General features: G+C 69.3%; 47 protein-coding genes and 2 pseudogenes (2 of these 49 only partly in view). 23 read left to right on the top strand and 26 right to left on the bottom strand.

The genetic code is table 11. From position 1 onward, the window contains the following. From VQ067_RS14035 to VQ067_RS14115, 17 genes and pseudogenes are all read left to right on the top strand, one after another. On the top strand, window positions 1–34 hold the 3' end of the coding sequence (locus VQ067_RS14035; RefSeq protein ID WP_003089383.1) for a LysE family translocator. Its footprint begins 584 nt before the window's first position; 34 of the gene's 618 nt are visible here — the last part of the coding sequence; its start codon lies beyond the left edge, outside the window; it ends in the stop codon at window positions 32–34. Window positions 35–129: 95 nt separating this feature from the next. Then, a complete protein-coding gene (locus VQ067_RS14040) occupies window positions 130–3,879 on the top strand; it encodes a non-ribosomal peptide synthetase (RefSeq protein ID WP_033990521.1) in 3,750 nt (1,249 codons plus the stop codon). Window positions 3,880–3,907: 28 nt separating this feature from the next. Next, window positions 3,908–4,996, top strand: a complete 1,089-nt coding sequence (locus tag VQ067_RS14045) for a TauD/TfdA family dioxygenase (RefSeq protein WP_033990522.1) — start codon at window positions 3,908–3,910, stop codon at window positions 4,994–4,996. Then, window positions 4,993–6,012, top strand: a complete 1,020-nt coding sequence (locus VQ067_RS14050) for a TauD/TfdA family dioxygenase (protein ID WP_003139385.1) — start codon at window positions 4,993–4,995, stop codon at window positions 6,010–6,012. The genes VQ067_RS14045 and VQ067_RS14050 overlap by 4 nt, the downstream gene beginning before the upstream one ends. 19 nt (window positions 6,013–6,031) lie before the next feature. Next, a complete protein-coding gene (locus tag VQ067_RS14055) occupies window positions 6,032–12,409 on the top strand; it encodes a non-ribosomal peptide synthetase (protein WP_034019426.1) in 6,378 nt (2,125 codons plus the stop codon). A 67-nt stretch (window positions 12,410–12,476) separates the two neighbouring features. After that, window positions 12,477–13,019, top strand: a complete 543-nt coding sequence (locus VQ067_RS14060) for a YbaK/EbsC family protein (RefSeq protein ID WP_003089366.1) — start codon at window positions 12,477–12,479, stop codon at window positions 13,017–13,019. Window positions 13,020–13,238: 219 nt separating this feature from the next. After that, on the top strand, window positions 13,239–14,690 hold the full coding sequence (locus VQ067_RS14065; RefSeq protein ID WP_003089363.1) for a carbohydrate-binding protein: 1,452 nt from the start codon (window positions 13,239–13,241) through the stop codon (window positions 14,688–14,690). A 176-nt stretch (window positions 14,691–14,866) separates the two neighbouring features. Next, a complete protein-coding gene (locus tag VQ067_RS14070; protein ID WP_023097602.1) occupies window positions 14,867–15,616 on the top strand; it encodes a GntR family transcriptional regulator in 750 nt (249 codons plus the stop codon). Next, entirely contained in the window at window positions 15,613–17,337 is a 1,725-nt protein-coding gene (locus VQ067_RS14075) for a fumarate reductase/succinate dehydrogenase flavoprotein subunit (RefSeq protein WP_003139390.1), read from the top strand. The genes VQ067_RS14070 and VQ067_RS14075 overlap by 4 nt, the downstream gene beginning before the upstream one ends. Window positions 17,338–17,422: 85 nt before the next feature. After that, on the top strand, window positions 17,423–17,668 hold the full coding sequence (locus VQ067_RS14080) for a 4Fe-4S dicluster domain-containing protein (RefSeq protein ID WP_003089354.1): 246 nt from the start codon (window positions 17,423–17,425) through the stop codon (window positions 17,666–17,668). 149 nt (window positions 17,669–17,817) lie between these two features. Next, window positions 17,818–18,009 (top strand): annotated as a pseudogene (locus tag VQ067_RS14085) (ABC transporter ATP-binding protein); the annotation flags it as partial. Next, the gene (locus VQ067_RS14090; RefSeq protein WP_033990524.1) at window positions 18,006–18,971 is read left to right on the top strand and encodes a HEAT repeat domain-containing protein; all 966 of its coding nucleotides are present in this window, start codon (window positions 18,006–18,008) and stop codon (window positions 18,969–18,971) included. The pseudogene VQ067_RS14085 and the gene VQ067_RS14090, both read left to right, overlap by 4 nt. Next, entirely contained in the window at window positions 18,968–19,249 is a 282-nt protein-coding gene (locus tag VQ067_RS14095; protein WP_003112225.1) for a DUF971 domain-containing protein, read from the top strand. The genes VQ067_RS14090 and VQ067_RS14095 overlap by 4 nt, the downstream gene beginning before the upstream one ends. 301 nt (window positions 19,250–19,550) lie before the next feature. Beyond that, complete coding sequence (gene oprB / locus VQ067_RS14100; RefSeq protein ID WP_152934953.1) at window positions 19,551–20,948, top strand: carbohydrate porin OprB; 1,398 nt, start codon at window positions 19,551–19,553, stop codon at window positions 20,946–20,948. 153 nt (window positions 20,949–21,101) lie between these two features. Further along, the gene (locus VQ067_RS14105) at window positions 21,102–23,513 is read left to right on the top strand and encodes a glucose/quinate/shikimate family membrane-bound PQQ-dependent dehydrogenase (RefSeq protein ID WP_023095609.1); all 2,412 of its coding nucleotides are present in this window, start codon (window positions 21,102–21,104) and stop codon (window positions 23,511–23,513) included. A gap of 131 nt (window positions 23,514–23,644) precedes the next feature. Continuing rightward, complete coding sequence (locus tag VQ067_RS14110) at window positions 23,645–25,777, top strand: TonB-dependent receptor family protein (protein ID WP_033991569.1); 2,133 nt, start codon at window positions 23,645–23,647, stop codon at window positions 25,775–25,777. A gap of 120 nt (window positions 25,778–25,897) precedes the next feature. Continuing rightward, window positions 25,898–26,185 (top strand): hypothetical protein, encoded by a 288-nt coding sequence (locus tag VQ067_RS14115; RefSeq protein ID WP_003089338.1) that lies wholly within the window; start codon window positions 25,898–25,900, stop codon window positions 26,183–26,185. 12 nt (window positions 26,186–26,197) lie between these two features. Here VQ067_RS14115 and VQ067_RS14120 read toward each other — a convergent pair whose 3' ends face one another. Genes VQ067_RS14120 through VQ067_RS14145 form a run of 6 tightly spaced genes read right to left on the bottom strand, consistent with a single transcriptional unit; the run spans window position 26,198 to window position 31,584 of the window. Continuing rightward, entirely contained in the window at window positions 26,198–26,833 is a 636-nt protein-coding gene (locus VQ067_RS14120; RefSeq protein WP_004349797.1) for a hypothetical protein, read from the bottom strand. Continuing rightward, on the bottom strand, window positions 26,820–28,364 hold the full coding sequence (locus VQ067_RS14125) for a M48 family metallopeptidase (protein ID WP_033991570.1): 1,545 nt from the start codon (window positions 28,362–28,364) through the stop codon (window positions 26,820–26,822). The genes VQ067_RS14120 and VQ067_RS14125 overlap by 14 nt, the downstream gene beginning before the upstream one ends. After that, window positions 28,365–29,027 carry a hypothetical protein gene (locus VQ067_RS14130; RefSeq protein ID WP_003089328.1) on the bottom strand — a complete coding sequence of 221 codons (663 nt, stop codon included), beginning with the start codon at window positions 29,025–29,027 and terminating at the stop codon, window positions 28,365–28,367. Then, window positions 29,024–29,695, bottom strand: a complete 672-nt coding sequence (locus VQ067_RS14135; RefSeq protein WP_014603818.1) for a hypothetical protein — start codon at window positions 29,693–29,695, stop codon at window positions 29,024–29,026. Before VQ067_RS14135 ends, VQ067_RS14130 begins: the two co-directional genes overlap by 4 nt. After that, complete coding sequence (locus VQ067_RS14140) at window positions 29,692–31,149, bottom strand: M48 family metalloprotease (RefSeq protein WP_033991571.1); 1,458 nt, start codon at window positions 31,147–31,149, stop codon at window positions 29,692–29,694. Before VQ067_RS14140 ends, VQ067_RS14135 begins: the two co-directional genes overlap by 4 nt. Before the next feature lie 6 nt (window positions 31,150–31,155). Then, a complete protein-coding gene (locus tag VQ067_RS14145; RefSeq protein WP_019484378.1) occupies window positions 31,156–31,584 on the bottom strand; it encodes a hypothetical protein in 429 nt (142 codons plus the stop codon). Between the two features lie 287 nt (window positions 31,585–31,871). Here VQ067_RS14145 and VQ067_RS14150 point away from each other — a divergent pair, with 287 nt between their 5' ends. Continuing rightward, entirely contained in the window at window positions 31,872–32,726 is an 855-nt protein-coding gene (locus tag VQ067_RS14150) for an AraC family transcriptional regulator (RefSeq protein ID WP_340080960.1), read from the top strand. 12 nt (window positions 32,727–32,738) lie between these two features. On the opposite strand, the gene arsH is transcribed toward VQ067_RS14150, so the two are convergent. The 5 genes from arsH to VQ067_RS14175 all read right to left on the bottom strand — a co-directional run bounded on the left by arsH (window position 32,739) and on the right by VQ067_RS14175 (window position 36,561). Next, the gene (arsH, locus tag VQ067_RS14155) at window positions 32,739–33,431 is read right to left on the bottom strand and encodes an arsenical resistance protein ArsH (protein WP_033991572.1); all 693 of its coding nucleotides are present in this window, start codon (window positions 33,429–33,431) and stop codon (window positions 32,739–32,741) included. A gap of 11 nt (window positions 33,432–33,442) precedes the next feature. Beyond that, a complete protein-coding gene (locus VQ067_RS14160; protein WP_003112098.1) occupies window positions 33,443–33,913 on the bottom strand; it encodes an arsenate reductase ArsC in 471 nt (156 codons plus the stop codon). 31 nt (window positions 33,914–33,944) lie between these two features. After that, on the bottom strand, window positions 33,945–35,228 hold the full coding sequence (locus VQ067_RS14165; RefSeq protein WP_003089314.1) for an arsenic transporter: 1,284 nt from the start codon (window positions 35,226–35,228) through the stop codon (window positions 33,945–33,947). A 13-nt stretch (window positions 35,229–35,241) separates the two neighbouring features. Beyond that, window positions 35,242–35,592, bottom strand: a complete 351-nt coding sequence (locus VQ067_RS14170) for a metalloregulator ArsR/SmtB family transcription factor (RefSeq protein ID WP_033959024.1) — start codon at window positions 35,590–35,592, stop codon at window positions 35,242–35,244. A 78-nt stretch (window positions 35,593–35,670) separates the two neighbouring features. Next, window positions 35,671–36,561, bottom strand: coding sequence for an AraC family transcriptional regulator (locus VQ067_RS14175; protein ID WP_003110753.1), 891 nt, complete (start codon window positions 36,559–36,561; stop codon window positions 35,671–35,673). Between the two features lie 208 nt (window positions 36,562–36,769). Here VQ067_RS14175 and VQ067_RS14180 point away from each other — a divergent pair, with 208 nt between their 5' ends. Further along, complete coding sequence (locus tag VQ067_RS14180) at window positions 36,770–37,831, top strand: NAD(P)-dependent alcohol dehydrogenase (protein WP_023097611.1); 1,062 nt, start codon at window positions 36,770–36,772, stop codon at window positions 37,829–37,831. A gap of 24 nt (window positions 37,832–37,855) precedes the next feature. Here the strand turns inward: VQ067_RS14180 and pumA are convergent, their stop codons facing one another. Then, window positions 37,856–38,233 carry a monooxygenase PumA gene (pumA, locus tag VQ067_RS14185; protein WP_033959030.1) on the bottom strand — a complete coding sequence of 126 codons (378 nt, stop codon included), beginning with the start codon at window positions 38,231–38,233 and terminating at the stop codon, window positions 37,856–37,858. Window positions 38,234–38,310: 77 nt separating this feature from the next. On the opposite strand from pumA, the gene soxR reads away from it, so the two are divergent. Beyond that, on the top strand, window positions 38,311–38,781 hold the full coding sequence (gene soxR / locus VQ067_RS14190) for a redox-sensitive transcriptional activator SoxR (RefSeq protein WP_003089301.1): 471 nt from the start codon (window positions 38,311–38,313) through the stop codon (window positions 38,779–38,781). 7 nt (window positions 38,782–38,788) lie between these two features. Here the strand turns inward: soxR and VQ067_RS14195 are convergent, their stop codons facing one another. The 3 genes and pseudogenes from VQ067_RS14195 to VQ067_RS14205 all read right to left on the bottom strand — a co-directional run. Further along, the gene (locus tag VQ067_RS14195) at window positions 38,789–40,486 is read right to left on the bottom strand and encodes a peptidoglycan D,D-transpeptidase FtsI family protein (RefSeq protein WP_003110751.1); all 1,698 of its coding nucleotides are present in this window, start codon (window positions 40,484–40,486) and stop codon (window positions 38,789–38,791) included. 121 nt (window positions 40,487–40,607) lie between these two features. After that, entirely contained in the window at window positions 40,608–41,123 is a 516-nt protein-coding gene (locus VQ067_RS14200; protein WP_003089295.1) for a GNAT family N-acetyltransferase, read from the bottom strand. Window positions 41,124–41,133: 10 nt separating this feature from the next. Beyond that, window positions 41,134–41,625: pseudogene (locus VQ067_RS14205) on the bottom strand (TetR/AcrR family transcriptional regulator); the annotation flags it as partial. A 146-nt stretch (window positions 41,626–41,771) separates the two neighbouring features. On the opposite strand from VQ067_RS14205, the gene VQ067_RS14210 reads away from it, so the two are divergent. Beyond that, window positions 41,772–42,977, top strand: a complete 1,206-nt coding sequence (locus VQ067_RS14210; RefSeq protein WP_019484372.1) for an MFS transporter — start codon at window positions 41,772–41,774, stop codon at window positions 42,975–42,977. Here VQ067_RS14210 and VQ067_RS14215 read toward each other — a convergent pair. Next, entirely contained in the window at window positions 42,941–44,011 is a 1,071-nt protein-coding gene (locus tag VQ067_RS14215) for a CTP synthase C-terminal region-related (seleno)protein (RefSeq protein WP_033959032.1), read from the bottom strand. The two genes, VQ067_RS14210 and VQ067_RS14215, sit on opposite strands and share 37 nt — an antisense overlap. Before the next feature lie 86 nt (window positions 44,012–44,097). Between VQ067_RS14215 and VQ067_RS14220 the strand changes: the two genes are divergently transcribed. After that, window positions 44,098–44,994 (top strand): LysR family transcriptional regulator, encoded by an 897-nt coding sequence (locus VQ067_RS14220; RefSeq protein WP_023091794.1) that lies wholly within the window; start codon window positions 44,098–44,100, stop codon window positions 44,992–44,994. 99 nt (window positions 44,995–45,093) lie between these two features. Here VQ067_RS14220 and VQ067_RS14225 read toward each other — a convergent pair whose 3' ends face one another. The 8 genes from VQ067_RS14225 to ptxS form a co-directional block, all read right to left on the bottom strand. Next, on the bottom strand, window positions 45,094–46,413 hold the full coding sequence (locus VQ067_RS14225; protein ID WP_023091795.1) for a cytochrome c: 1,320 nt from the start codon (window positions 46,411–46,413) through the stop codon (window positions 45,094–45,096). Between the two features lie 11 nt (window positions 46,414–46,424). Then, window positions 46,425–48,200, bottom strand: coding sequence for a GMC family oxidoreductase (locus VQ067_RS14230; RefSeq protein ID WP_019484369.1), 1,776 nt, complete (start codon window positions 48,198–48,200; stop codon window positions 46,425–46,427). Window positions 48,201–48,202: 2 nt separating this feature from the next. Next, window positions 48,203–48,919: a gluconate 2-dehydrogenase subunit 3 family protein gene (locus tag VQ067_RS14235; protein ID WP_003110746.1), complete on the bottom strand. Its 717-nt coding sequence runs from the start codon at window positions 48,917–48,919 to the stop codon at window positions 48,203–48,205. A 167-nt stretch (window positions 48,920–49,086) separates the two neighbouring features. Further along, entirely contained in the window at window positions 49,087–50,073 is a 987-nt protein-coding gene (locus VQ067_RS14240; protein ID WP_034019751.1) for a 2-hydroxyacid dehydrogenase, read from the bottom strand. 18 nt (window positions 50,074–50,091) lie between these two features. Continuing rightward, window positions 50,092–51,399: an MFS transporter gene (locus tag VQ067_RS14245; RefSeq protein WP_340080840.1), complete on the bottom strand. Its 1,308-nt coding sequence runs from the start codon at window positions 51,397–51,399 to the stop codon at window positions 50,092–50,094. 62 nt (window positions 51,400–51,461) lie between these two features. Then, entirely contained in the window at window positions 51,462–52,412 is a 951-nt protein-coding gene (locus tag VQ067_RS14250; RefSeq protein WP_031636159.1) for a sugar kinase, read from the bottom strand. Next, window positions 52,405–53,187 (bottom strand): TIM barrel protein, encoded by a 783-nt coding sequence (locus tag VQ067_RS14255; protein ID WP_033991574.1) that lies wholly within the window; start codon window positions 53,185–53,187, stop codon window positions 52,405–52,407. The genes VQ067_RS14250 and VQ067_RS14255 overlap by 8 nt, the downstream gene beginning before the upstream one ends. A 71-nt stretch (window positions 53,188–53,258) precedes the next feature. Further along, on the bottom strand, window positions 53,259–54,281 hold the full coding sequence (gene ptxS, locus VQ067_RS14260; RefSeq protein ID WP_003089268.1) for a transcriptional regulator PtxS: 1,023 nt from the start codon (window positions 54,279–54,281) through the stop codon (window positions 53,259–53,261). A gap of 562 nt (window positions 54,282–54,843) precedes the next feature. Between ptxS and ptxR the strand changes: the two genes are divergently transcribed. Beyond that, window positions 54,844–55,782, top strand: coding sequence for an HTH-type transcriptional regulator PtxR (ptxR, locus tag VQ067_RS14265; RefSeq protein WP_003124663.1), 939 nt, complete (start codon window positions 54,844–54,846; stop codon window positions 55,780–55,782). Window positions 55,783–55,884: 102 nt separating this feature from the next. Here ptxR and pvcD read toward each other — a convergent pair whose 3' ends face one another. Then, window positions 55,885–56,532: a paerucumarin biosynthesis heme-binding protein PvcD gene (gene pvcD, locus VQ067_RS14270; protein ID WP_033955189.1), complete on the bottom strand. Its 648-nt coding sequence runs from the start codon at window positions 56,530–56,532 to the stop codon at window positions 55,885–55,887. Further along, on the bottom strand, window positions 56,525–57,283 hold the 3' portion of the coding sequence (pvcC, locus tag VQ067_RS14275; protein WP_003089259.1) for a paerucumarin biosynthesis protein PvcC. The gene runs 744 nt beyond the window's last position; the window shows 759 of its 1,503 coding nt (coding positions 745–1,503); the start codon falls outside the window, past its right edge; the stop codon is at window positions 56,525–56,527. The genes pvcD and pvcC overlap by 8 nt, the downstream gene beginning before the upstream one ends.

Genomic DNA, 57,283 nt, shown 5'->3' on the forward strand with positions numbered 1-57,283 from the left:
GTACCCGATCCTGGCGGAAAATCATTCGGCCTGACCTGTCACCACCCTATCAGTTGTATTAGCTCGTAACTCGTCGCCATTTCGTGAAGAGTTTTTCGCTCGGTGCCCAGCCTCGGAAGGGGGAGAGCGATGCAGGAGCGACATGGCTTACCGTTACGCAGCTTTTCGTCGGGCAAGGCGCTGACCGCGGGACGCGCAGCGCGCCCGGAGGTTGCGCAGGAGCGACGCTACCTGCAAGGCGCCCCGCTGGGGCTGGAACTGCCGGGGCGGATCGCCTTGCGCGACCCGCATTGCGCCTGGCAATGGTTCGAGCCGGAGGCGGCCGCGCAAGCGTTCCCGGCGGCGCACTGGCTGGCGGCGTTCCTGGTACTGCTGGGACGCTACGGCAACGAAGAGATCACCCTGGGTTTTCCCGAGCCGATCACGGTGCGCGGGCGGCAGGCGCCCGCGCTGCTACGTTCCGCCTACCGGGCGCTGGAGTCCTCCGCCGAACGTAGCGCGCGGCTGGCGGAAGAACTCGACGATGCCCGGCGGCAGCTCTCCGCCGAGGGCCAGGAGCGCGCCGCCCTGGCCGGGCGCTGCGCGGTCCAGGTGCTGGCGGCGCGGCCGACGGCGAGCAGCCCCGGCTGGCTGGCCCTGGTGCTGGCGGCGGACGGCAGCGTCGGCCTGGCTCTGCGCGATCCCCAATACGACGAATTGCGGCGTATCGCCGGCCATCTCGCGCGCCTGGCGCGCGGCCTGGTCGACGCCCAGGCCTGCGTCGGCCGGCTGCCCTGGCTGGACGCCGACGAAGAGCGCCGTTTGCAGGCCCTGCGCAGCGAGCCCCAGGCCGCGCCGCCGCGCGGCGTACTCCACCATCTGTTCGAGGCCCAGGCGCGGCGCACGCCGCAGCGCATCGCCGTGCACGCCGCCGACCGCAGCCTCAGCTATGCCGAGCTGGAGCGCGAAAGCGCCGCGCTCGCCGCGCGCCTGCGCGCCGCCGGGGTGGCTCCGGAGCAGCGGGTCGGGGTCTGCCTGCGGCGCGACAGCGGCCTGCTGGTCGGCCTGCTCGGCGTGCTCCGCGCCGGCGGTTGCTACGTCCCGCTGGACCCGGCCTACCCGGAGGAACGGGTGGCCTACATGCTCGACGACGCCGACTGCCTGCTGGTGCTGGTCGACGCGAGCACCCGCGAGCGGGTCGCCGCGCTGGGCCGGCCATGCCTGGCGCTGGAGGAGGGCGGCGACCAGGCGAACGACCTGGCGCTGCCCGCGAGCGAGGTCGGCGCCGAGCACCTCGCCTACATCATCTATACCTCCGGATCCACCGGACGCCCCAAGGGCGTCGCCATCGAGCACGGCAGTGCCCATGCCTTCCTGCGCTGGGCCGGCCAGCACTATGCCGCCGAAGAATGGAGCGGGGTACTGGCGGCGACCTCGGTGTGTTTCGACCTGTCGGTCTACGAGCTGTTCGGCACCCTGGCCGAAGGCGGTACGCTGCACTTGGTGGAAAACCTGTTCAGCCTGCCGGACTACCCGCGCCGCGACGAGATCAGTCTGCTCAATACCGTGCCCTCGGTGTGCGCCGCGCTGCTCGCCCTCGGCGACCTGCCGGGCGGAGTGCGCACGCTGAACCTGGCCGGCGAACCGCTGCGCGGCCACCTGGTGCGACAGATTCGTGGCCAACCCCAGGTACGGCGCCTGGTCAATCTCTACGGGCCGACCGAGGACACCACCTATTCGACGGTGCACGAACTGGACCTGCACGCCGAAGCGCTCGACGAGCCGCCCATCGGCCGACCGCTGCCCGGCACCACGGTGGAGGTGCTCGACGGCTTCGAGGCGCCGCTGCCGCTGGGCGTGGCCGGGGAGCTGTACCTCGGCGGCATCGGCCTGGCGCGTGGCTATTTCGGCAAGCCGGAGCAGACCGCCGAGCGTTTCCGCGTCGATCCGGGCAGCGGCGAGCGCCGCTATCGCACCGGCGACCGCGTACGCATGCGCGAGGACGGCGTGCTGGAACACCTCGGCCGGCTCGACGACCAGGTCAAGTTCAACGGCTTCCGCATCGAGCTGGGCGAGATCGCCTCGTGCCTGGCGAGTTTTCCCGGGGTGAGCGAAGCCTGCGCCATGCTCACCGAGGACAGCGCCGGCCTGCGTCGGTTGGTCGGCTACCTGGCTGCGCCGTTCGCCCCGCCGCTCCAGGCGCTGAACGAGCACCTTGGGCAAAGCCTGCCGCACTACATGTTGCCGTCGGCGTTCGTGGTCCTGGCGGAGCTGCCCAAGACGCTCAACGGCAAGATCGACCGCAAGGCCCTACCGCGTCCCCAGGCGACCGATGCCGAGCCGCAGGCGCTGCCCGGCGATCCGCTGGAACAGGCGCTGCACCAGGCCTGGCAGGCGCAGCTTGGCGCGCCGCCGCGCGCCGGGCAGGGTTTCTACGCCGCCGGCGGCGATTCCCTGCGGGCGGTGCACCTGCTCGCGACGCTGCGCCAGCGACTGTCCCGCCGCGTACCGTTGCAGGCGTTCGCCGGTGGCCCGGCGACCCCCGAGGCCCTGCTGGAACTGCTGCGCCAGGCCGCGCCCGAGGGCGACGAGCCGGAGCCGAGCGCCGGCGCCGCCGGGCTGAGCCTCGCCGAACGGCGCCTGTGGGTGGCCCAGCAACTGGCGCCGGAGGACACCTCCTACAACCTGCTGGCCCACCTGCGCATAGTCGGCGCCACGGCCGACGCCATCGAACAGGCCTTGCGCCAGTTGCTGGAACGGCATGTGGCGCTGCGCCGGCGTGTCGAAACGGGCGTCGACGGGCCGCAGCCGCATGCGCTGGCGGCGCATGCGGTGCCCCTGCAACGCCTGCTGGCGAGCGACGCCGCTCACGCCGAGCGGCTGCTGGAGGATGGCGTGCGCCGTGAGGGCGCGCGAGTCTTCGACCTCGCCCACGAGGCGCCGGCGCGCCTGCTGCTGGTCGTCACCCGCGACAGCGCGCGCGCCGACCTCCTGCTCAGCGTCCATCACTACGCCTTCGACGATGTGTCGTTGGCGGTCTTCGCTGCGGAGCTGAAGGCGCTGCTCGATGGCGGCCGCCTGGCCGCGCTCGCCAGCACGCCGGAACAGGTCGCCGCCCGCGAGCGCGCGGCGTTGGCCTCGGGCCGCCTGGAGCGCGTCGCCGAGCGCTGGGCGGAGCGTCTGTTGCCGCTGGCGAAGGCTCCCGGCGCCGCGGCGGCGCGCCGGGAGGAGCGCGGCGGGCGCGCCGGCCAGCGCCTCGCCCTGCCGGTTTCCGCCGCCGCCCATGCCGCCTGCCGGACGCTGGCCGAACGCGCCTCGGTAAGCTCGTTCAGCGCTGCGCTGCAAGCCTTCGCCGAAGTGCTCGGCGCCGAACTGGGCGTCGACGACCTGCTCGTCGGCGTGGCTCTGGCCGGGCGTTCGCGCCTGGAAATGCAGGGGCTGGTCGGCTGCTTCGTCAACCTCCTGCCGCTGGCGGTCGGCCTGCGTCCGGGGCAGTCCGCGGAGTGGCGCCTGCGCCAGGTCGGCCATGACCTGCTGGAACTGCTCGAACACCAGGACGTGCCCCTCGAATGCGTGACCCAGGCCCTGCGCCAGCGCGGCGCCAGCGGCCTGCCGATCCGCATCGCCTGCGGCGCGCACAACGGTCGGGCGGCCCCGGCGGTGGATGCCGGGGTGCGCGTCGAAGCCGACTTCATCCCGGTGCCCGGCGCGCGCCTGGACCTGACGCTCTGGCTGGAAGAGCAGCCGCAGGGCTGGCTGGCGGTCTGGACCGGGGCCAGCGCAATCTTCGACCTGGACCGCATCGAGCGCCTGCACCAGGCCTGGGAGTGGCGCCTGCTGGCGAACGCCGGCGAACCTACCTCGAAACGCATGTCGCCGGAGGGCTGCAACGCTTCCTGACGACTCGAGCCCCCCACGGAGAACAGCGATGGAACGAACAGCTCCCAGTCTCACCGGTCGCGGCTTCGCCCGGCCGCGCAATCTCACCCCGCGCAGCAGCGAGGCGCTGGTGCGGCGCCCGGCGGCGGAGCGCGACGGCCTGCCGCTGCTGATCGAGGCGCAGGCTCCCGGCCTGTCCCTGGCCGACTGGATTCGCGAGCAGGGCCAGTCCCTGCACGACGACCTGAACCTGGCTGGCGGCCTGTTGCTGAGAGGCTTCGAGGTCGACTCGGCGGAGCGCTTCCGCGCAGCCGCCGCCGCCTTCGCTCCGCAACTGCTCGACTACAAGGAGCGTTCCTCGCCGCGCAGCCAGGTCAGCGGCGAGGTCTACACCTCCACCGAGCATCCGCTGGACCAGCCGATCTTCCTGCATAACGAGCAGTCCTATACCGCCGACTGGCCGCTGTACATCATGTTCCATTGCCAGGTGGCGCCGCTCGAAGGCGGCGCCACCCCGGTGGCGGCCAACCGGTCGGTGCTCCGCCACCTGCCGGACGAATTGCTGGAGCGCTTCGAGCGCCTGGGCATCCTCTACGTGCGCAACTACCGCGCTGGCCTCGGCCTGTCCTGGCGCGAAGCGTTCCAGACCGACAGCCGCGCCGAGGTCGAGGCGTTCTGCGCTGAGCACCGGATCGCCCATGCCTGGATCGGCGACGAGCACCTGCGCACCTGGCAGAGGCGCGCGGCGTTCCAGCGCCACCCGCATACCGGCGAGCGCCTGTGGTTCAACCACGGCATGTTCTTCCATGCCAGCAGTCTCGAGCCGGGCCTGCGCGATGCGCTGTTGCGCAGCGTCGCCGAGGAAGACCTGCCGTACCAGACCTACTACGGCGATGGCAGCCCGATCGAGGCGCAGACCCTGGCGACCATCCGCAGCGCCATAGACCGCGAGACGCGGCGCTTCGACTGGCGCGTGGGCGACGTGCTGATCCTCGACAACATGCTCGCCCAGCACGGCCGCGAGCCGTTCCGCGGGCCGCGCCGGATCCTCACCATCATGTCCACGCCGTATTCCAGCCTGGCCTCCGCCGACGTCCCGCCGACACCTTCGCGCCTGGCGCTCGGAGGTGCCGCATGAGCGCCTCGTTCAGCGCGCCGCGCCTGCGCCCCCGGCAGCTCTCGGCCGGCGACCTGGTGGAGGAGAGCCTGCTCGACCCGGCCAACGACTACCTGCGCATCGTCCGCGCGCGCCAGCCGGGCATGGACCTGCGGCAATGGATCGCCGCCGCCGGCGCAGGGCTACGCGACAGCCTGCTGCGGCATGGCGGCATCCTGTTTCGTGGCTTCGCGGTAGATGGCGCGGAGGGCTTCTCCCAGGCCGTGCAAGGCTTTTCGCCGAACATGCTCGACTACCTGGAGCGCGCGGCGGCGCGCCAGGAAGTGGCGCACCGGGTGTTCACTTCCACCGAGTTCTCGCCGGACGGCTGGATTCCGCCGCACCACGAAATGTCCTACTCGCACAACTGGCCGAGCTACATCCACTTCTACTGCCAGACGCCGCCCGCCACCCAGGGCCGCACGCCCCTGGCCGACGAGCGCCGGGTCAGCGCCCGGATACCCGAGGCGATCAGGCAGCGCTTCCTCCGCCATGGGGTGTGCTACGTGCGCAACTACGGGCCGGAGATCGACCTGACCTGGCAGGAAGGCTTCCAGACCGACAGCCGCGCCGAGGTCGAGGCCTACTGCCGGCAGACCGGTACCCAATGGACCTGGCTCGACGACCAGCGCCTGAATACCCGCCAGGTGCGCCAGGCGATGGTGCGCCACCCGCTCAGCGGCGAGCCGCTGTGGTTCAACCACGCGCACATGTTCCATGTCTCCAACATGCCGCCGGCCCTGGCCCGGGCCTTGCTCGACGAGGTCGGCGAACAGGGCCTGCCGCGCAACGCCTACTACGGCGACGGCAGCCCGATCGAGGCGGAGGTGCTGGACACCATCCGCGCCGCCTACCGCGAGGAAACCCGCGCCTTCGCCTGGGAGCGCGGCGATGTCCTGATGCTCGACAACTTCATCAGCGTCCACGGCCGCGAGCCGTACACCGGCGAGCGCAAGGTGCTGGTGGCGATGACCGACCTGCATGTCCACCAACCCTGAACCCGTGCGAGGGATAGCCATGAGTGCGTCAGAAGACCTGCAATCCGCTGTGCAACCGGCCGCGAGCGAAGCGCTCGAAGGATTCCCGCTGTCCCCCTTGCAGACCCGCGCCTGGCGCCGTCATGCCGAGCGGCCGGAAAATACCGTTGTCGGCGTGCGCCTGCACGCCCCGGCCGATCCCGCGGCGACGCTGGAGCGGCTGCGCCGGGCGCTGGACGGCGAGGCGCAACTGCGCGTGGCCTACCGGACGATGCCGGGCATGAGCCTGCCGGTGCAGGTACTGGATGGACGTGCGGCCGATCTGCTGGTCGAGCGCCTGCCGGGAGACGGCGACTGGGCCGGGCGCTTCGCGCACGAAAGCACGCGTCTCGCCGCTGCGCCCCTGGGCGGGGAAGGCCAGCCGGTGCTGGCGCTCGGCCTGCTGCTGGACGCCGCCGGAGAGACGCTCCAGGGGCTGTTGCTAGCGGCGCCGGCGTTCGTCGTCGATGCGGCCAGCCTGGCGGCGCTGCTGCGCCGCGGCCTGGGGCAGGCCGGCCCGGCGAGCGCGGACGAGGGGGCCGAGGCGCTGCTGTTCCAGCATTTCTCCGAATGGGCCAACGAGGCGCTGGCCGGCGAAGACGGCGAAAGCGCCAGCGGCTACTGGCGCGAGCAGGCGTCCGCTGCGGCGGAGAATCCGCTGGCGCTGGCGGACGACCTCGGCGAAGGCGAGTGGACGGCGCGGCGCCTGCTGCCGCGCGCGCTGCTCGAACGCCTGGCCGCCAACGGCTTGCCGGAGGCGGCCGCCCTGCTGGCCTGGACCCAGGTCGCCGGGCAGTTCCAGGGCGACGAGGGACTGCCGCTGGAAATGGCGCGACTGGTCTCGGGGCGCCTGTTCAACGAGTTCGCCGAGCTGGCCGGACCGTTCGCCGGGGTCGCGCCGCTGTGCCTGGAGAATGTCCGCGCGGGCAGCGTCGGCGAGCGACTCGACGCCCTCCAGGCGGCGATCCTCGCCCAGGAGGAGGCGGCGGCACTGCGCGATCCCTTTGCCCCCGACTGGCCGCTCGCCGAGTTGGGCTTCGCCTGGCTGGCGGGCGAACTGGATGGCGCCGGGGTGGCCGAGCTGGATTGCCGGCAGCCGCCGCTGGGCGGGTTCCTCGAGTTGCAGGTGCTGCCCCACGGCGAAGGCCGGCTGGCCAGCCTGCGGGTCCGCCGCGACCATGACGGAACGCTGGCCGGGCGCTTGCTCGACGCCTGGGTCGAATGCCTGGAAAGCATCGCCGCCGACAGGCAACTGCCACTGGCCGGGCTGCCGTTGATCGGCGCGGCCGAGCGCGAGCGCTACCAGGCCTGGCAGGGCGAGCGCGTGGAGCCCGCGCCGGTGGAATCCCTGGTGGCCGCGTTCGATCTGCGCGCCGCCCTGCAGCCGCAGGCGCCGGCGTTGCTGGATGCCCACGGCAGCCTGGATTTCGCCACGCTGCGTGCGCGCAGCGAAGCGGTCGCCGAAGCGCTGCTGGCCGCCGGCGTGCGGCCCGGCCAGGCGGTGGCGGTGATGACCGGGCGCAACCGCGAGGCGATCGTCGCCCTGCTCGGGGTGATGCGCGCGGCGGCGGTGTACACCCCGGTCAATCCGGAGTTTCCGGCGGCGCGGGTGGAGCGGATGCGCGAAGCGGGCGGGATCGTCTTCGCCCTTGCCGATGCCGAGTGCGCCGGGCGCGCCCGCGAGGCCTTCGCCGGGGCCTGCCTGGACCTGTCGACGCTGCCGCTTGCCGGCAGCGGCATGAGCCTGCCGGCGCCGGGCGGGCGCGATGCGGCCTACATGATCTTCACCTCGGGCACCAGCGGCCATCCCAAGGGCGTGGTGGTCGAGCACGCCAGCGCGCTCAACCTGTCCCAGGCCCTGGCGCGCACGGTATACGCGAACGTGGTGGGCGAGGGCCTGCGGGTGACGGTCAACGCGCCGTTCTCCTTCGATTCCTCGATCAAGCAGATTCTCCAACTGCTCTCCGGCCATTGCCTGGTCCCGGTGCCGCAGGAGGTGCGCAGCGATCCGCAGCGGATGCTGGGGTTCCTCGAAGAACGGCGCATCGACGTGCTCGACTGCACCCCGTCGCTGTTCCGCCTGCTGCTCCAGGCCGGCCTCGACGATGCCCACCCGGCGCTGCCCGGGCGCATCCTGGTAGGGGGCGAGCGCTTCGACGAAGCGTCCTGGGAGGTCGCCGCCGGCTGGCGCCGCTGCCAGGTGTTCAATCTCTACGGTCCTACCGAAGCCACGGTGAACGCCAGCCTGGCGCGGGTCGCCGAGCATGCGCGGCCGACCATCGGCCGCGCCCTGGCCAACGTCGACCTGCATGTGGTCGATGGCCTCGGTCGTCGCAAGACCCGTGGCGCCAGCGGCGAACTGTGGATCGGCGGCGCCGGGGTGGCGCGCGGCTATGCCGGCGACGCCGGCGAGGCGGCCGGGCGCTTCCTCGAGGAGGGCTGGCCGGGCAGCGGCCGCCTGTACCGCAGCGGCGACCTGGTGCGCTGGCGCGCCGACGGTTGCCTGGAGTTCCTCGGGCGGATCGACGAACAGGTGAAGATCAACGGCTACCGCATCGAACTGGGCGAGATCCGCAGCGCGTTGCTGGAACACCCGGCAGTGGGCGAGGCGGCGGTACTCACCGACGAGGCCGATGCGGCCGAGCCGGGCGCGGATCGCCGGATCGTCGCCTTCGTCACCGCCGCCGGGGAGACCGCGGACGAGTCCTGGCTGGAAGTCGACCTGCCCAGCGGGCACCGGGTCGCCGGACTGAACCTCAACGAAACCGAGTACGTCTACCAGGAAATCTTCGTCGACGAGGTCTACAGCCGCGACGGCATCGTCCTGCCGCCGGACGCGGTGGTCCTCGACGTCGGTGCCAACATCGGCCTGTTCTCGTTGTACATCGCCAGCCGCGCGCCGCGCGCGCGAGTGGTCGCCTTCGAGCCGCTGGCACCGATCCGCCGGCGCCTGGAGGCCAACCTCGGACGCTACGCACCGCAGGTCGAGGTATTCGGCATCGGCCTGTCCGACGCCGAGCGCGAGGAAACCTTCACCTACTATCCGGGCTACTCGACCTTCTCCGGGATCGCCGAGTACGCCGACGCCAGCGGCGAACGCGACGTCATCCGACGCTACCTGAGCAACCAGGGCGAGGAGGGCGGGGCCAACCTGCTGCTGGACAACATCGACGAAATCCTCGACGACCGCCTGCGCGCCGAAGCCCACCGCTGCCGCCTGCGCCGCCTCGACCAGGTGATCGGCGAACTGGGCCTGGAGCGTATCGACCTGCTGAAGATCGACGTGCAGCGCGCGGAAATGGATGTGCTGCTCGGTCTCGACGATGCGGCGCTGGCCAAGGTCCGGCAGATCGTCCTGGAGGTCCATGACAAGCGCGACGGTGCCACCGCCGGCCGCGCCGATGCCTTGAGCGACCTGCTGCGCCGCCATGGCTTCGAGGTGAGCATCCATCAGGACGCGCTGCTGGAGGGTACCGACCGTTACAACTGCTACGCGGTGCGCCCGGGCTATGCCGAGTCGCTGGCCGAGCGCATCGACTGGCGTGCGCTCGCGCCGCGCCCCGCCGCGGCCCTTGGCGGCGAGCTGAGCGAGCAGGCCCTGCGTGGCTTCCTCGAGGCGCGCCTGCCGGCCTACATGCTGCCGAGCCGGATCGCCCGGGTCGAACGCCTGCCGCTGACCGCCGAAGGCAAGCTCGACCGTCGCGCGCTGTTGGCGGCGCTGGCCGCCGAGGCGGCCGCGCAGCCCCTGGAAGCGCCGGCCAATGCCACCGAGGCGGCCCTCCTGGATATCTGGAAGAGCGTGCTGAAACGCCCGGCGATCGGCGTCAGCGACAACTTCTTCCAGGTCGGCGGCGACTCCATCCGCCTGATCCAGATGCAGGTCATGGCGCGCCAGGCCGGGCTTGCCTTTACCCTGCGCGACGTGTTCAACCACCAGAGCATCCGCGAACTGGCGCGCCTGCTGGCCGCTCCGGCGAGCCCGGCGGATGCGCTCGGGACCTCGGCGCCGCAGACGCTGGAGCCGTTCGCCCTGTTGTCGGCGGCGGAACGCAAGCGCCTGCCGGAGGGGCTCGACGACGCCTATCCGATGACCAGCCTGCAACAGGGCATGCTCCTGCAAAGCGAGGCCAGCGGCGATCCACGGCTGTTGCACAACGTCGTCCTGCACGAGGTGCATGGACGCCTGGACGGCGAGTTGCTGGCGCGCGCCTGGGCGATCCTGATCGGCCGCCACGCGATCCTGCGTACCGGCTTCGACCTGCACGGCGGCCAGGCGCCCTTGCAATGGGTCCACCCGGCCACGGCGGTCGCCGCCGAAGTGCCGGTGCACGACCTGCGTGGCCTCGATGAGGAAGCCCGGCGCCTGCGCCTGCGTGCCTGGATCGAGGAAGAGCAGGCCACCCCGTTCGACTGGAGCCGCCCTCCGCTGGTGCGCCTCGCCGCGCTGGCGCTGGACGAGCGGCGCTTCGCCCTGGGCGTCGCCGAACACCATAGCGTGCTGGACGGCTGGAGCCTGCAAAGCCTGGTGGACGAGCTGCTGGCGGTCTACGCCGACCTCCTCGCCGGTGTCGTCGCGCGGGAAGCGGAAGCGCCCGCGGTAGGTTTCCGCGACTACGTGGCGCTGGAGCGCGAGGCCGAGGCCAACGCCGGCTCGGCGCTGTTCTGGCTCGACTACCTGGCCGGCGCCCGTTACCGGCCGTTGCCCGGCCTGGCGGAGGAGGGGCCCCGGCGGATGGCGGCGGTCCGCGTGGACGTGCCGGCCGACAGCCTGCCGCGCTTGCGCGCCCTGGCCGAACGCAGCGGCTTGCCCTTGCGTTCGTTGCTGCTGGCGGCGCATGGCCGGGCGTTGTGCCGCTTCAGCGATGCCGACGAAGTGGTCACCGGCTTCGTCAGCCACGGGCGCCCCGAGGAGCCGGGCGCGGACCGCCTGCTCGGCCTGTTCCTGAATACCCTGCCGTGCCGGCTGTCGGCTTCCGTCGATCTGCTCGACAGTGCCCGTCGCGCATTCGACTACGAGCGCGCGAGCCTGGAGCATCGGCGCCATCCGCTGGCGGCGATTCGCAGGCGCAACCGCGAGTTGCGCCTGGACAGCCTGTTCAACTTCGTCGATTTCCACCAGGACGACGCCGCGCCGGCGGCGGGAGTAAGGCACGGCAGCATCCTCGACCAGGTGGTGGTGGACGTCGACGTGCCGCTGGCGGTGGACTTCGAGGTGGCCGGCGAACGCCTCGAGGTGGGCTTCCAGTACGCCGCCGGACGTTTCCCCGCCGAGCGCGCCGAGGCATTGGCCGACGCCTACCGCGAGGCGTTGCTGGCGCTGCTCGGAGACCCGGTGCAGCCGCCCGCGGCGGCCCAGGCCGAGGACAGCGTGGAGCTGCGGCGGGTGCTCAAGGTGTTGTCCCGCGTGCTCGGCCGGCCGCTGGCGGCCGACCAGGGCTTCGCCAGCGCCGGCGGGCATTCGCTGCTGGGCGTGCAGGCGATCGCCGAATTGCGCCGGCTGACCGGCAGGCAACTGAGCCTGGGGCTGTTGCAGGGCGATCCGGATGCCCGCGAAGTGGTGCGCCGCTGCCATGCCGCCGACGCGCCGCCGTTGCCGCCTGCCACCGAGCGCGCCCGGGCCCTGTGGTTGCAGCGCAGCGGGAGCGCGCAGCCGCGCCTGCGCCTGATCGCGCTGCCGCCCGCGGGCGGCAACGCCGGCACTTTCCGTGGTTGGGACGCGCGCCTGCCGGCGGACGTGGAGCTGCTGGCGATCCAGTATCCGGGGCGCCAGGAACGCCAGGACGAGCCATTCGTCACCGATGTAGAGGCCATGCTCTGTGCCATCGACGACGCGCTCCTGCCATTGCTCGACCGTCCGTTCGCCCTGGTCGGCGCCAGCCTCGGTGGCATGCTCGCCTACGAACTGGCGGCACGCCTGGAAAGCCTGCACGGCCTGCGCGCCAGGCAGTTGTTCGTGATCAGCAGCCGCGCTCCGGGGCCGGACTTGGAATACCCGCGCTTCCATGCGATGGGCGACGCCGAGTTGCTGCGAACCCTGCGCGAGTACGACGTGCTGCCGCTGGAAGTGCTCGACGACCCGGAGCTGCGCGAGATCAGCCTGGCCACCCTGCGCGCCGATTCGCGCCTGGCCGCCGACTATCGCTACCGGCCGCGCGAGCCGTTGGCCATACCGATCACCGCGATCCTCGGCGAGCAGGACCCGGGCGTCTCCAGGGCGGCCATCGACGGCTGGCGGCGGCACGCCAGCCGCTACGAGCTGGAGACCCTGGCCGGCGGCCACGGCCTGGTGGTGACGGCGGCGGAGGAGGTCTGCGCGATCCTGCGGCAGCGCCTGGCGCCCGATGTGCCTGGCGGCGTGCCGGCGAACCTGGCAACCTGAACCGCCGGCCCCTGCCGCCCGCCTGGCGGCAGGGGCCGGTGCCGTCCGTCTTCATTCGAGGTTGCCCATGGTTCTGCGCGAATACACCCAACGCCACCGGCTCGACGCCGTCGCCCCGGCCGACTACCACCGCCATCTGCCGGAGCAGGTCGCGCGCGGCCTGCCTTCCGCCGAGCTGGTGGTGTTCCGCGTCGCCGACGAGCATTCCGACACCGCGGCGTTCAGCGCACGCTACGGCTTTGGCCTGGAGGACTGCGCCAATACCCTGGTCCTGCGTTACAAGCGCGACGGCGCCGAAGGCTATGCCGCGGTGGTCAACCTGGGCTCGCGGCGGCTCGACGTGAACGGCGCGGTCAAGGCGCTGCTCGGGGCCCGCCGGCTGTCCTTCGCCGCCCGCGAGGTCGCCACCGAGCTGACCGGCATGCAGTTCGGCGGCATCACCGCGTTCGGCTTGCCCGAAGGCATGCCGCTGCTGGTCGACGCGGCGGTCTTCGAACGGCCGTTGGTGGTGATGGGCGCAGGGGTCCGCGAGACCAAGCTGCTGCTGTCCCCGGCACTGCTGAAAGACCTTCCCGGAGTGGTGGTCGCCGAACTCAGCGAAGCCGGTTGAACCCGGCGCGGAGCATCGCCGCCGCGACTCTGCCAATTGTGGTAGGTGAAGCCTTCCGCCGTCTCTGCAACCATGCCCCCGCCCTGATCGCGACAAACGCCGGAATGCCCTGCGGTAGACGTTCGCGCCTGTGTTTCGAGGCGTTCGCGGCGGCCAAGGCGGCGGTTCGTCGGACAGCCCCTCCGGATGCATTTCCTACCTTCATCCGAGGAGCGGTAAATGATCAGGATCGACTTTTCCCAGTTGCACCAGGCCCGCGAAGATGCCGCGGCGGCCATGCCGAGCATCGCCGGCAAGAAGATTCTCATGGGCTTCTGGCACAACTGGCCGGCCGGCGCCGCCGACGGCTACCAGCAGGGCTCGTTCGCCAACATCGCGCTGGAAGACGTGCCGAGCGAGTACAACGTGGTCGCCGTGGCCTTCATGAAAGGGCGCGGCATCCCGACCTTCCAGCCATACAACCTGTCCGACGCGGAGTTTCGCCGCCAGGTCGGCGTGCTCAACGCCCAGGGCCGCGCGGTGCTGATCTCGCTGGGGGGCGCCGACGCGCACATCGAGCTGCACGCCGGGCAGGAGCAGGCGCTGGCCGCCGAGATCGTCCGCCTGGTGGAAACCTACGGTTTCGACGGCCTGGACATCGACCTCGAGCAGAGCGCCATCGACCTGGCCGACAACCAGCGGGTGCTGCCGGCGGCCCTCAAGCTGGTGCGCGAGCACTACGCCGGGCAGGGCAAGCACTTCATCGTCAGCATGGCCCCGGAGTTCCCCTATCTGCACAAGAACGGCAAGTACGTGCCTTATCTGCAGGCCCTGGAAGGCGTCTACGATTTCATCGCGCCGCAGTACTACAACCAGGGCGGCGACGGCCTGTGGGTCCAGGAGGCGAACGGCGGCAAGGGCGCCTGGATCGCGCAGAACAACGACGCGATGAAAGAAGACTTCCTCTACTACCTCACCGAGAGCCTGGCCACCGGCAGCCGCGACTTCGTGCGGATCCCGGCGCAGCGCCTGGCCATCGGCCTGCCGAGCAACGTCGATGCGGCGGCCACCGGCTACGTGATCGATCCCGCCGCGGTGAGCAATGCGTTTCGCCGCCTGGAGGCCGCCGGTCATGCGATCAAGGGCCTGATGACCTGGTCGGTGAACTGGGACGATGGCCTGAACAAGCGCGGCGAGCGCTACAACTGGGAGTTCCGCAAGCGCTACGCCAGCCTCATCCATGACGGCGAGGGCGGCGACCAGCGCCCGGCGGCGCCGCAGGGCCTGCGTCTGCTGGAGCGCGGCGAGACCAGCCTGGTGCTGGCCTGGAACGCCTCCAGCGGGCAGCGTCCGATCGATTACTACAGCCTCTATCGCGACGGCGCCATGGTTGGCCAGAGCGCCGCGCTGGGTTCCACCGACAGCGGCCTGACGGCGGACACCCGCTACAGCTATTTCGTCACCGCCACCGATACCCAGGGCAACCAGTCGCTGCCCAGCGAAGGCCTGGAGGTCAGCACCAGCGGCGGGGCGGTGGATCCGCAATTCCCGCAGTGGCGGGAGAACCAGGCCTACCGGGTCGACGATGGGGTGACCTACGAGGGGCTGCGCTATCTCTGCCTGCAGGCGCACACCTCCAACAGCGGCTGGACGCCGCCGGTAGCCTTCACCCTCTGGCGGCCGCTGCGCTGAGGGGGCGGGCCGGTCCGCGCCGCGGGCCGGCCCTTTGGCCGGCGAGAACCACGCACGGGGCGGTGGCCTATCCATATGCGTTTTCGGTATTTCCGCTTGATCGTTCATGGCGTTTACCATCACAGCATAACTTGTTATAACAAGTGTCCGAGCCACTCCGACGAGCGAATCCGACCATGGGCAAACTGCTCCCGCTTTCTCCCGTGCCGCTGTACAGCCAGCTCAAGGAGCTGCTGCGCGGGCGCATCCTCGACGGCGTCTACCCGCCGCTCAGCCGCATGCCTTCGGAGAACGAGCTGGGCAAGGCCTTCGACGTCAGCCGCATCACCGTGCGCCAGGCGCTCGGCGACCTGCAGAAGGAAGGGCTGATCTTCAAGATCCACGGCAAGGGCACCTTCGTCGCCCGACCGAAGGCGTTCCAGAACGTCAGCACCCTGCAAGGCCTGGGCGAGTCCATGACGCAGATGGGCTACGAGGTCATCAACCGCCTGCACGGCCTGCGCTACCTGCCGGCCGGCGCGCAGGTGGCCGAGCGCCTGCGGGTGGAAGAGGGCAGCCCTGTGTGCGAGATCAAGCGGGTGCGCCTGGTCAACCGCGAGCCGGTTTCGCTGGAAGTCACCTACCTGCCGCAGGCGCTCGGCGAGCGCCTGGAGAAGGCCGACCTGGTGACCCGCGACATCTTCCTGATCCTCGAGAACGATTGCGGCATTCCCCTCGGCCATGCCGACCTGGCCATCGACGCGGTGCTCGCCGATGCCGACCTGACCCGCGCCCTGGCGGTCGAGGAGGGCGCGCCGGTCATGCGCATCGAGCGCCTGACCCATGCCGCCGACGGCGCGCCGCTGGACTTCGAATACCTCTACTACCGCGGCGACGCTTTCCAGTATCGCCTGCGCATCGATCGGCAGAAGGGAGAGCGGGCATGAACACCCTGGAGCAGGAATACGACATCGTGGTGATCGGCGGCGGCACCGCCGGGCCGATGGCGGCGATCAAGGCCAAGGAACACGACCGCGAACTGCGCGTGCTGCTGGTGGACAAGGCCAACGTCAAGCGCAGCGGCGCCATCAGCATGGGCATGGACGGGCTGAACAACGCCATCGTCCCCGGCCACGCCACGGCCGAGCAGTACACCCGGGAAATCACCGTGGCCAACGACGGCATCGTCAACCAGGCGGCGGTATACGCCTATGCCAGCCACAGCTTCGAGACCCTGCGGCAACTGGATCGCTGGGGCGTCAGGTTCGAAAAGGACGAGACCGGCGACTATGCGGTGAAGAAGGTCCACCACATGGGCGCCTATGTGCTGCCGATGCCGGAAGGGCACGACATCAAGAAGGTGCTCTACCGCCAGCTCAAGCGTGCGCGGATCCCGATCGCCAACCGCCTGGTCTGCACCCGCCTGCTCACCGATGCCGAGGGCGCGGTGAACGGCGTACTCGGTTTCGACTGCCGCAGCGGCGACTTCCATGTGATCCGCGCCAAGGCGGTGATCCTCTGCTGCGGCGCGGCGGGCCGCCTGGGCCTGCCGTCCTCGGGCTACCTGATGGGTACCTACGAGAACCCGACCAACGCCGGCGACGGCTACGCCATGGCCTATCATGCCGGCGCCGAGCTGGCCAACCTGGAATGCTTCCAGATCAACCCGCTGATCAAGGACTACAACGGCCCGGCCTGTGCCTACGTCACCGGCCCGCTGGGCGGCTATACCGCCAACGCCAGGGGTGAACGCTTCATCGAATGCGACTACTGGAGCGGGCAGATGATGTGGGAGTTCCACCAGGAACTCGAAGGCGGCAACGGCCCGGTGTTCCTCAAGCTCGACCACCTGGCGGAGGAAACCATCCAGACCATCGAGGACATCCTCCATGGCAACGAACGCCCCAGTCGCGGGCAGTTCCACGCCGGGCGCGGCACCGACTACCGCCAGCAGATGGTCGAGATGCACATTTCCGAGATCGGCTTCTGCTCCGGCCACTCGGCCTCCGGCGTGTGGGTCAACGAGAAGGCCGAGACCAGCGTGAAGGGCCTCTACGCCGCCGGCGACATGGCCGCGGTGCCACACAATTACATGCTCGGCGCCTTCACCTATGGCTGGTTCGCCGGGCGCAACGCCGCCGAATACGTCGCCGGGCGCGCCTTCAGCGCGGTCGACCGCGCCCAGGTCGAGCGCGAGCGTGCGCGGATCGAGGCGCCGCTGCTGCGCGAGCACGGCCTGCCGGCGGCGCAGGTGGAGTACAAGCTGCGCCGGCTGGTCAACGACTACCTGCAGCCGCCCAAGGTGACCCGCAAGATGGAATTGGGCCTGCAACGCATCCAGGCCATCGCCGAGGACCTGGAGCGGATCAAGGCGGACAACCCCCACGAGCTGATGCGCGCCCTGGAGGTCAGCGCGATCCGCGACTGCGCGGAGATGGCCGCGCGCGCCTCGCTGTTCCGCACCGAGAGCCGCTGGGGCCTGTACCACCATCGGGTGGACTATCCGCGGCGCGACGACGAGGCCTGGTTCTGCCACGCGCACCTGAAGAAGGACGAACAGGGGCGCATGGCCAGCTTCAGGAAACCGGTCGAACCCTACCTGTTCGCCATCGACGAGGGCGAACAGCAGGCCTACCAGCGCTTGCGGCTGAGGAACGACGCCGCCTAGGGCCCCGCGCCCCGGCGTAGTACCGCTAGACACCGAGCCCGCCGCCACGAAAGCGGGCCAGATCGAACCACGAGGACCGCGTGCCATGGCCTACCGACCCCAGGACATCTTCTTCCGCAGCAGCGCCCCGGTGACCATCGACGAAGACCGCTGCATCGCCGACAAGGGCTGCACCGTCTGCGTCGAGGTCTGCCCGATGGACCTGCTGGCCATCGATCCGACGACCCGCAAGGCCTACATGGCCTACGACGAGTGCTGGTACTGCATGCCTTGCGAAAAGGACTGCCCGACCGGCGCGGTGAAGGTGGAGATTCCCTACCTGCTGCGCTGACGCCCGCTTCCGGCAAGCGAGGCACAACCCGCCATCCGGCCACTCCCGGACGCCACCCTGAAACACCCCTCGTTTCCCACCACCGTCCGGGTGGCGGAGACGATTCCCATGACCCTGATTCGAGGGGAATCCCCATGCGACTGCGTGCAATCCTGGCCAGCCTGACGCTGGATTTCCCGCGCCCTCGCGACGCCCGGCTGGTGACCAGTGCCGACTTCGTGCGCCTGAAACGCCACTGCCTGGAACTGCTCGACCACGACGACGGCCGCCAGTGGCCGCGCCTGACCCCGCTCGGCCTGCCGCCGGGCATTACCCCGGACCGACTGCGGATCGCCATATGACCTGTGAAAACGCCACACTGCCCGAAATCCTCGAACTGTCGCCGCGCCTGGAGGACGCCGATCCCGGTGTGCGCCGCCTGGCGCTGATCGAACTGGCCGACCTGGAGCTGCCGGAGGCGCTGCCGTTGCTGGTTGCGGCCCTGCGCGGCGATCCCGACCCCGGCGTGCGCGGCGAGGCCGCGCGCCTGCTGGAGGCCTGGGAGGAAGACGCGGTGGTCGATGAGCTCTGCGCGGCCCTGGCCGATCCTCTGCCGGCGGTGGCCGAGGCCGCCGCGCAGAGCCTTGGCGAACTCAAGGAACCGGCCGCCGGGCGGCGCCTGCTGCCGTGGCTCGAGCATGCCGATGCCTTCGTCCGTGCCAGCGTATTGCGTGCGTTGCGCGAACTGCGCCTGGAGGAAAGCGCCGCACCGGCCCTGGCCGCCCTCGGCGACCCGCAGGCGGCGGTGCGCCGCGAGGCGGTGGCGGTGCTCGGCTGGCTCCGCCACCAGCCGGCCCTGGCCGAACTGGCCAGGCTGGCCAGCGCCGACGCCGACCCGGAGGTGCGCCGGGCGGCCACCGGCGCCCTCGGCCTGAGCCGCGAGGCGGCGGTGCTGCCGGCGCTCTGCGCGGCGCTGGCGGACGCCCAATGGCAGGTTCGCGAAGAGGCGGCGACGACCCTTGGCAAGCTGGGCCGGGAGGAGGCCGGCGAGCCGCTGCTGAAAGCACTGGCGGACGACTACTGGCAGGTCCGCCTGCGCGCCGCGCGGGCGCTCGGGCGCTTGCGCCACCGCCCGGCGCGGGAGGCGCTGGAAGCGTTGCTCGGCCATCCCATTGGCAACCTGCGCAAGGAGGCCGCCCTGGCCCTCGGCGAACTGGCGGACCCGGCCTCGGCCCAGGCCTTGCGGGTCGCCGAAGGCGACGGCGATCCCGAGGTGCGCAAGGCGGTGCGCATCGCCCTGGCGCAACTGCGGGTGCCGGCATGACCCAGCCGCCGCTGCGCCTGCGCAATGCCGCCAGGGACGGCTGGCTGATTCTCGAATGGGCGGACGGCGCGGTCAGCCGGATCGACCATGCCCGCTTGCGCGCCGCCTGTCCCTGTGCGCAATGCCGGGCGCAGCGCCTGCGCGGACGGATCGACGCGGCGGAGCAGGGCGTGCGCCTGCGCGATATCCGCCTGCAGGGCTACGGCGTGCAGTTGGTGTTCGACGATGGTCACGAGCGCGGTATCTACCCCTGGTCCTATCTGCGCGACGAACTCTGAGCGGAGGATTGTTTCGCTATCGGAAACAACGTGAAGCGCGCTCATGGGTATCAGGTTGTTTCCGCGCTCCGCGATCTTCACCGTAGCCGCTCTGCGCCTCGGTCGTCCTGAGCGAGAGCGCCAGGGCTTGGCTTCGTTGTCGTTTATGTAACAGTGTTTTCCAGCCTGAAACGTTTCAGCTTTGCCCGCAAAGTCCTTATCATTCGCAAATTAACCATTGTTCTGCTTGGCTCAGATCATGAGCCCTCTTCATATACCCTTGTTCCTGGCAAGGGTATCGAGGGAGTAGAGCGGTCGCTGCATGCGACCAGTCGACCATTCGCAACGAGGAAGCGTTCGCGTGAAATCCCATCTTCTCCGTCCGGCCCTGCGCCCCGTGGCGGGCAGCCTGCTGTCCGCCTCCCTGCTGTGCAACGCGGCGCACGCCGCCGAGGCGTTCTCGCCGAACTCGAAATGGATGCTCGGCGACTGGGGCGGCAAGCGCACCGAGCTGCTGGAGAAGGGCTACGACTTCAAGCTGGAGTATGTCGGCGAGGCGGCGGCCAACCTCGACGGCGGCTATGACGACGACAAGACCGGGCGCTACACCGACCAGTTCGCTCTGGGCGTGCACATGGACCTGGAGAAGATCCTCGGCTGGAAGGCCACCGAGTTCCAGTTCACCGTCACCGAGCGCAACGGCAAGAACCTTTCCAACGACCGCATCGGCGACCCGCGTGCCGGGCACATCAGCTCGGTGCAGGAGGTCTGGGGCCGCGGGCAGACCTGGCGGCTGACCCAGTTGTGGCTCAAGCAGCAGTACTTCGACGGCGCGCTGGACGTGAAATTCGGCCGTTTCGGCGAGGGCGAGGACTTCAACAGCTTCCCCTGCGATTTCCAGAACCTGGCCTTCTGCGGCTCGCAGGTGGGCAACTGGGCGGGGAGCATCTGGTACAACTGGCCGGTCAGCCAGTGGGCGTTGCGGGTGAAGTACAACTTCGCGCCGGACTGGTACGTGCAGGTCGGCGCCTACGAGCAGAACCCGTCGAACCTGGAGACCGGCAACGGCTTCAAGATGAGCGGCAGCGGGACCAAGGGCGCGCTGCTGCCGGTGGAGCTGATCTGGCAGCCGAAGGTCGGCGCCGAGCAACTGCCGGGCGAGTACCGGCTGGGTTACTACTACAGCACGGCGAAGGCCGATGACGTCTACGACGACGTCGACGGCCAGCCGCAGGGGCTGACCGGCAACGACTTCAAGTCGCGCGGCAGCAAGCATGGCTGGTGGGTGGTGGCGCAGCAGCAGGTCACTTCGCACAACGGCGATGCCTCGCGCGGGTTGAGCCTGTTCGCCAACCTGACGGTCCACGACAAGGCGACCAACGTGGTGGACAACTACCAGCAGCTCGGGGTGGTCTACAAGGGTCCGTTCGATGCGCGGCCGAAGGACGACATCGGCCTGGGCATCGCGCGCATCCACGTCAACGACGATGTGAAGAAGCGCCAGCGCCTGGTGAACCAGGTGAACGGCATCGACGACTACGACAACCCGCTGTACCAGCCGCTGCAGGACACCGAGTACAACGCCGAGCTGTACTACGGGGTGCATGTGACCGACTGGCTGACGGTGCGGCCGAACCTGCAATACATCAAGCAGCCGGGCGGGGTCGACGAGGTCGACAACGCGCTGGTGGCGGGGATCAAGATCCAGACGGTGTTCTAGGCTGTTGCTTCGGACAACCGCGATTCGGTCATGGCCAGCGGCCATTTCTTCAGCGCCGCCCAACGCGGCGCGGCGGGCTGAACAGCCCGGCGTGCAGAACGTAATAGGAGAGTAAGCAATGCCTGTCATCAACCCCGAAGGGAGTACCGGACGATGAGCGAAGGTAACCACAGTCGATCGCGCCTGCTGCCGAGCCTGCTCGGCCTGTTGATCCTGCTGTCCGGCCTGGCGCTGCTGGCCGGCGGCATCAAGCTGGCGAGCCTGGGCGGCTCGCTGTACTACCTGCTGGCCGGCATCGGCCTGGCCCTGAGCGGGCTATTGCTGCTGCTGGGCAAGCGTGCGGCGCTAGGCCTGTACGCTCTGGTGCTGTTCGCCAGCACCGTCTGGGCGCTGTGGGAAGTCGGCCTGGACTGGTGGCAACTGGTGCCGCGCCTGGCTCTGTGGTTCGTCTTCGGCCTGCTGCTCTGGCTGCCCTGGTTCCGCCGCCCGCTGCTGGCCGAGGGGCCGGCGCCGCTGGGCACCGCGGCGCTGGGCGTGGCGGTGGTCCTGGCCGGCGCCGCCGCGGTGGGCAGCCAGTTCACCAATCCGGGGCAGATCGTCGGTCGCATCGACCGCGACAGCGGCATGACCAGCACCGCCCCGGCGATGCCGGACGGCGACTGGCAGGCCTACGGCCGCACCGAGTTCGGCGACCGCTACTCGCCGTTGAAGCAGATCACCCCGGCCAACGTCGGCCAGCTCGAGGAAGCCTGGCGCATCCGTACCGGCGACCTGCCGACCGCCGACGATCCGCTCGAACTGACCAACGAGAACACCCCGCTGAAGGTCAACGGCATGCTCTACGCCTGCACCGCGCACAGCAAGGTGCTGGCCCTCGACCCGGACACCGGCGCGGAAATCTGGCGCTTCGACCCGCAGATCCAGAGCCCGGTAGGCTTCAAGGGCTTCGCCCACATGACTTGCCGTGGCGTCTCCTACTACGACGAAGAGCAGTACGCCAGGAGCGACGTCGGCGCGCCGCCGGCCGCGCTCTCCGAGGCCGGCAAGGCGGTCGCCGCCAGTTGTCCGCGGCGCCTGTTCCTGCCCACCGCCGACGCCCGCCTGATCGCGATCAACGCCGACAACGGCAAGGTCTGCGAGGACTTCGGGGTCAAGGGCGCGGTCGACCTGACGGTCGGCATCGGTCCGTTCACCCCGGGCGGCTACTACTCCACCTCGCCGGCGGCGGTCACCCGCAACCTGGTGATCATCGGCGGCCACGTCACCGACAACGAGTCGACCAACGAGCCGTCCGGGGTGATCCGCGCCTTCGACGTGCACGACGGCAAGCTGGTGTGGAACTGGGACAGCGGCAACCCGGACGAGACCGAGCCCCTGGCCCCCGGCAAGTTCTATACCCGCAACTCGCCGAACATGTGGTCGCTGGCCAGCGTCGACGAGAAGCTCGGCCAGGTCTACCTGCCGCTGGGCAACCAGATGCCCGACCAGTGGGGCGGCAACCGCACCCCCGGCGCCGAGAAGTTCAGCGCCGGCCTGGTGGCCCTCGACCTGAACACCGGCAAGCTGCGCTGGAACTACCAGTTCACCCACCACGACCTGTGGGACATGGACGTCGGCAGCCAGCCGACCCTGCTCGACCTGAAGACCGCCGATGGCGTCAAGCCGGCGCTGATCGCGCCGACCAAGCAGGGCAGCCTGTACGTGCTGGACCGCCGCGACGGCACGCCGATCGTGCCGATCCGCGAAGTGCCGGCGCCGCAGGGCGCGGTGGAGGGCGATCATACCGCGCCGACCCAGGCGCGTTCCGACCTCAACCTGCTGCGCCCGCCGCTGACCGAGCGCGACATGTGGGGCAGCAGCCCGTTCGACCAGATGCTCTGCCGCATCCAGTTCCGCTCGCTGCGCTACGAGGGCCAGTACACCCCGCCGTCGGAGCAGGGCAGCCTGATCTATCCGGGCAACGTCGGGGTGTTCAACTGGGGCGGGGTGTCGGTCGACCCGGTGCGCCAGATCCTCTTCACCAGCCCCAACTACATGGCCTTCGTCTCGCAGATGGTGCCGCGCGACAAGGTGCCCAGCGGAAGCAAGCGCGAGGGCGAGACCAGCGGCGTGCAGCCGAACACCGGCGCGCCCTACGCGGTGATCATGCATCCGTTCATGTCGCCCATCGGCCTGCCGTGCCAGGCGCCGTCCTGGGGTGACGTGGCGGGTATCGACCTGACCACCGCCAAGGTCGTCTGGCAGCACAAGAACGGCACCAGCCGCGACAACACCCCGGTGCCGATCGGCCTCACCGTCGGCGTACCAAGCATGGGCGGCTCGATCACCACCGCCGGCGGCGTGGCCTTCCTCAGCGGTACGCTCGACCAGTACCTGCGCGCCTACGACGTGAAGGACGGCAAGCAGCTCTGGCAGGCGCGCCTGCCGGCCGGCGGCCAGGCCACGCCGATGAGCTACACCGGCAAGGACGGTCGCCAGTACGTGCTGATCGTCGCTGGCGGACACGGCTCCTTCGGCACCCGCATGGGCGACTACATCATCGCCTACGCCCTGCCCAGGCAATGACCCGCCCACCGGGAGCCCACAGCCGGCTCCCGGCCTTCCGGGCCTCGGCCCGGAAGGGGCTTTGCCAAGGGGAGGCGCGTTCCCGCCCTTGGCAAAGCCCCTTCGATACCTTGCGACCCGCGGAACCCTGCATGCCGTCCCGACCCCGTCCCAGCTTCGTCTCCCACCTGTTGCCCGGCTCCCTGGCGCTCTGCGGCCTGGCCATCGCCTGCGCCGTCCAGGGCGAGGAGCGACGCAGCCTCGAACCCATGGTGGTGACCGGCAGCTACAACCCCAGCGATACCTTCGACCTGCCGTTCTCGGTGGATAGCATCGAGCGCCGGCAGATCGCCGACGGCCAGCTCGGCATCAACCTCTCCGAAGTCCTGCCGCGGGTACCCGGCCTGGTGGTGCAGAACCGCCAGAACTACGCCCAGGACCTGCAAGTCTCCTCGCGCGGCTACGGCGCCCGCTCGGCCTTCGGTATCCGCGGGCTGAAGCTGCTCGCCGACGGCATCCCGGCCAGCACGCCGGATGGCCAGGGCCAGGCCGCGACCCTCAACCTCGACGTCGCCGAGCGCATCGAGGTACTGCGCGGGCCGGCCTCGACGATCTACGGCAGCAACGCCGGCGGGGTGATCCAGATGTTCTCCCGCGACGGCCAGGGCGCCCCGCGGGTCGGCGCGGAAACCACCGTCGGCAGCGATGGCCTGAGCCGCAACCACCTGTACACGGAAGGCGAGGGCGACGGGGTCGGTTTCCTGGTGGATGCCTCGCGGATGGACACCGACGGCTACCGCGACCACAGCGCCGCGCGCCGCGACCAGACCTTCGCCAAGCTCAACTTCAGGCCCGACGCCGACAGCCGCCTGGCGCTGATCTACAGCAGCCTGGAGCAGAACGACACTGAAGATCCGCTGGGGCAGACCTGGGACGCCTACAAGCACGACCCGCGCTCCGTCACCGCCAACGCCGAGCTGTACGACACGCGCAAGAGCATCGACCACCAGCAGGCCGGGATGAACTACGAGCGCTACTTCGGCGAGGCGACCTTGCAGGTCAACGCCTACGTGGGCAAGCGCAGTGTCGTGCAGTATCAGGCGATACCCAAGCAGATAGGATGCGAGAGTAATCCGCGTTGCCAGAGGAATGGCGCGGTGATCGACTTCGACCGCGACTTCCACGGTGGCACCGTGCGCTGGCTGCAACCGGTACGCCAGGCGCCGGGCGAGCTGAACCTGACCGTCGGCCTCGACTACGACCAGAGCCGCGACGACCGTCGCGGCTACCAGAACTTCAACGGCGACCAGCTCGGCGTGAAGGGCGAGTTGCGCCGCGACGAGGTGGACACCGCCACCAGCCTCGATCCCTACCTGCAGGCGAGCTGGGCCATCGACGCCTGGACCCTGCAGGCCGGGGTGCGCCACAGCACCATGAAGATGGAGGTCGACGACCGCTACCTGAGCAACGGCGATGCCAGCGGCTCGCGGCGCTACCGGAAGAACACCCCATCGTTCTCGGTGATGTACGCCTTCACCCCCGACCTGCACGGCTACCTCAGCGCCGGCAAGGGCTTCGAGACCCCGACCCAGGCGGAGATGGCCTATGCGCCGGTGGCGGCGAACGCGCCGGACGTCTTCAACTTCGGCCTCAAGCCGGCCACCAGCAGCCAGTACGAAGCCGGGCTGAAGGCGCGCCTGTGGGGCAATACGCGGGTCAACGCGGCGATCTTCCAGATCCGCACCGAGGACGAGATCGTCGTCGCCAGCTCCCTCGGCGGTCGCACCAGCTACCAGAACGCCGGCAAGACCCTGCGCCGCGGCTTCGAACTGGGCGTGGAGAGCGAACTGAGCGAGCACTGGAACGCCAACCTGGCCTATACCCGGCTATCCGCCACCTACGATTCGGATTTCGAGGCCGGCGGCAAGACCATCGGCAAGGGCAAGCACCTGCCGGGCGTGCCGGAAAGCAGCCTGTTCGGCGAACTGGTATGGAAGCCCGTGGAGGGCATCAGCATGGGCTGGGAAGGCATGTACCGCAGCCAGGTCTACGTCGAGGACAGCAACAGCGAAAAGGCCGCGCCGAGCTATGCGGTATTCAACTGGCGCACCCGCTTCGAACAGCGCCTGGGGGCCTGGACCTTCCACCAGCTGGTGCGCCTGGACAACCTGTTCGACCGCCAGTACGTCGGCTCGGTCATCGTCGGCGACGGCAACCGGCGTTACTACGAAGCGGCCCCCGGGCTGTCCTGGTACGCGGGAGCCGGGGTCGAATACCAGTTCTGAAGTGCCGGATGCGCTTGTTCGCGCTACCCGGCCAGCCCTTGTCAGCGTCGTCAATTCCGATTACTGTATGGATGTACAGTAATCGGAATTCGCCTGCCTGCGCGACAAGGAGCACCGATCATGAGCCACAACCTTGCCGAACTGCCGCTGTCCCGACGCCGCGCCCTGGAGCGCGAGAAACAGGCCTGCCTGCGCCTCCACCTGTCCCGCAATCGTGCCAGCGAACGCCTGGAGCGCGCCGTGCGCGACGAAGTCGAGCGCCTGCTGGGTGCCCGCGAACGCCAGGGGGCCGGCTGGCCGGAGTGGGTCAGCGCGGAACTCTGCGTGGCGGACGACCCGCTCTTCGTACGCAAGGTGGTGGCGCGTCTGAAAGCCGCGGTGGACTGGCAGCGCCAGCGCGCAGCCTGAGCGTTGCTCGCTTCAGGCCCCGCTGCCGTCGCTCCCGGGCGCGCGATGATGTTGCAGGGCGCGCTGGCGATGGCCGGCGAGGATGTACCGGTAGATCAGTCGGGCGAGCGACTCCAGCTCCATTTCCTGGCCGTCCAGCGCGGCGCCGCATAGCGCCAGCTTGACCCGCTTGCCGCCGGCCACCGCACGGGCTTCGGGGCGGGCGAAAGCCCGCGGGTCGAAACGGGCATGGCTGTCGAAGCGCGGTGCCGTGCAATCGAAGGTGGTCGCGAAGGTGAGTTCCAACCAGCGCCCGCGCTCGATCTCCAGCGACTGGAAGGTGTACATCGGCACCTGCGGCGCGTTGGCGAAGGCGATGCTCTCCGGGGTCAGGGTGAGCGCGACCTGGCCGTGGCGCCGGTAGAGGAACACGCCCGCCAGGCAGGCGTACAGGCCGCCGCCCAGCAGCAGCGCGGCTGGCAGCCAGAACAGCCATTGGCCACTGGCCAGGCGCCAGGCGTGGGGCAGCGAAGCGAGCCAGAGACCGGTGGCGCCAGCCACCAGGCCAGCGAGCAGGGCAACGCAGGCGGTGCCCCGCGAGACCTCGCGGATCTCGCAGCGGGCTTCCAGCGGCGGCAGTTCGTCGAGGGTTTCGTCAGTTTCTTGCATGGGGATTCTCACAGGTCTTGCCGAGCAGGTCGGCGCTGAGCGCTCGGCTCAACGCCAGGGGGGCGCCGAACCAGACGCTCAGCGCCTGGCTCGGCGGTCGTGTCGGAACGGCCCGGCCGGCGGTCCCGGCCCAGGTGCGTTCGAAGCTCTCTCCCAGCGCCGTGCAGCGCAGGCCCAGCGGAGGGTGGGTATCCTGCGGATGGACCTGGAGTCCCTCCGCCCCGGGGTCCGGTGCTTCCAGGCCGGACTGGCCCAGGTAGACGTGGATGGCGTCCACCAGGTTGTCCGGCGCGCGCGCCGGAGCGAGCAGGCAGTGTTCGAGGAACGCCCGTATCGGCGCGCCGGCCGCCGCGCTGCGCAGCAGGGCCGAGGCCATCGCCGGCGCACCGGCCAGTTGTGCGGCGCGGCGGTCGGCGGCGAATTCGCGCAGGCGGCTCCAGTGGTTCACGGCGAGGCCGAAACGTTCGAGGAAGTACCCGGCCAACAGTCGCGCCGGTTCCAGTGCCGCACGTTCGAAGACGTTGGCCTCCTGCTCCTCGATGGCGGCCAGTTGGCTCGCGGCGCCCTGGTAGATCGGCAGGAAGCGCAGGCTGTAATGGGCGTCGCGGCCGGCGAAGTGGGCCAGTTCGTGAGCGATCACTGCACTCAGTTCGGCGCGGTCCAGCAGGCCCAGCAACGGTAGCGAGAGGTATAGGCTGCGTCCTTCCAGATGCTCGCCGGAAGGTTGCAGGCAGACGCGGTTGGCGGTCACGTAGAAGCCGTCGCAGAGACCTACCAACAGGTGCTGCGGGGCTGGCGTATCGAGGCGCGCCGCCAGCTCGCGCAGCAGCGTCCAGAGTTCCGGTGCATCCTCTTCGCCCAGCCGGCGGCCGATGACATCCAGGGCCGGCGCCGGGCGCAGGCGCAAGCGGCTGATCTTCGCCAGCATTTGCCACGCCGACGCCAGCAGGCCGAGCAGGATCAGCGCCACGCTCAGCTGGGTGCGTCCTTCGCTGACCGGAACCTGGCCGACCCGCCACAGCCCGAGGATCTCGAACGTTCCGGCACAGGCCAGGGCCAGGGCGAGCAGGCCGATCTGGGCGAGGAGCAGGCAGGGCAGCAGGCGTCGGCCCAGCTCGAACCACAGGAGCAGGCAGCGACGCGAGCGCAGTGCGCTGCGTGCGGCGCCGGCGATGCCGGCCAGGGAGACGGCTCCCAATACGGCGACCAGCGCCGCCAGGCAGGCTCCGCTATCGGCGAGGACGGCGGCGAAGCGATTCAGGCGCTGTGCGCTTCGTGTGTCGGCGAGTTGCTCGTCGAGCCGCGCCAGGGCCAGGTCGCGCACATAGGCCCGGCCGTCCACCCGGACGCTGGCCCTCGGCGGCAGCGCCCGCGCTTCGGCGAGCGCGCGCTCGACCCACTGCTGCGCGGCGCCCAGTCGCTCGGCCTGCTGCTCGGCGCGCCAGGACTGCCAGGCGCCGAGCCCCGCCAGCAGCGCTGGAACCAGCACCAGGCAAAGCAGCAGCCTTCGCGGATGGACCGTGCCCTTCACTCAGCCCTGGCTGCGCAGTTGTTGCAGGTAGCGCTGGGCGTGGGCGGCCTGGATGTAGGCGTCGAGGATCGCCGCCATGTCGTCGCAGTCCAGCTTCTTGCCATCGCTCTGCAGGCCGGCCGACATGATGGTGATGCGCGGGTCCTTGCCTTTGAAAGCCATGGCCTGGGAGGCGAACACCTGGCGTACGGCGCGATGGGTCGGCAGCGGCGTTTCGGGCCGCAGGTGGAGGGTCTGGGTGGTTTGCAGCATGTCGGCCTTGACGCTGAAATCGATGACGTCGGCCAGCTCGACCGGAGCCGACAGGCTGTCGGCCCAGAGCTGGGTACGGGTCAGGCGCATGAAGGGGGTCTTGCCGGAGTTGCGATGCTGGTAGCCGAGGAACAGCCCGAACAGGCCGAGCAGCAAGCCGACGACGCCGACCCCCGGCTTGCCCTGGGAGAACCACATGCCGGTCATGATGAAGGGCACGATGCTCAGCAGCGGACCCAGCACCACGTACTTGCGGGTATTGGTGAACTCGGTGGCCGGGGGTACGTTGGCGATCACCCGCTCCAGGTGGGCGATGACCTCGGCGGTCTTCGCCTGGTTCAGCTCTTCGTGTTCGGCACCGAGGGTTTCGGCGAGGTTGGAGACGAGGTCCCGGGGTTCCTGGTTGCTCATGGAAATATCCTTGGAGTTGGGAGTGAAGAGGAAGCACTGGGCGGGATCTCGCCCAGTTGGCGGAGCCGGGCCTGGGCGCGGGCGATGTCCAGGTAGAGGTCGATGACCTCCGCGGCTTCCAGTAGTGACAGGTTGCGACCGTTGAGGCGCCAGCCGGGGGACAGCAGGCGAACCTGTGGGCCGTCCCGGCATTCGCTGACGGCACGCGCGGCGAACGGGTCGAGCGGGCGCGTGGATGGCGCCGGTAGTGCCTTGCCGTGCAGTTCGAGGACTATCGCGGAGAACCAGACTCCGTCCTCCAGGCGCAGGTCGGCGACCTCCAGCAGGTCCAGCGGCGCCGACAGGCTGCGGGCGCGCAGGCGCCCCTGGCCGAGGACGAGGAACGGCGCGTTCCTGGCGTTGCGCTGCAGGCAGGCCAGGCACATGAGGAGGGCGGCCGCCGCCAGCAGGCACAGCGCCGCCGCCTCATGCCCGGGACCGGGGTGGTCGCGCAAGGTCCAGGCGCCGCCGAGCAGCAGCAGGCCGAGCAGGGCGGACAGCGGCGCCGCGCCACGGGCGGCGCCGATGCTTATCCGGTTGGGGACGCTGGCGACGAAGCGCCGCAACCGCGTGGCTTCGTCGTCCCTTGCTCCGGCGGGGCAGGGTGCTTGCGCGCCCGGCGGGATCATCGGCTTTCCCCGTGGCCTGCATCGAGCAGGCGGTTGAGCCACTGCGTGTCGTCGGCGCTGACGATGCGCCTTGCCTGCCGCAGCAGGTCGTCGTCGAGCGCGAGGGAAAGGTCCGCGATCCGCTGGTAGGTCGGCGGGTGACTGTCGAAGGGGTGTTCCAGGCGGCGCGCGCTGTCCTGTTCGTCCAGTTCCAGGGAGTTCCCGCGCAGATGGTCGGTCAGCGCATGCACCAGGTTGCGCGTCTGCGGGCTGGCCAGCAGGCGTTCGATCAGTCCTGCCAGGGCGCAGGTGCGTAGCAGCGCGATGGCGAAGACCCGCGCGCCGGCTACCCGCGCCCCGACCTTGTCGGCGGCCAGTTCCTGGCGGCGATTCCAGTGCAGGTAGGCGCGCTCGAAGCGTTCGAGGAAGTACAGCGCGGCCCACAGGCCCGGCTTGCCGAGCAGGCCGACACGCCCATCCTCGGGGGCGGCGATGCGTTCGATGCGCAGGCGCACCTGCCGCTGCAGGAGCGACAGGGAGGCGCCGTGGGCGGTGTCGCCGGCGGCGAAGTGGCCCAGTTCGTGGCCGATGATCGCGGCGCTTTCGGCCTCGCTCATGACCGTGGCGTAGGTCAGCGGGATGTACAGGGTGCGCCCCTCCAGCGGAATGCCGCGGGGCGCCAGCAGGACCTTGGCCTGGGTGACGAAGTAGCAGTGCTCGATGCCGGTGACGACATGGTCCGGTAGCGGCGCTCCGGCGCGGTCGGCGATCTGTCCCAGCCATTGCCAGAGGCCGGGCGCGGCGACCCGGTCGAGTTCGCGGCCGAGCAGGTGGAGCACCGGTTCCTCCAGCGGCAGCAGTTCGCCGCGCAGGCGCCGCAGCATGAGCAGGCCGCCGAGGAACAGCAGCCACAGCGGCAGCGAGAAGAGCAGGGCGACGAAACCGTGACTGTGCCAGTGGCTGTAGCTCCACAGCGCTTCGTAGAGCAACTGGCTGGCCAGGGCGGCGACCAGCAGGCCGGCGTGCAACGGGACCAGTCGACCGAGGTGCCGCCAGGCCGGCGCGAGGTGGCCGAGCAGGTAGGCTTGCGAGCGCATCGAGCGGCGCCCGTCGTATTCCAGTTTCGCCAGCAAGGCGGCCGCGACCAGCGCCGACGCCAGCGCGCAGAGCTTGCCTATAGCGGCCAGCCAGCCGCGCAGAGCCAGCCAAGGATGGTCGCGGCGGATGACCTCGGCGTCTTCGGCGAACTGGTGAAGATGACCTTCGACGCCATAGGCCGGACGGAACAGGTGACGGGGAATGGCGCCGGCGGCGTCCGGGTCGTTGCGCGCCGAGGCGCTCCAGTCGCGCATGAACTGTTCGTCGCGCAGGGTCGAGTCGACCCGGAAGGCCTGCACGGCGGACCAGGCGTAGAGCGCCAGGGGAATCAGGAAGAGGAACGCGAGCAGCCTTACCCGCAGCGTATCGTGGCTCATCCGCGTTTATTTCTGCTCGAGGTAGTCGGTCAGGAATGCCTGGGGCTCGCCTGCGGATGACAGCGACTCGCTATAGGCGACCTGCCGCGTCTGCTGTTCGCCGGGCAGGTAGAGCTCGCCCCAGCCGTCGCGCACGATCAGGATCACATACTTGCTGCCGTTCAGTTCGGTGGAGTAGCGACTGTCCCTGGCGCTCTTTTCCACCTTTACCTTGTGGATCAGGCGGTCCCAGTCGTGGTCCAGTCCTTCGACCTGCAACAGCGCTTCGCCGGCCGCCGCTTCGCCGATACGCAGGGTCCAGACCTTGAGCCCCTGCTGGCCCTGGTAGGCCACCACCTTGTCGGCGACTGGCGGCCGCGCCTGTTCGGCCTGCGCCGCGCAGGATCCCCACGCCAGCGCGCCCATCAGCAGCGCCGCAGTCCACTTTGCTATCATTCTCGCCCCCTTTGGCAACGCGATGTAAAAGGGGCGCATCTATTAATACAGGCGCGAGCCACGAACAACCGAGGCGGCCGCCGCTCACAGGAAAAGCGTCGTCGCCCACAGGTTCGGTTCGATCAGCGCACGGAACCATCCTGGAAAGCCGCTGCCTGAACCGGTTCAGATGGTTGCGTCCCACCGATACCTACGCCATGGAAAGCTGGAATCCTTACCACGACACGGAGCTCTATTTCGACGCTCCTTCGCCCCTGTGCCAGTCGCAGATACTCGACGCGCGCGAAATGCTCGGCAGCGCCACCGGTCACTACCAGGCGCGGACGGTGCGCCCGTCGATGCAGTATTTCGATAGCGACCTGAGCTTCACCGAGCCGCTGCGAACCCACAAGGTGCTGCCGGAAGGCCTGTGCATCGTGCAGATGTTCGACGGCCAGTGGCGGCACAGCGTCGACGGCGGCGAGCCTTATCTGTACAACCTGGGCGGTCCTTCGGTGCTGGGCACCGGCGAGCCGATGGAGGCCTTCGATATCCTGCCGGCGGGCAGCCGCGTGCGCCTGGGCGGGCTGCGGATCGCCGCCAGCTATCTGGAAGAGGAACTGGAAACCGGCGATGGCGCCCTGCGGCCGCTGGCGCGGCTGAAGGGCGACGGCGCGAGCTTCACCCAGTTGTCCCGTTGCGGCGCCATCACCGCCCTGTTCGAGCGCCTCTACCAGAATCCATACCGCGGCGCCCTCGGACGCCTGCACGAAGAGAGCCTGACCTTGGGCCTGCTGGTGGAGCTGGCCGCCTACCTGGGTGGCGCGGACCTTCGTCGCGCGCGCACCCCACGCGCCCAGCGCGACCTGGCCCACGAAGCGCGCCGCCTGCTGGAGGCGAACCTTGGTGAGCCGCCGGCCAGCCTCGAACTGGCGCGCCAACTGGGGGTCGGCGAAACCACCTTGCGGCGGATTTTCAAGAACGAGTTCGGTCGCTCGATGTTGCAGTACGTCCGCGACCGGCGTCTCGAGATCGGCCGGCAGATGGTCCGCGAGGGTCGCTGGCAGATCGCGCAGATCGCCTACCGCCTGGGCTACTCCAGTCCGGAAAACTTCACCCATGCCTACCGCGCGCGCTTCGGCCATCCGCCGGGGCGCGAGTGAGGCGGACGCGGCTCAGAGCGAACGCTGGTCGACCCGCGCGGAAAGCTGCTCGGCGCTTTCCTTGCGCTCCGAATAGCGGTTCACCAGGAACTCCGTGCGCTCGCGCAGGAGCAGGGTGAACTTGAACAACTCCTCCATCACGTCGACCACCCGGTCGTAGTAGGGCGATGGCTTCATCCGGCCCGCTTCGTCGAACTCCAGGTAGGCCTTGGGAACCGAGGACTGGTTGGGGATGGTGAACATGCGCATCCAGCGACCCAGCACGCGCAACTGGTTGACCACGTTGAACGACTGCGAGCCGCCGCAGACCTGCATCAGCGCCAGGGTCTTGCCCTGGGTCGGGCGCACCGCCCCGAGTGCCAGGGGAATCCAGTCGATCTGCGCCTTGAATACCGCGGACAGCGCACCGTGGCGCTCGGGCGAGCACCAGACCTGGCCTTCCGACCACTGCACCAGGTCGCGCAACTCGCGGACCTTGGGATGCTCCACCGGTGCATCATCGGGCAATGGCAGCCCGGAAGGGTCGAAAATCCGCGTTTCGGCACCGAAGCGTTCGAGCAGGCGTGCGGCCTCCAGCACCAGCAGGCGGCTGAAGGAGCGCTCGCGGGTCGAGCCGTAGAGCAGGAGGATGCGCGGCCTGTGCCCGGAGACGGGGGGCGGGTCGCCGAGCAGCGCGGGATCGAGGTTGGGTAGTTGTTCGGACATGCTTCCTCCGGTCAGAGCGAGCCGATGCGCTCCAGCTCACGCTTGAGCTGGTCGCGATCCAGGGTAGCGAAGGGCAGGCCGAGGAAGGCTCGGCAACGCTGTTCGATGCGTGCCAGGGTGGCGTGGAACGCCGCATCCCGCAGGGCTTCGTCGCCATCCAGGGCGGAGGGATCGGCCAGGCCCCAATGGGCCTTCAGCGCTGCGCCGAGATACAGCGGGCAGGCTTCCCCCGCGGCGGCGTCGCAAACGGTGATGACGATGTCCGGCGGTGCGCCTTCGAAGGCTTCGCTGCCCTTGCTGTACAGGCCGTGGGTGGCGATGCCGGCCTGTTCGAGGGTCGCCAGGCTGCGCGGATGCACCCGCCCGCTGGGCTGGCTGCCGGCGCTGCATGCCTCGAAACCCGGCGGGGCCAGGTGGTTGAACATGGCTTCGGAAAGAATGCTGCGGCAACTGTTGGCCGTGCACATGAACAGGACTCGCATGGGATGCTCCTGCCGCCGTCGCCGGCGGCCGTCAGATGGCCAGGCGCAGGGCCAGGGCCGAAAGGGTCGCCAGCAGGACCGGCAGGGTCAGCAGGGCGCCGACCCTGAAGTAGTAGCCCCAGGTGATGCGCATGCCTTTGCGCGCCAGCACGTGCAGCCAGAGCAGCGTCGCCAGGCTGCCGATAGGGGTGATCTTCGGACCCAGGTCGCAGCCGATGACGTTGGCGTAGATCATCGCTTCGCGCACCGCGCCGGCGGTGTCGCTGGCCTGGATCGACAGGGCGCCGAGCAGCACGCTGGGCATGTTGTTCATTACCGACGAGAGGGCGGCGGAAAGCAGTCCGGTACCCAGCGCGGCCGCCCATACGCCGTGCTCGGCCAGGCGGTTCAGGAGCTGCGCCAGGAGGTCGGTGAGACCGGCGTTCTTCAGGCCGTAGACCACCAGGTACATGCCCAGCGAGAAGACCACGATCTGCCAGGGCGCTTCGCGCAGCACCCGCCGGGTCGAGATCACCCGCCCGCGCCCGGCCACCGCCAGCAGCAGCGCCGCACAGGTCGCGGCCACCGCGCTGACGGGGACGCCCAGCGGCTCCAGGGCGAACAGCCCGGCGAGCAGGACCAGCAGCATCCAGCCACCGACGACGAAGGTCGCGCGGTCGCGGATCGCCGCCCGCGGCGGCTTCAATTGCTCCAGCGCATAGACCGGCGGCAGGTCGCGGCGGAAATAGAGGAACAGCACCAGCAGGGAGGTCGCGACGCTCACCAGGTTTACCGGCAGCATGACCGCGGCGTACTCGCCGAAGCCGAGCCCGAAGTAGTCGGCCGAGACGATGTTCACCAGGTTCGAGACCACCAGCGGCAGGCTGGCGCTGTCGGCGATGAAGCCCGCCGCCATGACGAAGGCCAGGGTCGCCGCCGGGCTGAAGCGCAGGGCCAGCAGCATCGACATCACGATGGGCGTGAGGATCAGCGCCGCGCCGTCGTTGGCGAACAGCGCCGAGACCGCCGCGCCGAGCAGCACGCAGAAGGCGAACAGGCGCCGGCCGTCGCCGCCCGCCCAGCGCGCGACGTGCAGCGCGGCCCATTCGAAGAAGCCGGCCTCGTCCAGCAGCAGGCTGATGACGATCACCGCGATGAAGGTGGCGGTGGCATTCCAGACGATGTTCCAGACGGTCGGGATGTCGCCCGGCGCGACGCTGCCCAGCGCCAGGGCGAGCAGGGCACCGATGCTGGCGCTCCAGCCGATGCCGAGGCCCCTGGGCTGCCAGATGACCAGGACCAGGGTGAACAGGAAGATGGCGAAGGCGATCAGCATGGGGCGGCTCGCGCTATTGGCAGCAGGCGGAGGCGCGCTGCGGGCGGCCGTCCATGTCGCGCAGGCGCGCGGCGTCGGCTTGCAGCCAGTCGCCGTTGGCCCGCAGGGTCACTTGCAGGACTTCGTGGATCCAGGCCGGCAGCGCAGGGTTCAGGCGGTAATACACCCACTGGCCCTGGCGACGGTCGAGGAGCAGCCCGGAACTGCGCAACTGGGCCAGGTGGCGGCTGATCTTCGGCTGGCTGTCGGCGAGGGCGCACATCAGTTCGCAGACGCACAATTCGCCCTGGTCGACGATCAGCAGGGTGGCGCGAACGCGCGTCTCGTCGGCCAGGCACTTGAACACTTCGGCGGGGCTGGGCATCGCTGGGCCTTCCTGAATATATGGAAAGCCGAATATACGGACATCCGTATGTATTGCAAGCGCCCCCGCTCCCGCCGGCTAGCGGCGGGCGGCCTGGACTTCCTCGCTCGGCGTGCGCCCGAAGTAGCGCTTGAACTCGCGGCTGAACTGCGAGGGGCTCTCGTAGCCGACCTGGTTGGCGGCGGTACTGGCGTTCAGCCCGTCCTGCACCATCAGGCTCCAGGCCTTGTACAGGCGCACGCTCTTCAGGTACTGGAGGGGCGAGGTGAAGGTCATCGCCTTGAAGTTGTGGTGGAAGGTCGACACGCTCATGTTCGCCTCGCGAGCCAGGGTGTCGATGTCCAGCGCACTGGCGTAGTCGGTGTGGATGCGCCGTAGGGCCCTGGCCATGCGCCCGTAGCCGCTGTGCCGGCCGGCCACCGCACGCAGGGCGTTGCCCTGCTCGCTGCGCAGGGCGCGGAAGATGATCTCGCGGACCAGTTGCGGGCCGAGGATATGGCTGTCCAGCGGGCTCTGCAGGCAGCGCAGCAGGCGCATCACCGCATCGGCCATCCCCGCGTCCAGCGGTACCGAAGCCATCGGCGCGCTGGGCGCCAGTTCGTTGTCGTCGTCGCTGCCGGGAGCCTCTTCCATCTGTAGCAGCAGTTCCTTCAAGGTGCCGATTTCCACGTCGACGCTCACTCCCAGCAAGGGCTCGGCGGCGGAGGCGTGGGTTTCGCATTCGAACGGCAGGGGCACCGACATCACCAGGTAGCGTTCGGCGTCGTAGCGGTAGGTTTCGCCACCGAGGAAACCGATCTTCTGGCCCTGGGCGAGGATGCAGATGCGCGGCTCGTAGAACACCGGGCTGCGCGGATAGGCCTGTTCGGCGCGCATCAGGCGGACGCCGGGGATGCGGGTGGCGTCGAAACCCGGTTCGCCTTGCAGGGTGGTGATCAGCGACGCCATGTCGGTGGAAGTAGTGCTCATGCCTTGGCTGTTTCTCCAGGAGGGGAGGCAAACGTAGCAACCCCGCGCGCGCCTGGGCAGTGGCGGGACGCAACATCGGCACGAATGGGCAAGGCTTCGACAGGAATGGACATTCTGCGGCGGCGCCCATCCGGCGAACAATTGCCCCCCGAACGGACCGCCGCCAGCAGGTCGTCGCGGCCCGCCATCCTGCGAAGAGGACACACCGATGACCCTACAGATCCGCGGCTACGCCGCCCAGTCCGCCAGCGCCCCGCTGGCCGCCCATCGCTTCGAACGCCGCGCGCCGCGCGCCGACGACCTGGTGATCGACATCCTCTACTGCGGCGTCTGCCACTCGGACCTCCATCAGGCGCGCAACGAATGGCACAACAGCCTGTACCCGCTGGTGCCGGGCCACGAGATCATCGGCCGGGTCGCCAGCGTCGGCGAGGCGGTGAGCGGTTTCGCGGTCGGCGAACTGGTCGGCGTCGGCTGCATGGTCGACTCCTGCCGGCACTGCGCCGCCTGCGCCGAGGGCCTGGAGCAGTATTGCGCGGAATACCCGACCCTGACCTACAACGGCCGCGACCGCCACGACGGCCTGCCGACCTTCGGCGGCTACTCGGAGCGCATCGTGGTCTCCTCCAGGTTCGTCCTGCGCATTCCCCAGGGGCTCGACCCGAAGGCGGCGGCGCCGCTGCTGTGCGCCGGGATCACGTCCTACTCGCCACTGCGTCACTGGAAGATCGGCCCCGGTAGCCGGGTGGCGGTGGTCGGCCTGGGCGGCCTCGGTCACATGGGCCTGAAGTTCGCCAGGGCGCTCGGTGCCGAGGTGGCCCTGTTCACCCGCTCGCCGGGCAAGGAGGAGGAAGCGCGGCGGCTCGGCGCCGACCAGGTGATCCTTTCCACCGACCCACAGCGGATGGCTGCCGTCGCCGGACGCTTCGACCTGATCCTGGACACCGTGCCGCACCAGCACGACCTCAATCCCTATCTGGCGACCCTCAAGCGCGACGGCACCCTCGTACTGGTCGGCCTGCTCGAGCCGCTGGAGCCGGCGGTGCACGGTGCGCAACTGGTGATGGGACGCCGCTCGATCGCCGGCTCGGCCATCGGCGGCATCGCCGAGACCCAGGAAATGCTGGATTTCTGCGCGGCCCACGGGATCGCCTGCGACATCGAGATGATCGAGATCCAGCAGATCAACCAGGCCTACGAGCGGATGCTGGCCAGCGACGTGAAGTATCGCTTCGTGATCGACATGGCCTCCCTGCAGAAGTCCTTCTGAGACGGGCCGTCGGCGCCGGCGGGCTCAGCAGCCCTCGGCGTCGACCAGGAAGGTCTCGAAACGCACGCTTTTCGCCCCCAGCCGCCAGACGCCCGCGCTCAGCGGGCCTGGCGCGTCCTCCCGGGCTTGCCAGGCGCGTTCGCAGTCCTCGCGTGAACGCCAGCAGGTGTAGTTCAGCACGTGCTGGCCGTCCTCGCTGGGGTGCAGGCTGGCGGACAGGTAGCCCGGGCAGTTCCTGAAGCAGCGTTCCAGGCGTTGCAGGTGCGCGTTCTGTTCCAGCGCCAGCGACAACTGGCTGGCGGGTTCCACCTCGATATCGATGAGTTGCGCGTAGCACGGCGACCGCTCGCTAGCGGCCGGGCACTGGTCGTCGGTGCAGCAGTAGGAGGAGGGGATGAGCATGGCGGGTTACTCCGGGTGACTTGTGTCGAGGGCCGGCCCAGGGTAAAACCTCAAGCAAACTTGAGGTCAAGCCAATCATGAAGAATTCCTGCGCATCCCGCGAACTGAGCGTCGGCGAACTGGCCAGGCGTGCCGGCGTGGCGGTCTCCGCCCTGCATTTCTACGAAACCAAGGGGCTGATCAGCAGCCAGCGCAACGCCGGCAACCAGCGGCGCTTCAGTCGCGAGACGCTACGCCGGGTGGTGGTGATCAAGGTCGCCCAGCGGGTCGGCATTCCCCTCGCGGAGATCGCTCGCGCCCTGCAGACCCTGCCGGCGGGGCGTAGCCCTAGCGCGGCGGACTGGGCGCGCCTGTCGGCGCAGTGGAAGGAGGATCTCACCGAGCGCATCGACAAGCTGCTGCTGTTGCGCGACCAACTGGACGGCTGCATCGGTTGCGGCTGCCTGTCGCTCCAGGCCTGCCCGTTGCGCAACCCCGGCGACCAGCTTTCCGCCGAGGGGCCGGGAGCGCACTGGCTGGACGCCGAGGGCCGCGAGCACGACGGCTAGGCAGCGGTCAGCCGTGGTGCTGGCGGTCGGCGACGGCCGGGCTGTCCTGCAGGTTGTCCGGCGGGATCGCCAGGGCGCGTAGCGATCCGGCCATGATGTCGCTGAAGGTGGGCGCCGAGACCAGGCCGCCGAAGTAGCCGATCCTGGTCGGCGAATCGATCATCACCGCCAGCACCAGTTGCGGGTCGGACGCCGGCGCCATGCCGACGAACAGCGAACGGTAGGACTTGTCCGCGTAGCCCCGGCCCGAGGCCTTGCGCGCGGTGCCGCTCTTGCCCGCCACGTGGTAGCCCGGCACGCGGGCGCGGACCACGCCCTTCGGGTCTTCCACCACGGTTTGCAGCATCGCCCGGATGCGCCGTGCGATCTGCGGGTCCATCGCCTGGCGCACCTGGTTCTGCGGGTTGTCGCGGAGCAGGCTGAGCGGCACCAGCTTGCCGTCGTTGGCGAACACCGAGTAGGCCTGGGCCAGCTCGGCGGTGTTCACCGCCAGGCTGTAGCCGAACGACATGCTGGCGGTGGCGATGTTCGACCATTTCTCGTGGAACGGCAGGTAGCCCGGGTTCTCGCCGGGGAAGCCCAGCGACAGCGGCGCGCCGAAACCGACCCGGCCGAGCTGTTCGAGGATCGGCTTGGGTCCGATCTGCAGGGCGACCTTGCTCATGCCGATGTTCGAGGAGTTGATCAGCACTCCGGTCATGGTCAGTACGTCGCGCCGGGCGACGTCGTGGATGGTGTGCCCGTCGATGGTCATCCAGCCCGGTGCCACGCTGACTTGGCTGTTCTCGTCGAACTTGCCGGAGGCCAGCGCCGCCGACATGCTGAACGGCTTGATCACCGAGCCCGGCTCGAAGGTATCGGTGAGGGTGCGGTTGCGCATGAAGGCCGGGGCGAAGCTGGCGCGGTTGTTCGGGTTGTAGGAGGGGAAGTTGGCCATCGCCAGGATCTGCCCGCTCTTCGGGTTCACCAGGACCGCCGAGCCGGAGTGCGCGCCGAACTTGAGCACGGCCTTTTCCAGCGCCTTGTAGGCGATGAACTGTAGTCGCAGGTCGATGCTCAGGGCCACGTCCTGGCTGGCCTTGGGCGTCTTCAGCACCTTGATGCTGTTGACCAGCGAGCCGCGCGGGTTGATCGCCACCTCGCGTACCCCGTCCTTGCCGCTCAGCCAGTCGTTGAAGCCCAGTTCGGTGCCTTCCTGGCCGCGGCCGTCGATGTTGACCAGGCCGATCAACTGCGCGGTCAGCTCGGAACTGGGGTAGAAACGCTTGTATTCCTTGATCTGGTGTACCCCCGTTATGCCCAGGGCCATCACCTCGCTGGCCTCGATCGGCGACAGGCCGCGCTCGAGGTAGAGGAAGCGCTTGTTCGGGTTGGCCTGGAGCTGGGCCAGCAGCGGCGCCGCGGGGCGGTGCAGGGCGCCGGCCAGGCGCGGCACCTCGTCGAGGTGGGCGGCCATTTCCCTGGGGTTGCACCAGATCGACGCGACTTCGGTGGATACCGCCAGCGGCTCGCCGTTGCGGTCGGTGATCATGCCGCGGGTGACCGGGATCGGCAGGTCGCGGATCGAGCGAAGGTCGCCCTGGTCGGCGAGGAATTCGTGGTCGTGGACCTGGAGATAGACCAACCGTCCGGAGACGGCCAGGGAGGCGAGGACGAACAGGGTGACGACAAGGATGAAGCGGTAGTTTCGGCGTTGACTGCTCATGCAAGGGCACACTGGGGAAGAGGGAGAGCGGAAGCCCGTCCGGGGCAGTGCTGAAACATCCTGTTGCAGTTGGCAACTGTACCGTCACCCGCCACCCGCCGGTCAAGCCCTTTGCCGCCGTCTAGAGCACCAGGCGCATCGCGCAGCGGCTGTCGGCGGCGAAGCCGATCTCCTGCTCGTGGCCGAGGATCGCGCGCAAGCGCTCGCCGGCTTCCTGCCAGGTCAGCCGCTGGAAGCCCAGGCGTGCGTAGAACGGCGCGTTCCAGGGCACGTCGCAGAAGGTCGTCAGGGTCAGCGCCCGGCAGTGGCTGGCGTGGGCGTAGGTCACCGCGCGCTCCAGCAGGCGGCGGCCCAGGCCCTGTTGCTGGTGGGCCTGGGCGATGGACAACTCGGCGATGTGCAGCTCGTCGGCGCAGCGTTCGGCGGCGAGGAAACCGACCGGCTGGCCATCGGCGTCTTCCGCCAGCCAGTGGCTGCCGCGCTCGATCAGGCGGCGATGGAAGTCCACCCCGGCGACCCCGGCGTCGGCGATCCAGGCCAGCTCGGGCAGCAGGCGGAAGCTTTCCCCGGCTGAGCGCTCGATGGCCGGGAGCAGCGCGGCGTCCTCGTCGCGGCTGGTTCTGATGCGGTAGTCCATTGGCTTTTCACTCCATGAGCAGGCCGTCGAGCAGCACGTCCAGGGCCTCGGCGTCGGTGCGGCGGACCCGCCCGCTGTCCATCAGTTCGCGCAGTTGCCCGGTCATCGAGCTTAGGCAGCGCAGTTGGCTGGCCTCGCTGCTGGGGCTGCCGAGGATGGCCGGGGCATCGCGCAGGACGATGCGCTGGATTTCCGCTTCCAGGGCCATTTCCAGGTAGGCGCGGTTGTAGGCACGGAAGCCGCTCCAGAGGTCCTCACCGGCAGCCAGGATGGCGCCGAGGCGAAGGTTCATCTCGTCGTCGATCTGCTGCACCACCGCGGCCAGCAGGCCTTTCTTGTCGCCGAAGTGGTGATACAGCGCGCCGCGGGTGAGGCCGGCGCTGGCGGTCAGTTCGTCCATCGAGGCGCCGGCGTAGCCGTTGTCGGCGAACGCTCGGCGCGCGGCTTCGATCAGCTTGGCGCGGGTTTCCTCGATCATCTCGGCGCGAGGCTTGCGGGCCATGCGAGGTCTCCGGGTGGCGAAGGGGCTTCAGGATAATTTACATACGCTGCGTATGTCTCCATGATTTTTGACATACGTAGCGTATGTGAATTTCGTCTTCTCCCGTCGTCGCCGGTTCCGCTGGAGCCGGCCAGCCGAGGCTTTCCATGAGCAACCCCTATCTCGAACTGTTCGCCGCGCCCGGCGCCAAGGGCTTTTCAGCCGCCGGCCTGCTGGCGCGGATGCCCCTGTCGATGACCGGCCTGGGCATCGTCACCATGCTTTCCCAGGTGCATGCCGACTACTGGCTGGCCGGTACCGTGGCGGCCACCTTCGTGTTCTGCAATGCCTTGCTCGCGCCGCAGGTATCGCGCCTGGTGGACCGCTTCGGCCAGGGCCGGGTGCTGCTCCCGGCCGCGCTGGCCAGCGCCCTGGCGATGAGCGCGCTGTTGCTGTGTACGCACTATCGAGCGCCGAATGCCTGGCTCTACCTGTTCGCCTTGCTCGCCGGGGCGATGCCGAGCATGCCGGCCATGGTGCGGGCGCGCTGGACCGAGCTGTACCGGGGCTCGCCGAAGCTGCACACGGCGTTTTCCTTCGAATCGGTGATGGACGAGGTGTGCTACATCATCGGGCCGGTGCTGGCGGTGAGCCTCAGCGTCGGCTGGTTCGCCGAGGCGGGGCCGCTGCTGGCGACGCTGTTCCTGGTCGCCGGGGTGAGCCTGTTCAGCCTGCAACGCGGCACCGAACCGCCGCTGCATGCCCATCCGCGGCGCCGCGCCGGCAGCGCGCTGGCCTATCCGGCGGTACGCGTGCTGGCGCTGGTGCTGGCCGCCATCGGGGTGATCTTCGGCGCGGTGGAAGTGGTCAGCGTGGCCTTCGCCGAGGCGCACGGCAACAAGGCTGCGGCAAGCCTGGTGTTGTCGGTCTATGCCGTCGGCTCATGTCTCGCGGGATTGCTGTTCGGGCTGCTGCGCTGGCGCCTGGCGCTTTCCCGGCAACTGCTCTGCATGGTTACGCTGATGGCCCTGAGCCTGATGCCGCTGCTAGGGGTGGAGAGCATCCTCGCGCTTGCCCTGACCGTGCTGGTGGCCGGTTTCAGCGTGGCGCCGACGATGATCCTGGCCATGGGCCTGGTCGAGCGTGCGGTGGACCCGGCACGCCTCACCGAAGGCCTGACCTGGGCCATCACCGGGCTGGGCATCGGCATGGCCCTGGGCTCGGCGCTGGCCGGCTGGGTGGTGGAGGGCTACGGCGCCGCCAGCGGTTTCCTCGTCGCGGTTGGCGCCGGCTGGCTGGCCTGGCTGCTGGCCCTGGCCTGCTTCCGGGTGCTGGCTCAGGACGAGGCCGGAGACTGCGTGGTGTCCGGCTGAGCCGGGAAGGCGTATTCGCGTTCGACCCGGGCGATCCGCGCGCTGAAACCGGCGTACCAGTCGCGCCGGCCGCGCGCCTGGGCGTCGCGGTGCTCCGCGTGGCGGCTCCAGGCACGGATCGCCGCCTCGCTGTCCCAGTAGGAGACGGTGATGCCGAAACCGTCGGTGCCGCGGACCGACTCCACGCCGAGATAGCCCGGCTGGCGGCTGGCCAGTTCCAGCATGCGCTCGGCCGCTTCGGCGTAGCCGTCGTCGACGGCGCTGCGATGGGAGCTGAAGATCACTGCGTAATAAGGTGTCGGGCCGCGCCGGGGGCGGTCGCGGCGCTGCGTCCGGCACGCCTCGACGAATGCCTTCGGCAGTGGCGGCAGGACGCCGGCCAGGGCTGCCCGCTCGGGTTGGAACAGGGTGGCGACGAAGAACGGATGCTGTTCCAGCTCCACCGCGCGGATCGCTCCGTCGGCGCTCCAGGCGCTGGCCCGCAGTGCGCCGCCGGTAAGTTCCGCGGCGAAGCGCGGGGCGATTGCGTAGCGGCAATGGTAGTCCGCCTCGATCCAGTCGGCGGCATACGCCAGGGCCAGGCGCGAGCCGCGCAGCAGGCGGACTTCCTCGCGGGCTTCGAGCAGAGCGCAGGGCAGGGCGGCGATCACCGCCTGGTCGCTGTGCGGATGCTCCTCGCCATGGGTCGCCGCCTGCCAGCCGAGGGCGTTGCGGGCGAACTCGAGGATCGTGTGCTGGAAGCCGGCGCAGGTACCGAGGAACGGCCGGCGCCGGCCCCGGGCATGGGCGATCAGGCGCAGCACCGCGTCGGCGTCGCGATAGGGGCTGCCCGGCACGCACCAGAACCCGTCATAGCGCTCCAGCGCCGGCTCGGCGGGCAGGCGGTCGCTGGCCAGCCAGTCGAATGCGATCTCCAGGCCGAGTGCCTCGCCGGCCAGGCGCAGGGCCAGGGGAATCGCCCGGTGGGCGGTGATGTGCGGGTCGTGGTCGCCGACCAGGGCAATGCGCAGCGGCGCCGCGGGAGGGGTGGACATCCGTTTTCGCTCCAGTTTCGCCACGCCGGTTGGCGGGCCCTGACGCTCACTCTATAGTTGCGTTTCCGCACTCGATATCGGCGCCAATGCAAAAGATGAATGCACCGCTGCAATATCGCCTGGACCATGCCGATCTTGCCCTGGTCCTCGCCCTGGTTCGCGGCGGTAGCCTGGCGCGGGCCGCGGAGTTGCTCAGGGTCGATGTGTCGACGGTCTTCCGAGCCATCCGCCGGTTGGAGAAGAACCTCGGCAAGGCGTTGTTCGACAAGAGCCGCAGCGGCTACCTGGCGAACCAGACCGCCCGCCGCCTGGCGCAGCAGGCGGAACTGGCGGAACAGGCGCTGGAGGCGGCGCGCATCGGCCTCGAACTGGAGCGCGAGGTGCTCAGCGGTACCGTGCGCCTGACCTGCTCCGACGCCGTCCTGCATGGCCTGCTGCTGCCGGCGCTGGCGCGCTTCATGCCTGGCTATCCGGCCCTGCAACTGGAGCTGGCGACCTCCAACGACTTTGCCAACCTCAGCCGGCGCGACGCCGACATCGCCCTGCGCATGACCCGCACGCCGCCGGAACACCTGGTCGGGCGCAACCTCGGCGAGGTGCGCTACGTGCTCTGCGCCAGCGAACGCTACCTGGAGGGCCGCGACGCGACGGAGCCCGCCATGCTGCACTGGATCGCCCCGGACGATTTCCTTCCCGACCACCCGAGCGTGGTCTGGCGTCGTCGACACTATCCTGGGGTGCTGCCGGCCTACCGCTGCAACGGCGTGCTGGCGGTCGCCGAGATGGCCCGCGCCGGCCTCGGCCTGGCGGCGATCCCCGCCTACCTGCTGCGCGACGGCGACGGCCTGCGGGTAATGGACGCCAACCTCGAGGGCTGCGCCAGCGCCCTGTGGCTGCTGACCCGTCCGGACTGCCGGGCGTTGCGCTCGGTGGTCGCGTTGTTCGACGAGCTGGGGCGGCATGTGCGCTTGGGTGATGAGTGAAGGAGGAGGGCCGTGCCCGGTACGGCGCGCTCCCGCTCCCCAACCCTCTCCCGCGAGCGGGAGAGGGGCTGGAATGGCGTTTCGCCAGAGGCCTGGCGCTCAGCCGCGATCCGCCGCGGCCGGTCCCGGCGGCGGAATGTCGCCCACCGCCGCCGCGCCGGTGTCCTTGCGCAGGCGCTTGACCTCGTCGACGCTGACGCTCGGCGCCTGGTTGCCCCAACTGGTGCGGATGAAGTTGACCACGTCGGCGATCTCCTGGTCGTTCATCCGCCAGCCGAACGGCGGCATGGTGAAGCTCGACGGTGCCTGGTGGGTGGCCGGCAGGGTGCCGCCCTTGAGCACGATGTGCACCAGGGAGGTCGGGTCGCTGCCGGTCACCACCGGGTTGCCGGCCAGGGCCGGGAAGACCCGCGCATAGCCCTTGCCGTCGGTGCGGTGGCAGGCCCCGCAGTTGTCGACGTAGAGCGCCGCGCCGGTCTTGCTGTCGTCGCCGTGGAACAGTGCCTGGGCCACGCTCTCGTCGTAGACGTGCGGCTGGTCGGAGGGGTCCGCCGGCGGCAGCGACTTGAGGTAGCGGGCGATGGCGGTGAGGTCGGCGTCGGTCATGTACTGCATGCTGTGCACCACCACGTCGGACATGCCGCCGAACACCGCGCTGCGCTCGCTGCGGCCGGTGCGCAGGAAGCTGACCAGGTCGGCTTCGCTCCAACTGCCCAGTCCGGTCCGGTGGTCGCCGCGCAGGCTCTTGGCGATCCAGTTCTCCAGCGGCGCGCTGCCGGACAGGTAGGCCGCGCCATCGCTCGCCGCCAGGGCCTTCTCCTGCATGCCCAGCCCACGCGGGGTATGGCAGGCGCCACAGTGGCCGAGGCCTTCGACCAGGTAGGCGCCGCGCGCCAGCACCGGGTCCTGCCCGGCGGCGGCCTGGAAGTCCTTCACCTCGGGAGCGAAGGTCCAGCGCCAGAATGCCAGCGGCCAGCGCATCGACAGCGGCCAGGGGATGTCGCTGGCCTTGTTGGGCTGCTCCACCGGCTCCACGCCATGCATGAAGTAGGCGTAGAGGGCGCGCATGTCCGCTTGGCTGACTCGCGCGTAGGACGGGTAGGGCATCGCCGGGTAGAGGGTGTCGCCGGATCTGGCCACGCCATGGCGCACGGCGCGGTCGAAGTCCTCGAAGCTGTAGTCGCCGATGCCGGTCTTGCGGTCCGGGGTGATGTTGGTCGAGTACACCGCGCCGATCGGCGTTTCCATCGGCAGGCCCCCGGCGAACGGCTTGCCGTCCCTGGCGGTGTGGCAGGCCACGCAATCGCCGGCGCGGGCCAGGTATTCACCCTGCCTGACCAGGGCCGGGTCCGGCGCTGCGGCGGCCTGGGCGATGCCGCAGGCGAGGGCGGAGAGGGCGAGGAAGGCTGTCGGTTTCATCGTTGCGCTCCTCATGCCTGCACCAGCGGACCGGGGTTCTTCAGGTATTGCTCGCGGATCGCCTTGGCCGACCAGTAGGCCAGCGCCGCCACCAGCCCTGTGGGGTTGTAGCCGGTGCCCTGGGGGAAGGCCGAGGCGCCCATGACGAAGACGTTGTGCACGTCCCAGCTCTGCAGGTAGCGGTTGAGCACGCTGGTCTTCGGATCGCTGCCCATGATCGCCCCGCCGAGCAGGTGGGTGGTCTGGTAGACCCGTGTATTGAAGTGGTCGCCGAAGTTCTTGACGCTCACCGAGATGGCCTTCGGGTTCATCGCCTCGGCGATCTTGCGCATGTGCTCGGTGACGTAGCGGCTCATGCGGATCTCGTTGTCCTTCCAGTCGAAGGTCATGCGCAGCAGTGGCTGGCCGTAGGCGTCCTTGTAGGTCGGGTCGAGGTCGAGGTAGTTGTCGCGGTAGGTCATGTTGCTGCCGTGGGCGTCCATCGACACGGTGTGCGTGTAGGCGTCCTTGACCGCCTGTTTCCAGCCGCTGCCCCAGCTCGGCGTGCCGGGCGGCACGGCGAGGCCGCCGATCGGCTTGGAGCCGGCCTGGTTGACCCACATCGGCGAGCCGCCGACGAAGCCCAGCGGTCCGTGGTCGAAGTTGTCGGCGTTGAAGTCGTCCACCGCCACGCCGCCGCCGCCGGTGCCGACGAAGGGGTTGGTATGCACGTCCTTGTCGAAGAACGCCTTGATGGTGGCCATGTTCTGGTAGGCGAAGTTCTTCCCCACCACGCCCTCGCCGGTGCGCGGGTCGTAGGGCTTGCCGATGCCGGAGAGCAGCAGCAGGCGCACGTTGTGGAACTGGAAGGCACTGATGATCACCAGCTTCGCCGGCTGCACGATCTCGCGCCCCTGGGCGTCGACGTAGGTCACGCCGGTGGCTTGCCTGCCGTCGCTGTCGAGGTTGACCTTGAGCACGTTGCAGTTGGCGCGCAGTTCGAACAGCGGGGTCTGGCGCAGCGCCGGCAGGATGTTCAGGTTCGGCGAGGCCTTGGAATACATGTAGCAGGCGTAGCCGCTGCAGAAGCCGCAGAAGTTGCACGGCCCCATCTGCACCCCGTAGGGGTTGGTCCAGGGCCCCGAAGCGTTGGCCGCCGGCAGGTCGTAGGGGTGCAGGCCGAGTTCCTCGGCGGCCTTGCGGAACAGTTGCGCGGAGTACACCTGGCGCAGTGCCGGCAGCGGGAAGTCGTCCGAGCGGTCGGCGGCGAACGGATTGCCCGTGCCGACCACCTGGCCCTTGACCGTATGCGCGGTGCCGGAGGTGCCGAAGACCTTCTCGGCGAAATCGAAGTGCGGTTCCAGCTCCTCGTAGCTGACCCCGTAGTCCTGGATGGTCATGCCTTCGGGGATGAATTTCTTGCCGTAGCGTTCCTCGTAGTGACTGCGCAAGCGCAGTTCCTCGGGCATGATCCGGAAATGCACGCCGGACCAGTGCAGGCCGGCGCCACCGACGCCGTCGCCGGGAAGGAAAGCGGAGAGCTGGCGGTAGGGCAGCGCGGTGTCGTTGATCCCGTGGCGGATGCTCACGGTGCTCTTGGAGAGATTCTGGAACAGCTTGCCGCGGGTGTTGTAGGTCAGCTCGTCGAGGGTGTTCGGGTAGGCGCCGTCGGGATAGGTATCGCGGTTCTCGCCGCGCTCCAGCGCCACCACGTTGAGCCCGGCCTCGGTCAGCTCCTTGGCCAGGATCGCTCCGGTCCAGCCGAAGCCGACCACCACCGCGTCCACCGGTTTGAGTGTCGTCGCCATGTTCAGCCCCTCTCGCCGGAAATCGCCACCGGCGGGAAGGGATACTTCTCGCCACGGTCGGCCCAGTCCATGAAGTCGGCGCGGGCACCGGGGAAACCGACCAGCTTCCAGCCCACCAGGCCGCGATTGCCGCCGTGCTGCGGATCGGAGAAGAAGCCTTCGTGGGTGTTTTGCAGCAACTGGCCGAAGAGCAGCTTGGCCGGCAGGTCCTGCAGGTCGATCTGGCCGGCTTCCAGGCGTTGCAGGATGTCGTCCTGCGCTGACGGCTCCAGCTCGGCGAACGGCTTGCCCTGGTTGGCCTTGCTCCAGCGTTCCAGGGCGGCGATGCCGACCCGGTAGATGTCGCGTGGCACCAGCTTCAACTGATGGCCGAACTCCGGCGCGGCGTCGGTGACGAACGGTCCCTGCATGTACCAGAGTGCGCCGTGCCCGTAGGGGGTTTCCATCTGTCGGTCGATGAACTCCGGCACCCCGGCCTCGATGGCGCCGGGGCCGTTGTCGTCGCTGGGGATCAGTCGCGCCACCGCGGCGTTGACGAAAGCCCATTCGGTGTTGGTGAAGAAGCGAGGCTGGTAGCGTTCGCGGGGTTTGTCCTGCTCGGCGGCGGGCGTCTGCATGGCATGGCCGACGCCATAGCCGGCCAGGGTCACCGCCGGGATCACGGTCAGGGTCTTGCGCAGGAAGTCGCGGCGGCCGTTGACGGCCTTGTCATCGGGCATGGTGGGGTCCTCTCTGGATCATCACGGTTTCGTCTTTCTGATAATGATTAGCAGGCTAATTATAAGTTCATGTGTCACGTTGAAAAAACGTTTCAGCAAGGATTCAGGCAGGCCAATACCGGCAAGTGAAGCAGAACGGCGCGCCGGGCGTCGGCCCGGCGCGGCCTTCAGGCGCCTCGCCGTCGCGCCCAGGCCGAAGGATTGACCAGGTTCAGCGGCCGCTCGCCGGCGAGGGCGGCCAGCAGGTTGTCCACCGCGCAGCGGGCCATGGCTTCGCGGGTTTCCTCGGTGGCCGAGCCGATGTGCGGGGTGGCCACCACGTTCGGCAGGCGCAGCAGCGGCGAGTCGGGAGACAGCGGCTCGCGCTCGAACACGTCGAGGCCGGCGGCGCGGATCCGCCGCTGGGCCAGGGCCTCGATCAGGGCCGCCTCGTCGATCACCCGGCCACGGGAGATGTTGATGAAGATCGCCTGTGGGCGCATCCGGGCGAACTGCGCGGCACCGATCAGGCCTTCGGTGGCGGCGGTCAGCGGCAGGGTCAGGCAGACGAAGTCGGATTCCTCGAGCAGCGCGTCGAGGGAGCGGTAGCTCGCTGCGTAGCGTTCTTCGACGTGGGGCTTCGGGCTATGGCTGTGGTACAGCACGCGCATGCCGAAGCCGTGGTGCCCGCGCCGGGCCAGGGCCTCGCCGATGCGGCCCATGCCGACGATACCGAGGGTCTTGCCATGCACGTCGGTACCGAACTGGGCGGCGCCGACGCTCTTCTTCCATTCCCCGGCGCGCACCCAGCCGGCCAGTTCCACTACCCGCCGGGCTGTCGCCAGGATCAGCGCGAAGCCGGTGTCGGCGGTGGTCTCGGTGAGCACGTCGGGGGTATTGCTGAGGAGGATGCCGCGGCGGTCGAGGTAGTCGATGTCATAGTTGTCGACGCCCACCGAGACGCTGGCGATGGCTTCCAGTCGCGGTGCCAGGTCGAGCAGTCCGGCCTCCAGGCGCAGGCTGGCGCCGAGCAGGCCGTGGGCCTCGGGCAGGGCGTCGCGCAAGCGGGCCAGGCCGTCGCGGCCGGGCTCCTCGACCAGGAGCACCTCGACCCGTTCGCGCAGGCGTTCCATCAGGGGCGCGGAGAGACGTTTGTAGAGAACCACTTTCTTCATCGGATGCTCCGGAGTCGGTCAGGGGTGGGCCGGCGCCGCCCGCCGCGAGGCGTGCGCGCGAGCGGCATCGGGCTCGCGCTTGTCGGCGTGCGGGTTGAGGAACACGGTGAGCAGCACCGACAGCAGCAGCGCTCCGCTCATGAACAGATAGGAAGCCCCGGGCCCGCCGGTGATGCCGTTCAGGTAGCCGACCAGCCAGGAGCCGGAGAACGAGCCCAGCGCGCCCATGCTGTTGATCAGCGCCATGGCGCCGCCGGCGACGTTGGCCGGGAGGACTTCCGGGACGATGGCGAAGAACGGTCCGTAGGGCGCGTACATGCAGGCCCCGGCCAGCACCAGCAGGGCGTAGGACAGCCAGAAGTGCTCGCTGCCGAGGGCGTAGGAACCGTAGAAGGCGATGGACGCGATGAGCAGCGGCGGCCAGACGAAACGCTTGCGTTTCTGCAACCGGTCCGAGGCCCAGGACACTCCGAGCATGGCGATCACCGCCGCCAGGTAGGGCAGCGCCGACAGCCAGCCGGCTTCGATGATGTCGATGTTGGCGCCGTGCTTGAGGATCGACGGCAGCCAGAGGACGAAGCCGTAGACGCCGATGCTCCAACAGAAATACTGCAGCGAGAGGACGATGACCTTTGGCGAACGGAACGCCTCGCGGTAGTTCTTCACTGGCTTGATGCCCTGCTGCTCGGCGGCCATGGCGTCTTCCAGGTCGCGTTTTTCCGAGCCGCTCAGCCAGGCGGCCTGGCGCGGGCGGTCTTCCACCAGGCGCCACCAGATGAAGGCCCAGATCACCGCCGGCAGGCCTTCGATGATGAACATCCAGCGCCAGCTGAAATGCTCCACCAGGTAGCCGGAGACCACCGACATCCAGAGGATGGTCACCGGGTTGCCGAGGATCAGGAAGGTGTTCGCCCGCGAGCGCTCGGCGCGGGTGAACCAGTGGCAGAGGTAGACCAGCATCGCTGGCATCACCGCCGCCTCGACCACGCCGAGGAGGAAGCGGATGCCGATCAGCAGGTAGACGTTGGCGACCATCCCGGTCAGGGTGGCCAGCCCGCCCCAGAGGATCAGGCTGACGAAGATCAGCTTCTTGACGCTGCGCTTTTCCGCGTAGATCGCCCCCGGCACCTGGAAGAAGAAGTAACCGAGGAAGAACAGCGCGCCCAGCAGCGAGGACAGCCCGGGAGTGATCCGCAGGTCGTCGGCCATCCCGGAGGCGGCGGCGAAGCCGTAGTTGGCGCGGTCCAGGTAGGCCAGGCTGTAGGTGACGAAAACGATCGGCATGATGTACCACCAGCGGCTGCTGGCGAGGCGAGGCATGGTCATGGTCGGGTATCTCCTGAGCTTGTCTTGTTCTTGTCGCAACAGGTGCCGCGTGGGCGGCGGGTTCAGGCGCTCCTGCGGTGCTCGCGGTCGAGCAGTTGGCTGCGTTTCGGCAGCCCCTCCATGTCGCCGCGGACCTGTACCGCGCGGCTGCCGATCCAGTTGCCGCGCGCCACCGCGTCGGGCAGCGGCAGACCTTCCAGCAGCGCGCTGACCACCCCGACCGCGAAGCCGTCGCCGGCGCCCACGGTGTCCACCACGGTCGCCACCGGCACGCCGGGGACCAGTCCTTCGCCGTGGGCATCGCGATAGTAGGCGCCGCTCGGGCCGAGCTTGATCGCCACCGCGTCGACACCCATGTCCAGGTAGAACGCGGCGATATCCGCGGGTTCCTGCCAGCCGCTGAGCAGGCGGCCTTCCTCCAGGCCCGGCAGGACCCAGTGGGCATGCGCGGCGAGGGCGTTGATCTCGGCGATCATGCGGCGCTCGCTGGGCCACAGCGAGGGTCGCAGGTTGGGGTCGAAGGACAGGCTGGCGCCCTTGCCGCGCATGCGCCGCATCAGTTCGTGGGACAGTTCGCAGGCACTCGCCGAGAGTGCCGGCGGAATGCCGGTGGCGTGCAGGTGGCGGGCGCCGAGCATTTCTTCGCGGATATGGGCGAGGCCCAGCCGGCTGGCCGCCGAGCCGCGGCGGAAGTACTCGACCCGCGGGTCGGCACCATCGACCTCGCGGGACTTCATCTGGAACCCGGTGGGCGCTTGCGCGTCGACCTCGACGAAGCGGCAGTCGAGACCCTCGCGAGTCAGGCTGTCGAGTACGAAACGGCCGAGCGAGTCGTCGCCGACCCGGCTCAGCCAGGCCACCGCGAAGCCGAGGCGGGCGAGGCCGATGGCGACGTTGCTGTCGGCGCCGGCGATGCGCTTGCCGAACTGCTCGACCCGGTCCAGTTCGCCGGGCTGTTCGGCGACGAACATGGCCATGGTCTCGCCGAAGCAGAGGATCTCGAAGTCAGCCATGCTGGCGTTCCTCCTGGGGATGGCCGAGGCGGGCGAGGGCGGCGATGTGCCGGCGGCTGAGACTGAGCAGGTCGTCGCCCAGCAGCGGGTATTCGATGGCCCGCGCCACGCCTTCCGGGAAATGCTGCAGCAGGCGCTGCCAGTACTGCAGGTCGGCGGCCGACGGCGGCACCGCGACCAGCTTGCCGTCGCGGTTGCGGATCACCGCCTTGCAGTGCACGTAGCCGACGTAGCGGCCCAGGCGCAGGGCGGCATCGTCCACCGCCTGCTCCTGCCAGCGCCAGTTGCCGATGTCGAAGGTCATCGCCAGGTCCAGTTGCTGGCGCTCGGCGAGGCGGAAGAAGCGTTCCAGCACCTCGATCCGGCCGCCCTGGGGCGTCTGGTCGTTCTCCACCAGCAGTTGCAAGCCGTGGCGCGCCAGGCGCCGGGCGAGGGCGGCGAGGTCGGGCTGTTCCGGCAGATGACCGAGCGAGACCTTGAGCCAGCCGGCCCCGCAGGCTTCGGCGCGGCGCAGGGTCGGCTCCAGCTCGGGGTTCAACTGGCCGTCTTCGCGCCACAGCTCGAGGGGCGAGGAGAACACGCATTCCAGCCCCTGCAACTGGATGGCGGCGGTCAGCGCTTCGGTATCCGGCGGGCCGGCGAAGAGTTCCTCGCGCAGTTCCACGCGCTGCGCGCCGGCCATCCCCAGCAGGGGCAGGAAGCTGGCCTGGCCGCGACTGCGAACGAGGTCCGCGCCGTAGCTGGAAAGACTGATGGAGACAGGGTGAAGGGACATTGGCGATCCTCTGAAACCGGTTTCATTTCAGGCCGTGCGAAAGCCGCCGGCAACGCGCCGGCGGCAGGCCGCTAGCCGCGTGGATGGGTCGAGCCGCGAACGATCAGTTGCGCCGGGAAGGTCACCCGGCGCGCCGGCTCGCGGTCGCCTTCGAGTCGCGCCAGAAGGCGCTCGAAGGCGGTGCGGCCGATTTCGTCGGTGGGTTGGGCGAGGGCGGTGATGCCGCTGCCCACCAGCGGGTACCAGTCGAGTTCGTCCAGGGCCAGCAGGCCGACCTCGTCGAACAGCCGGCAGCCGAGGTCGCGCAGTTGGCGGGTGGCGCAGAGGGTGGCGACGCCGTTGCAGGTGAACAGCGCCTTTGGCCCGGGGCCGCTGGCCGAAAGGAAGGCGCGCAGGCCGTCGCGGAAGAAGTCGTCGGTCTGCAGGACCTGGCCCTTGAGCGCCGGTCGCCGGCCGATGGAGGCATTGAAGGCCTGGACCCGCTCGATCCGCGAGCTGGTGCCGTCGAGCGGTTCGGTGACCAGCAGGATGTCGCGGAAGCCGCGTTGTTGAAGGTGGTCCAGGGCCTGTTCGACGGCGTCGGCGTTGTCCAGGCCGACCAGGTCGGTATCCAGCTCGGCCAACTGGCGGTCCACCAGCACCATCGGCAGTTCGCGGTGCAGGGCGCGCAGTTCGCCGGGATGGTGGCCGAGGGTGTTCACGATCAGTCCTTCGACGTTGTAGGACTGCAGGGCGGCCAGGTGATGACGTTCCTGCTCGTCGTCGCGGTCGGTATTGCACACCACCAGGCTGTAGCCGTGTTCGCGGCAGGCGGTTTCCACGCCATGCATGACGGCCACGGAGTAGGGGTTGAGGATGTCCGCCACCAGCATTCCGATCAGCCGTGTGCGCCCGCGCTTGAGGCCTCGGGCCATCTGGTTGGGGCGGTAGTCGAGCTGGTCGATGGCGCGCTCGATGCGCCGGGCGGTGGCATCGGCGAGCAACTGGCGGTCGCCGCCGATATAGCGCGACACGCTGGCCTTGGAGACGCCGGCGGCCTCGGCCACCTGGTTGATGGTGACGCGGCCACGGCTGGGCAGTACTGAACCATTCACGGACCTGGTACCTCTTGGTGCTGTTCTTATTGGTGTGTCCGGCTGGTCTTCGCCAGCGGATGCCAGGAGCTGAAACCGGTTTCAGAAAATACCAGAAGGCCGATGCCCGTCAACGGAAAAAAAACGCCTACCGAGGGTCGGTCAGGCATGACAGCCAGGAGGCTGTTCATGAAAAACGAATAATCGTTTCGCATGATGGCTTTCGATTATTAATGTCGAATGGAATGAATGTGCCGTATCTCCATAAATAAAAAGGAAATTTGTCCAATACTTGAGAAACTACTTTAAGAGTGGTTTGTCGGTAGAAAGCGATCAATCAGGCGGGGCTCGCTGACATGAAAGCACCCGGCCGACCGTCTGAAGCAGTTCTCATTTATCGGAAAACGAAGGTGGCGCGCTGAAACTTATGCGCGCCTGGCGGTCTTTAACGACGACCTGACCGCCCGGTCGCGTCATCACGCTCACCGATCGTTGCGGGTCCTGTCGAATGCCGCCGTTCCGTCGCAGCAGGATTTTTCGACAAGACCCGTCCGGACCCACTTCCCGGCTAAGGAATGACAGGATGAGCGCCGCCCTGGAGCGATTGAATCATCTGAACCTGAATCACTTGTATGCCTTCGTCGCCGTCGCCGAACACAACAGCTTCACCGCCGCGGCGGAGGCCCTGGGCTTGTCGAAATCGCTACTCAGCGAGCAGTTGCGACGCCTGGAGGCCGACCTCGGGATCCAGTTGCTGACCCGTACCACCCGTCGCATGACCCTTACCGATCGCGGCGAACTGCTGTTCGGCGTGGCCCAGCGCATGCTCGGCGAGCTGGACGGCGCGCTCTCCGATGTGCGCGACCTGCAGGGCGAGCCCAGCGGCCGGTTGCGCATCACCGCGCCGCAGGATTTCGTCAAATGGCACATCAGCAGCGTTTCCGCGGCGTTCATCCGGCAGTTTCCCAAGGTCCAGGTGGAAATGCTGGCCGACGACCAGTTCAGCGATCTGGTCGGCCAGCGCATCGACCTCGCGGTGCGTATCGGCTGGCCGCGCGATTCCGGCCTGCATGCCAGCAAGCTGTGCGACTTCCAGCAGGTTGCCGTGGCGACGCCGGGATACCTCGCCGGCTTGTCGCCGGTGCTCCAGCCGCACGACCTGGCGCGCTGCGAATGGATCGGCCATACCCGCCTGAGCACGCCCTGGACCTGGACCTTCGAACGCCAGCGCGAGCGCGCCACGGTGCAGACCCGAGGGCGCCTGCTGGCGAACAACACCCTGGCGGTGTACCGCCTGGTGCTCGACGGTGCCGGCGTCAGCGTGCTGCCGAGCTTCCTGGTCGCCCGCGAGATCGCCCGCGGACGGCTGGTCCGGCTGCTGCCCGGCTGGCACCTGCCGCAGGGCGGCATCTACGCCCTGTATCCCTCGGCGCGCTACATGCCGGTGCGGGTCAGGGCGTTCATCGAGTCGCTGCGCGAGCATCTCGGTCGCGAGCCGTTCCGCCTGGCGCAGGGCGAATGACGCCGGGCATCCGTGCCTGGGGGTAGGGCGAATAACGCCACAGGCGTTATCCGCCGCCGACGTCGCGGATAGGCGGCGGATAACCGCGAGCGGTTATTCGCCTTACGGCCCCAGGCTGCCCAGGTAGCCGGCGAGCGCCTGGATGTCGCTATCCTCCAGGCCGCCGGCGACCACGCGCATGGTCGCGCTGTTGCCGCGCTTGCCGTCGCGGAAGCCGTGCAACTGGGTTGCCAGGTATTCCGCCCATTGCCCGGCAAGGCGCGGCGCCTTCAGCGCCGCCAGGCCCTGGGCGGCGGGCCCGTGGCAGGTGACGCAGGGGGGTACGCCGCGCTGCGCCAGGCCGTTCTCGAAGAGCTGGCGACCGCGTTCGCGTTGCGCCGGGTCGGCCAGGGTCTGTTCGCCGGCGCTCATGCGCTGGGCGGCGAACCAGGCGGAGACGTTGACCACGTCCGCCGCGCTCAGCTCCTCGCCGCGACCGTTGGTGGCCGGGTTGCGCCGGCGCTGGGTCTTGAGGTCGTAGATCTGCTTGTACAGGTATTCCCGGTCGAGCCCGGCGAGCTTCGGGTAGCTGCGGTTCGGTCGTGGCCCGCCGTTGCCGTCGTCGTCGTGGCAGCGCGAGCACATCTTCTGCGCCATCGCCTTGCCGCGCGCCAGGTCGGCGGGCGCGTCCGGGCCCGGCACGGCGGCGGCCAGCGGCAGGGAAAGCAGGGCCGAGAGGCAGCCGGCCAGCCAGCGTTTACGCTCAGTCATGCTGCCAGGGCCCCCGCAGCCAGCCGTGGATGTCGTAGTCGGCCATGCAGCGCTGGACCATCGCCTCGCAGTAGGCCAGGTGCCCGCGACGGCTGGCCCAGGCCAGCGAGTCGAGGCGGATCTGCTCGGCATTGCCGGAATAATGGCTCTCATAGACCGCGTGGCGCGCGCCGAACTCGCTGCCGGTGGCGTCCCAGATCAGCTTGAACAGCTTCAGGCGCTGCTCCGGCTCCAGCTCGGCACCGCGGTAGTAGCTGTCCACCAGCCGCCGCGCCTCGCCGTCGCGCAGGTCGGCGGCGCCCGAGACGGTGACCAGCGGGGCGCCGCCGAGGGCGCTTTCCAGCAACTCGCGGACACGCTTCCAGATCTGCGGCACCTGGATGCGCAGGGCATTGGCGTACTCCAGGCGCGGCACCGCCGAACCGGCGGCGTTGCGCTCCGGGTCGCGGGCCATGGCGGTGGTCAGCGCCTGCAGCAGGTGCTGCAGGGCGATCAGCTCGCCGAGGGCCGCCTGTATCCCGCGGAAGCCCTGGGTGCCATTGGCGCGCACGCCGAGGGAAAGCAGGCCGATCATCAGTTCCAGCTTCACCCCGAGGCGGATGCCGGACTGGAAGTTGTACAGGTTGGCGAAGCCCGACTCGGCATAGAAGCCGGTGGCGCGGCGCAGGTCGCGGTAGACCAGGACGTCCTCCCAGGGAATCAGCGCCTTGTCGAACAGCAGCACGCTGTCGTTCTCGTCGAAACGACTGGA

Source organism: Pseudomonas sp. KBN12P06040 (assembly GCF_037574965.1).
GTDB classification, from domain to species: Bacteria; Pseudomonadota; Gammaproteobacteria; order Pseudomonadales; family Pseudomonadaceae; genus Pseudomonas; species Pseudomonas aeruginosa.

Coding starts and splice junctions, on each gene's coding strand:
- VQ067_RS14140 (WP_033991571.1), bottom strand. CDS start 31,149: ATGAGCCACGATACGCTGCGGGTAAGGCTGCTCGCGTTCCTCTTCCTG.
- oprB (WP_152934953.1), top strand. CDS start 19,551: ATGCGACCAGTCGACCATTCGCAACGAGGAAGCGTTCGCGTGAAATCC.
- VQ067_RS14255 (WP_033991574.1), bottom strand. CDS start 53,187: ATGTCCCTTCACCCTGTCTCCATCAGTCTTTCCAGCTACGGCGCGGAC.
- VQ067_RS14220 (WP_023091794.1), top strand. CDS start 44,098: ATGCAAAAGATGAATGCACCGCTGCAATATCGCCTGGACCATGCCGAT.
- VQ067_RS14120 (WP_004349797.1), bottom strand. CDS start 26,833: ATGCAAGAAACTGACGAAACCCTCGACGAACTGCCGCCGCTGGAAGCC.
- VQ067_RS14180 (WP_023097611.1), top strand. CDS start 36,770: ATGACCCTACAGATCCGCGGCTACGCCGCCCAGTCCGCCAGCGCCCCG.
- VQ067_RS14200 (WP_003089295.1), bottom strand. CDS start 41,123: ATGGACTACCGCATCAGAACCAGCCGCGACGAGGACGCCGCGCTGCTC.
- VQ067_RS14175 (WP_003110753.1), bottom strand. CDS start 36,561: ATGAGCACTACTTCCACCGACATGGCGTCGCTGATCACCACCCTGCAA.
- VQ067_RS14165 (WP_003089314.1), bottom strand. CDS start 35,228: ATGCTGATCGCCTTCGCCATCTTCCTGTTCACCCTGGTCCTGGTCATC.
- VQ067_RS14225 (WP_023091795.1), bottom strand. CDS start 46,413: ATGAAACCGACAGCCTTCCTCGCCCTCTCCGCCCTCGCCTGCGGCATC.
- arsH (WP_033991572.1), bottom strand. CDS start 33,431: ATGTCCGAACAACTACCCAACCTCGATCCCGCGCTGCTCGGCGACCCG.
- VQ067_RS14195 (WP_003110751.1), bottom strand. CDS start 40,486: ATGAGCAGTCAACGCCGAAACTACCGCTTCATCCTTGTCGTCACCCTG.
- VQ067_RS14040 (WP_033990521.1), top strand. CDS start 130: ATGCAGGAGCGACATGGCTTACCGTTACGCAGCTTTTCGTCGGGCAAG.
- VQ067_RS14230 (WP_019484369.1), bottom strand. CDS start 48,200: ATGGCGACGACACTCAAACCGGTGGACGCGGTGGTGGTCGGCTTCGGC.
- VQ067_RS14115 (WP_003089338.1), top strand. CDS start 25,898: ATGAGCCACAACCTTGCCGAACTGCCGCTGTCCCGACGCCGCGCCCTG.
- soxR (WP_003089301.1), top strand. CDS start 38,311: ATGAAGAATTCCTGCGCATCCCGCGAACTGAGCGTCGGCGAACTGGCC.
- VQ067_RS14080 (WP_003089354.1), top strand. CDS start 17,423: ATGGCCTACCGACCCCAGGACATCTTCTTCCGCAGCAGCGCCCCGGTG.
- VQ067_RS14160 (WP_003112098.1), bottom strand. CDS start 33,913: ATGCGAGTCCTGTTCATGTGCACGGCCAACAGTTGCCGCAGCATTCTT.
- VQ067_RS14060 (WP_003089366.1), top strand. CDS start 12,477: ATGGTTCTGCGCGAATACACCCAACGCCACCGGCTCGACGCCGTCGCC.
- VQ067_RS14045 (WP_033990522.1), top strand. CDS start 3,908: ATGGAACGAACAGCTCCCAGTCTCACCGGTCGCGGCTTCGCCCGGCCG.
- pumA (WP_033959030.1), bottom strand. CDS start 38,233: ATGCTCATCCCCTCCTCCTACTGCTGCACCGACGACCAGTGCCCGGCC.
- VQ067_RS14135 (WP_014603818.1), bottom strand. CDS start 29,695: ATGATCCCGCCGGGCGCGCAAGCACCCTGCCCCGCCGGAGCAAGGGAC.
- pvcD (WP_033955189.1), bottom strand. CDS start 56,532: ATGACTGAGCGTAAACGCTGGCTGGCCGGCTGCCTCTCGGCCCTGCTT.
- VQ067_RS14240 (WP_034019751.1), bottom strand. CDS start 50,073: ATGAAGAAAGTGGTTCTCTACAAACGTCTCTCCGCGCCCCTGATGGAA.
- ptxR (WP_003124663.1), top strand. CDS start 54,844: ATGAGCGCCGCCCTGGAGCGATTGAATCATCTGAACCTGAATCACTTG.
- VQ067_RS14210 (WP_019484372.1), top strand. CDS start 41,772: ATGAGCAACCCCTATCTCGAACTGTTCGCCGCGCCCGGCGCCAAGGGC.
- VQ067_RS14110 (WP_033991569.1), top strand. CDS start 23,645: ATGCCGTCCCGACCCCGTCCCAGCTTCGTCTCCCACCTGTTGCCCGGC.
- VQ067_RS14130 (WP_003089328.1), bottom strand. CDS start 29,027: ATGAGCAACCAGGAACCCCGGGACCTCGTCTCCAACCTCGCCGAAACC.
- VQ067_RS14065 (WP_003089363.1), top strand. CDS start 13,239: ATGATCAGGATCGACTTTTCCCAGTTGCACCAGGCCCGCGAAGATGCC.
- VQ067_RS14235 (WP_003110746.1), bottom strand. CDS start 48,919: ATGCCCGATGACAAGGCCGTCAACGGCCGCCGCGACTTCCTGCGCAAG.
- VQ067_RS14215 (WP_033959032.1), bottom strand. CDS start 44,011: ATGTCCACCCCTCCCGCGGCGCCGCTGCGCATTGCCCTGGTCGGCGAC.
- VQ067_RS14150 (WP_340080960.1), top strand. CDS start 31,872: ATGCTCGGCAGCGCCACCGGTCACTACCAGGCGCGGACGGTGCGCCCG.
- VQ067_RS14070 (WP_023097602.1), top strand. CDS start 14,867: ATGGGCAAACTGCTCCCGCTTTCTCCCGTGCCGCTGTACAGCCAGCTC.
- VQ067_RS14055 (WP_034019426.1), top strand. CDS start 6,032: ATGAGTGCGTCAGAAGACCTGCAATCCGCTGTGCAACCGGCCGCGAGC.
- VQ067_RS14145 (WP_019484378.1), bottom strand. CDS start 31,584: ATGATAGCAAAGTGGACTGCGGCGCTGCTGATGGGCGCGCTGGCGTGG.
- VQ067_RS14090 (WP_033990524.1), top strand. CDS start 18,006: ATGACCTGTGAAAACGCCACACTGCCCGAAATCCTCGAACTGTCGCCG.
- VQ067_RS14245 (WP_340080840.1), bottom strand. CDS start 51,399: ATGACCATGCCTCGCCTCGCCAGCAGCCGCTGGTGGTACATCATGCCG.
- VQ067_RS14250 (WP_031636159.1), bottom strand. CDS start 52,412: ATGGCTGACTTCGAGATCCTCTGCTTCGGCGAGACCATGGCCATGTTC.
- VQ067_RS14075 (WP_003139390.1), top strand. CDS start 15,613: ATGAACACCCTGGAGCAGGAATACGACATCGTGGTGATCGGCGGCGGC.
- VQ067_RS14095 (WP_003112225.1), top strand. CDS start 18,968: ATGACCCAGCCGCCGCTGCGCCTGCGCAATGCCGCCAGGGACGGCTGG.
- VQ067_RS14170 (WP_033959024.1), bottom strand. CDS start 35,592: ATGCCCAGCCCCGCCGAAGTGTTCAAGTGCCTGGCCGACGAGACGCGC.
- VQ067_RS14050 (WP_003139385.1), top strand. CDS start 4,993: ATGAGCGCCTCGTTCAGCGCGCCGCGCCTGCGCCCCCGGCAGCTCTCG.
- VQ067_RS14105 (WP_023095609.1), top strand. CDS start 21,102: ATGAGCGAAGGTAACCACAGTCGATCGCGCCTGCTGCCGAGCCTGCTC.